46 protein-coding genes are annotated in these 47,600 nt (G+C 44.3%); 40 read left to right on the plus strand and 6 right to left on the minus strand.

Translation table 11 applies throughout. The features are described 5' to 3' along the window. Positions 1 to 470: 470 nt before the first annotated feature. On the minus strand, positions 471 to 1,106 hold the full coding sequence (gene nth, locus Q0394_RS10995) for an endonuclease III (protein WP_298947645.1): 636 nt from the start codon (positions 1,104 to 1,106) through the stop codon (positions 471 to 473). 109 nt (positions 1,107 to 1,215) lie between these two features. On the opposite strand from nth, the gene Q0394_RS11000 reads away from it, so the two are divergent. The 7 genes from Q0394_RS11000 to Q0394_RS11030 all read left to right on the plus strand — a co-directional run bounded on the left by Q0394_RS11000 (position 1,216) and on the right by Q0394_RS11030 (position 8,706). Next, entirely contained in the window at positions 1,216 to 2,028 is an 813-nt protein-coding gene (locus Q0394_RS11000; RefSeq protein WP_002946770.1) for a peptidyl-prolyl cis-trans isomerase, read from the plus strand. Positions 2,029 to 2,038: 10 nt separating this feature from the next. Further along, on the plus strand, positions 2,039 to 3,103 hold the full coding sequence (fbaA, locus tag Q0394_RS11005; RefSeq protein WP_298055678.1) for a class II fructose-bisphosphate aldolase: 1,065 nt from the start codon (positions 2,039 to 2,041) through the stop codon (positions 3,101 to 3,103). 8 nt (positions 3,104 to 3,111) lie between these two features. After that, a complete protein-coding gene (locus tag Q0394_RS11010) occupies positions 3,112 to 4,449 on the plus strand; it encodes a MotA/TolQ/ExbB proton channel family protein (protein WP_002946772.1) in 1,338 nt (445 codons plus the stop codon). After that, the gene (locus Q0394_RS11015; RefSeq protein ID WP_002946774.1) at positions 4,436 to 5,503 is read left to right on the plus strand and encodes an OmpA family protein; all 1,068 of its coding nucleotides are present in this window, start codon (positions 4,436 to 4,438) and stop codon (positions 5,501 to 5,503) included. Before Q0394_RS11010 ends, Q0394_RS11015 begins: the two co-directional genes overlap by 14 nt. Positions 5,504 to 5,543: 40 nt before the next feature. After that, positions 5,544 to 6,713: a 1-aminocyclopropane-1-carboxylate deaminase gene (locus Q0394_RS11020; protein WP_298947648.1), complete on the plus strand. Its 1,170-nt coding sequence runs from the start codon at positions 5,544 to 5,546 to the stop codon at positions 6,711 to 6,713. Then, a complete protein-coding gene (hisD, locus tag Q0394_RS11025; RefSeq protein ID WP_298947650.1) occupies positions 6,710 to 8,005 on the plus strand; it encodes a histidinol dehydrogenase in 1,296 nt (431 codons plus the stop codon). Before Q0394_RS11020 ends, hisD begins: the two co-directional genes overlap by 4 nt. A gap of 260 nt (positions 8,006 to 8,265) precedes the next feature. Next, entirely contained in the window at positions 8,266 to 8,706 is a 441-nt protein-coding gene (locus Q0394_RS11030) for a hypothetical protein (protein ID WP_298947652.1), read from the plus strand. Positions 8,707 to 8,891: 185 nt separating this feature from the next. Here Q0394_RS11030 and Q0394_RS11035 read toward each other — a convergent pair whose 3' ends face one another. Further along, on the minus strand, positions 8,892 to 9,380 hold the full coding sequence (locus tag Q0394_RS11035; protein WP_298947654.1) for an ankyrin repeat domain-containing protein: 489 nt from the start codon (positions 9,378 to 9,380) through the stop codon (positions 8,892 to 8,894). Next, positions 9,377 to 10,813 carry a catalase gene (locus Q0394_RS11040; RefSeq protein ID WP_298947656.1) on the minus strand — a complete coding sequence of 479 codons (1,437 nt, stop codon included), beginning with the start codon at positions 10,811 to 10,813 and terminating at the stop codon, positions 9,377 to 9,379. The genes Q0394_RS11035 and Q0394_RS11040 overlap by 4 nt, the downstream gene beginning before the upstream one ends. A 756-nt stretch (positions 10,814 to 11,569) precedes the next feature. On the opposite strand from Q0394_RS11040, the gene Q0394_RS11045 reads away from it, so the two are divergent. The 13 genes from Q0394_RS11045 to Q0394_RS11105 all read left to right on the plus strand — a co-directional run bounded on the left by Q0394_RS11045 (position 11,570) and on the right by Q0394_RS11105 (position 27,472). Next, the gene (locus Q0394_RS11045; RefSeq protein ID WP_298947658.1) at positions 11,570 to 13,084 is read left to right on the plus strand and encodes a DKNYY domain-containing protein; all 1,515 of its coding nucleotides are present in this window, start codon (positions 11,570 to 11,572) and stop codon (positions 13,082 to 13,084) included. Further along, positions 13,081 to 14,538, plus strand: coding sequence for a DKNYY domain-containing protein (locus Q0394_RS11050; protein WP_298947660.1), 1,458 nt, complete (start codon positions 13,081 to 13,083; stop codon positions 14,536 to 14,538). Before Q0394_RS11045 ends, Q0394_RS11050 begins: the two co-directional genes overlap by 4 nt. 141 nt (positions 14,539 to 14,679) lie before the next feature. Continuing rightward, positions 14,680 to 16,617, plus strand: coding sequence for a BCCT family transporter (locus tag Q0394_RS11055; protein ID WP_298947662.1), 1,938 nt, complete (start codon positions 14,680 to 14,682; stop codon positions 16,615 to 16,617). A gap of 249 nt (positions 16,618 to 16,866) precedes the next feature. Next, on the plus strand, positions 16,867 to 18,228 hold the full coding sequence (locus tag Q0394_RS11060) for a sodium-dependent transporter (protein WP_298947664.1): 1,362 nt from the start codon (positions 16,867 to 16,869) through the stop codon (positions 18,226 to 18,228). A 5-nt stretch (positions 18,229 to 18,233) separates the two neighbouring features. Next, positions 18,234 to 19,379: a hypothetical protein gene (locus Q0394_RS11065; RefSeq protein ID WP_298947666.1), complete on the plus strand. Its 1,146-nt coding sequence runs from the start codon at positions 18,234 to 18,236 to the stop codon at positions 19,377 to 19,379. 9 nt (positions 19,380 to 19,388) lie between these two features. After that, complete coding sequence (locus Q0394_RS11070) at positions 19,389 to 20,594, plus strand: M48 family metallopeptidase (RefSeq protein WP_298947668.1); 1,206 nt, start codon at positions 19,389 to 19,391, stop codon at positions 20,592 to 20,594. Next, complete coding sequence (prmC, locus tag Q0394_RS11075; RefSeq protein ID WP_298947670.1) at positions 20,581 to 21,429, plus strand: peptide chain release factor N(5)-glutamine methyltransferase; 849 nt, start codon at positions 20,581 to 20,583, stop codon at positions 21,427 to 21,429. The genes Q0394_RS11070 and prmC overlap by 14 nt, the downstream gene beginning before the upstream one ends. 155 nt (positions 21,430 to 21,584) lie before the next feature. Beyond that, a complete protein-coding gene (locus Q0394_RS11080) occupies positions 21,585 to 22,052 on the plus strand; it encodes a DUF4149 domain-containing protein (RefSeq protein ID WP_298947672.1) in 468 nt (155 codons plus the stop codon). Further along, positions 22,049 to 22,831, plus strand: coding sequence for a threonine/serine exporter family protein (locus tag Q0394_RS11085; RefSeq protein WP_298947674.1), 783 nt, complete (start codon positions 22,049 to 22,051; stop codon positions 22,829 to 22,831). The genes Q0394_RS11080 and Q0394_RS11085 overlap by 4 nt, the downstream gene beginning before the upstream one ends. Further along, positions 22,824 to 23,348: a threonine/serine exporter family protein gene (locus Q0394_RS11090; RefSeq protein WP_298947677.1), complete on the plus strand. Its 525-nt coding sequence runs from the start codon at positions 22,824 to 22,826 to the stop codon at positions 23,346 to 23,348. Before Q0394_RS11085 ends, Q0394_RS11090 begins: the two co-directional genes overlap by 8 nt. Before the next feature lie 197 nt (positions 23,349 to 23,545). Continuing rightward, positions 23,546 to 24,787, plus strand: coding sequence for an SIR2 family protein (locus tag Q0394_RS11095; RefSeq protein WP_298947680.1), 1,242 nt, complete (start codon positions 23,546 to 23,548; stop codon positions 24,785 to 24,787). Next, positions 24,787 to 26,724, plus strand: coding sequence for a DUF87 domain-containing protein (locus Q0394_RS11100; RefSeq protein ID WP_298947682.1), 1,938 nt, complete (start codon positions 24,787 to 24,789; stop codon positions 26,722 to 26,724). The genes Q0394_RS11095 and Q0394_RS11100 overlap by 1 nt, the downstream gene beginning before the upstream one ends. A gap of 349 nt (positions 26,725 to 27,073) precedes the next feature. After that, on the plus strand, positions 27,074 to 27,472 hold the full coding sequence (locus Q0394_RS11105) for a YbgC/FadM family acyl-CoA thioesterase (RefSeq protein WP_002950478.1): 399 nt from the start codon (positions 27,074 to 27,076) through the stop codon (positions 27,470 to 27,472). Here the strand turns inward: Q0394_RS11105 and Q0394_RS11110 are convergent. The 3 genes from Q0394_RS11110 to Q0394_RS11120 are packed head-to-tail and all read right to left on the minus strand — an operon-like array spanning position 27,460 to position 29,801. After that, complete coding sequence (locus tag Q0394_RS11110) at positions 27,460 to 28,659, minus strand: hypothetical protein (protein WP_298947684.1); 1,200 nt, start codon at positions 28,657 to 28,659, stop codon at positions 27,460 to 27,462. The two genes, Q0394_RS11105 and Q0394_RS11110, sit on opposite strands and share 13 nt — an antisense overlap. Continuing rightward, positions 28,656 to 29,285: a uracil-DNA glycosylase gene (locus tag Q0394_RS11115; RefSeq protein ID WP_298947686.1), complete on the minus strand. Its 630-nt coding sequence runs from the start codon at positions 29,283 to 29,285 to the stop codon at positions 28,656 to 28,658. Before Q0394_RS11115 ends, Q0394_RS11110 begins: the two co-directional genes overlap by 4 nt. Positions 29,286 to 29,324: 39 nt before the next feature. Next, positions 29,325 to 29,801 (minus strand): GNAT family N-acetyltransferase, encoded by a 477-nt coding sequence (locus Q0394_RS11120; protein WP_298789816.1) that lies wholly within the window; start codon positions 29,799 to 29,801, stop codon positions 29,325 to 29,327. Positions 29,802 to 29,937: 136 nt separating this feature from the next. On the opposite strand from Q0394_RS11120, the gene rpmH reads away from it, so the two are divergent. From rpmH to Q0394_RS11220, 20 genes are all read left to right on the plus strand, one after another. Further along, a complete protein-coding gene (gene rpmH, locus Q0394_RS11125) occupies positions 29,938 to 30,072 on the plus strand; it encodes a 50S ribosomal protein L34 (RefSeq protein WP_002946826.1) in 135 nt (44 codons plus the stop codon). After that, a complete protein-coding gene (rnpA, locus tag Q0394_RS11130) occupies positions 30,060 to 30,404 on the plus strand; it encodes a ribonuclease P protein component (RefSeq protein ID WP_298789827.1) in 345 nt (114 codons plus the stop codon). Before rpmH ends, rnpA begins: the two co-directional genes overlap by 13 nt. A gap of 2 nt (positions 30,405 to 30,406) precedes the next feature. Continuing rightward, positions 30,407 to 30,748, plus strand: a complete 342-nt coding sequence (gene yidD / locus Q0394_RS11135; RefSeq protein ID WP_298789814.1) for a membrane protein insertion efficiency factor YidD — start codon at positions 30,407 to 30,409, stop codon at positions 30,746 to 30,748. 11 nt (positions 30,749 to 30,759) lie between these two features. Next, positions 30,760 to 32,310 (plus strand): membrane protein insertase YidC, encoded by a 1,551-nt coding sequence (yidC, locus tag Q0394_RS11140; protein ID WP_298947715.1) that lies wholly within the window; start codon positions 30,760 to 30,762, stop codon positions 32,308 to 32,310. Then, positions 32,310 to 33,452 carry a Jag N-terminal domain-containing protein gene (locus Q0394_RS11145; RefSeq protein ID WP_298947689.1) on the plus strand — a complete coding sequence of 381 codons (1,143 nt, stop codon included), beginning with the start codon at positions 32,310 to 32,312 and terminating at the stop codon, positions 33,450 to 33,452. The genes yidC and Q0394_RS11145 overlap by 1 nt, the downstream gene beginning before the upstream one ends. Next, the gene (mnmE, locus tag Q0394_RS11150) at positions 33,449 to 34,768 is read left to right on the plus strand and encodes a tRNA uridine-5-carboxymethylaminomethyl(34) synthesis GTPase MnmE (protein WP_298947691.1); all 1,320 of its coding nucleotides are present in this window, start codon (positions 33,449 to 33,451) and stop codon (positions 34,766 to 34,768) included. Before Q0394_RS11145 ends, mnmE begins: the two co-directional genes overlap by 4 nt. Before the next feature lie 30 nt (positions 34,769 to 34,798). Next, positions 34,799 to 35,536 carry a hypothetical protein gene (locus tag Q0394_RS11155; protein ID WP_002952255.1) on the plus strand — a complete coding sequence of 246 codons (738 nt, stop codon included), beginning with the start codon at positions 34,799 to 34,801 and terminating at the stop codon, positions 35,534 to 35,536. 32 nt (positions 35,537 to 35,568) lie between these two features. After that, the gene (locus Q0394_RS11160; protein ID WP_298947693.1) at positions 35,569 to 36,339 is read left to right on the plus strand and encodes a hypothetical protein; all 771 of its coding nucleotides are present in this window, start codon (positions 35,569 to 35,571) and stop codon (positions 36,337 to 36,339) included. Then, positions 36,317 to 37,069, plus strand: a complete 753-nt coding sequence (locus tag Q0394_RS11165; protein WP_298947699.1) for a hypothetical protein — start codon at positions 36,317 to 36,319, stop codon at positions 37,067 to 37,069. The genes Q0394_RS11160 and Q0394_RS11165 overlap by 23 nt, the downstream gene beginning before the upstream one ends. 82 nt (positions 37,070 to 37,151) lie before the next feature. After that, positions 37,152 to 37,718 (plus strand): hypothetical protein, encoded by a 567-nt coding sequence (locus Q0394_RS11170; protein ID WP_298947701.1) that lies wholly within the window; start codon positions 37,152 to 37,154, stop codon positions 37,716 to 37,718. 520 nt (positions 37,719 to 38,238) lie between these two features. Then, the gene (locus Q0394_RS11175; protein ID WP_298947703.1) at positions 38,239 to 38,883 is read left to right on the plus strand and encodes a hypothetical protein; all 645 of its coding nucleotides are present in this window, start codon (positions 38,239 to 38,241) and stop codon (positions 38,881 to 38,883) included. A gap of 111 nt (positions 38,884 to 38,994) precedes the next feature. Then, positions 38,995 to 41,184 (plus strand): phosphoribosylformylglycinamidine synthase subunit PurL, encoded by a 2,190-nt coding sequence (purL, locus tag Q0394_RS11180; protein ID WP_298947704.1) that lies wholly within the window; start codon positions 38,995 to 38,997, stop codon positions 41,182 to 41,184. A 3-nt stretch (positions 41,185 to 41,187) separates the two neighbouring features. Then, positions 41,188 to 41,322: a hypothetical protein gene (locus Q0394_RS11185; protein WP_298789437.1), complete on the plus strand. Its 135-nt coding sequence runs from the start codon at positions 41,188 to 41,190 to the stop codon at positions 41,320 to 41,322. Between the two features lie 41 nt (positions 41,323 to 41,363). Then, complete coding sequence (locus tag Q0394_RS11190) at positions 41,364 to 42,422, plus strand: hypothetical protein (RefSeq protein ID WP_009496422.1); 1,059 nt, start codon at positions 41,364 to 41,366, stop codon at positions 42,420 to 42,422. A 4-nt stretch (positions 42,423 to 42,426) separates the two neighbouring features. Next, entirely contained in the window at positions 42,427 to 43,170 is a 744-nt protein-coding gene (locus Q0394_RS11195) for a TerB family tellurite resistance protein (protein WP_298947707.1), read from the plus strand. A 343-nt stretch (positions 43,171 to 43,513) separates the two neighbouring features. Beyond that, positions 43,514 to 45,052, plus strand: a complete 1,539-nt coding sequence (purH, locus tag Q0394_RS11200) for a bifunctional phosphoribosylaminoimidazolecarboxamide formyltransferase/IMP cyclohydrolase (RefSeq protein ID WP_298947708.1) — start codon at positions 43,514 to 43,516, stop codon at positions 45,050 to 45,052. A 174-nt stretch (positions 45,053 to 45,226) separates the two neighbouring features. Then, complete coding sequence (locus tag Q0394_RS11205) at positions 45,227 to 45,412, plus strand: hypothetical protein (protein WP_002946870.1); 186 nt, start codon at positions 45,227 to 45,229, stop codon at positions 45,410 to 45,412. Between the two features lie 205 nt (positions 45,413 to 45,617). Further along, on the plus strand, positions 45,618 to 45,956 hold the full coding sequence (locus tag Q0394_RS11210; RefSeq protein ID WP_298947710.1) for a hypothetical protein: 339 nt from the start codon (positions 45,618 to 45,620) through the stop codon (positions 45,954 to 45,956). A gap of 8 nt (positions 45,957 to 45,964) precedes the next feature. Further along, positions 45,965 to 47,167, plus strand: coding sequence for a peptidase M50 (locus tag Q0394_RS11215; RefSeq protein WP_298947712.1), 1,203 nt, complete (start codon positions 45,965 to 45,967; stop codon positions 47,165 to 47,167). After that, on the plus strand, positions 47,164 to 47,457 hold the full coding sequence (locus Q0394_RS11220; protein WP_298947714.1) for a metal-sulfur cluster assembly factor: 294 nt from the start codon (positions 47,164 to 47,166) through the stop codon (positions 47,455 to 47,457). The genes Q0394_RS11215 and Q0394_RS11220 overlap by 4 nt, the downstream gene beginning before the upstream one ends. The last annotated feature ends 143 nt before the right edge of the window (positions 47,458 to 47,600 follow it).

Genomic DNA, 47,600 nt, shown 5'->3' on the forward strand with positions numbered 1-47,600 from the left:
AGCTCCCGTCGTAAAATTTAAATCCGCCTCGTCTAGAACAAAAATACTTCGCCTTTAAATTTTGCGGTGGTTTGTCTTTTTCCTTTATACGTCGTTGGAAACTCGGTCGGCTTCGGTCACGTATTACATATACGCTCCCTCGCTTCCGTCGTTTCCGCCTAGTCTAAAGAAAAAATACTTCGCCTTTAAAATTTAACGGCGGCTTGGCTCACGAGCGCTTTTTAAAGAGATTAGAAAATTTTAATCTACGACAGGCTACATGCCCAGTCTTGATTAAAATTTTCTGCACAACTTTCAAAATAATCTCGCGATGCTTAGCCCTGGCTTCTTGCATTCAAATTTGATTTTAAAATTTGTAGTGATTTTTATAAAATACATCTCATAATAAACGTAGTTGTCAAAAATCAAAATTTTAAAATTCCGTCAAATTTAAGTGCGTAAATTTAAGCCCACATTTGTAGGCTAAAATTTTAAGGAAAATTCTTATCTTTACTGCTACACAGCTCGTTTAAAAAGCACTCCTTGCAGTTTGGCTTTATCGCTTTACAGGTGTAGCGGCCAAAAAGCACCATCGCTTGATGAAGCGTATTTAGCTCGGTTTTAAAGGCTTTAGTTAGATCAAGTTCGACGGCTTCGGGCGTCTTGCCCTTACTAAGACCAAGCCTGTGAGCCACGCGAAAGACGTGCGTATCCACTGCCATCAAATTTGATCCGAAATGCTCGATCAGCACGACGTGAGCGGTCTTTTGGCCTACACCGGCTAGACTCATCAGCTCTTTTTCGGTCGTAGGTATTTCGCCGTCAAATTCGCTCATCACGCTCTTTGCCATTTTGATCAAATTTTCTGCTTTGTTATTAAAAAAGCTACAGGAATTTATGAGCGTTTTGACGCTTCCGAGATTTGCCTGTGCTAGGCTCGCGACGTCCGGGTAAGCCTCAAAAAGCGATGGCGTGATCAAATTTACGCGCTTATCGGTACACTGAGCGCTTAGCATCACGCACACGAGCAGCTCGTAGAGGCTGCGAAATTTAAGCTCGCTGCCCGCGTCTTTGAAATTTTCCAAAAATAAATTTTTGATAGCGTTTATATCTTTTTTCGTTCTCATAGCGCCGATTTTAGCCGTTTTTATTTAAATTTTCGATGAATTATAACTTATATTTAATGACTTTCCTGCTATAATCACCCTCGCAAAAATCTAAATTTAAGGAACAAAGATGAATAAAATTTTATTCGCATCTCTTAGTTTGGCTGCGGCTCTAAGCCTAAACGCGGCGGAGTACGCCACTGTAAACGGAACTGCTATAACCGATAAGGACGTAGCTTTCACGCTTGCTGCTATGCCTGGCGTAACACTAGAGCAACTACCTAAAGACACTCAAAAAAAGGTGATCGACGAAACTATCAACAGAAAACTACTTCTAGACGAGGCTAAAAAGAGCGGACTAGATAAGAGCGACGAATACAAAGCTGCGCTTGAAGAGCTAAAAAACAACCTCGCGCTTGATCTTTGGATGAAGAGAATTTTCGATAATATCAAAGTTAGCGAAGGCGAAATCAGCGACTTTTATAACAAAAATAAAGCCGAATTTGCCGTGCCTGCACAAGTAAGAGCCAAACATATCCTAGTGGCTACTGAAAAAGACGCAAACGACATAATAGCCGCGCTAAAAGGTCTGAAAGGAGACGAGTTGGTTAAAAAATTCGAAGAGCTAGCAAAATCTAAATCTACCGATCAAGGCTCTGCGGCTAACGGCGGCGAACTAGGATGGTTTGGTCAATCTCAAATGGTAAAACCTTTCGCGGACGCTGCATTCGCGCTTAAAAAAGGCGAAGTAACTCAAAAACCCGTTAAATCAAATTTCGGCTACCACGTAATCCTAAAAGAGGATAGCAAGGCTGCCGGCACCGTAGGTCTAAACGAGGTTAAACCTCAAATCGAGGGCAACATAAAGATGGAGAAATTTAGAAACGATATCAGAAAAAGAGGCGACGAGCTTCGCTCAAAAGCTAAAGTAGAATATAAATAAGGTCGATAAAATGGGTGTTTTAGACGTAGTAAAAGCCGGCGTTTTAAGCGGCGATGACGTAACTAGGCTGTATAAATACGCAAAGGAGCAGGGCTTTGCCATACCTGCGGTAAACGTGGTCGGAAGCGACTCGGTAAATGCCGTTTTAGAGGCGGCGAAGACGGCTAACTCACCCGTTATCATCCAGTTTAGTAACGGCGGAGCCGGCTTTTATGCCGGCAAAGCTTGCGGGAATGCCGATGTGCTAGGCGCAGTAGCAGGCGCGCAGCACGTTCATCTGCTGGCCAAAGCTTACGGCGTACCGGTGATCCTACACACCGATCATGCGGCTAGAAAGCTACTGCCGTGGATCGACGAGCTGGTTAAATTTAGCCGCGAATACAAAAAGGCTCACGGAGTGCCGCTTTTTAGCTCGCATATGCTTGATCTTAGCGAAGAGAGCTTGGAGGAAAATTTAAGCACTTGCGAGAAGTATCTAAAAGAGCTTAGCGAGCTTGGCATCAGCCTAGAAATCGAGCTTGGCGTAACCGGCGGCGAAGAGGACGGCGTGGATAACACGGGTGTTGATAATGCGCTTCTTTATACGCAGCCTGAAGACGTCGCGCGGGCATATGAGCGACTAAGTAAAATCAGCGATAGATTTAGCATAGCGGCCAGCTTTGGTAACGTTCACGGCGTGTATAAGCCTGGCAACGTCGTGCTTCGACCGGAAATTTTGAAAAACTCGCAAGCATACGTTGCGGATAAATTTCAAACCCTAACCGATAAACCCGTAAATTTCGTCTTTCACGGCGGTAGCGGTAGCGAGCTAAAGGATATCAAAGATGCCGTCAGCTACGGCGTAGTAAAGATGAACATCGACACCGATACGCAGTGGGCGTTTTGGGACGGCGTGAGAGCGTACGAGCTAAAAAACAGAGCCTACTTGCAAGGTCAAATCGGCAACCCTGAAGGCGACGACAAACCGAACAAAAAGTACTACGATCCGCGCAAATGGCTACGAAGCGGCGAGGAGTCGATGGTAAAACGCCTGCTAACTGCATTTGAAGATTTAAACTGCTTAAATAGAAATTAAGGCTTACAATGGAACCCAAAAAAGAAGCGAGAAACGATAATTTCACCGATTTGGCGTTGCCTGAGGTAAAAGGCAGGCAATCTTTTTTCGTATATACGAAAATTATATTTTTGCCGACGGCGATATATCTCGTCGCGCTTCTTGGGTTTTTTGGGTATATAGATTTTCAAATCGGCCTACACACGGTTATTATGATGGGTATTATTTGGGTGATTTCGCTAATCTTTGCTAAAAATAGCGCCGAACTTGCTTGCTGCTATTTTGAGCAAAGCGGGGCTGATTTTAAGCGAAATCTAAAAGAATACATCATCAAACATCTTTTAGTTATAGGCAAAGATACGAAGTCAAACGCAGGATTTGACGAATTTGTCGCCTATTACACCAGGAATTTACGTAACGAAAATTTTGCTTCCGTGGGTGCTGGCATCTTTCCAATGCTGGGTATCTTGGGAACGTTTATCAGTATCGCGGTTTCTATGCCGGAGTTTAACTCATCAAATACTACCGAACTTGAAACCGAAATTTCAACCCTTCTTAGCGGTGTAGCGACTGCGTTTTACGTCTCTATTTATGGTATTTTTCTAGCGCTTTGGTGGATATTTTTTGAAAAATACGGAACGAGTAAATTTGAAACGCTGGTGCGAAGACAAAAAAATGCTACTAGCGGCTTTTTCTGGACGAAAGAGGAGCTTGATAGAAGGTATTTGCAAGAGAATTTAAGGCACTTTGAGAAGATCGGAGTGATATTTGAGCACGTTAGTAACGCCGAGTTCTTTGAGGAGCTGGATAAGACTATCGAGGCTAAATTTAAAACTTTTACAAATATCTTGAAAAACGAAGAAGAGGCCGTCAAACTAAGCGGCGAGCACATCAAACAAACGATGAATACGCTGCTAAAATCCTCAAAAGATCAAAAAGATCTAATCAAAGTTCACGCTGAAATCTTAAACGTTATCAATAAATTTAACGGCAACATCAAAGATATGCAACTAAAATTTGCCGAGCAGTACAACCGTCTCTATGATGTGGGCGGCGAGCGTATCTCAAGGCTCGAAAAGAGCGTGGGCGAGCTAGAGTATAATGTTAAAAATTTCAGTGAGTCTCTTTCTAAATTTAGTAGTGAAATCTTAGAAAAACAAAAACTTGCAATGGATGGCTTTAAAGAGAGCTTGATTGACGGCGTACAGGCATTTAAAAAGGCTTTTGACGACGAAGCAATCGAGGCTTATGATGATAATAGCGCGCTCATTGAAGGGCTAAAGCAAGACATCGACGAGCTTGATAAAGAGGCGAATGAGATCTTGCAAACCATCGAAAAGGCGAGTATGCTAGATGAAAACGCGTAACGAGAACAAAAGCGGAGACCAGACCTTTTGGATATCGTATGCGGACCTGATGGCCGGGCTGATGTTTGTTTTTATGCTCATCATCGGTGCCGTCGTCGTAAAATACGTCCTTAGCCAAAGCGATCTGGCAAAACTACAAAAAGACTTAAGCGAGCGTGAAAAGCAAATCGCCTCATCACAAAGCGAGCTCGTTCGTAAAGAAAATGTCATAAAAGAAATTTTTTCAAATTTGGACCGCGCAAAGAGCGAAAATAAAGAGCTTGCTGACATAAACAGGCTTGTAAACGAGATGCTTGAAGGCGTCAAAAAAGAGAAAAACGAACTCACGAATCTAACCCAAACCTACGAGATAAATCTAAACGATGCGAATAAAACTATCGCGGATTTGCAGGATAGAGTGCTACAGCTGGGGCAAATTTTAGCGCAAAAAGACGAGGCGCTAAATGAACTAAGCGCAAAATACGGCGATGAAGTCTCAAGATATGCCGCGCTGGAAGAGGATTTTAACAAAACAAAAGACAAGATCAAAGACATCAGCTCGCTTCGCTCAAATGTCATATCAAATTTACGCGCCAAGCTCGGAAACAAGGTCAGTATAGACCCAAGCTCGGGCGTCGTGTCGCTACCCGAGTCTATACTTTTTGACACGGGTTCATACGAGCTAAGAGACGAGGCGAAGGCGCGTCTAAAGGAAATTTTGCAGACTTATTTCGAGGCGATTTTAAATAACGAAGAGATCGCAAAACACATCGATAGGATCGTGATCGAGGGGCATACGAACTCTATTGGTAGCTACATGTACAACCTTGATCTGTCGCAAAAGCGCGCGTATTCGGTGCTAGACTTTATCTACTCGTGGAACAAAGACAAGCGCCTAGAGCACTATCTCATCGCTAGCGGGCGCAGTTTTAGCGATCTGGTGATGAAAAACGGCAAAGAAGACCCCGACGCCTCCAAGCGTATTGAGATCAAATTTTCGATCTCAGACAAAGAGTCGATGAAAGAGATGCAAGATCTCTTGGAGCGGCAAAATCAAAAGTATTCAAAAGACTAAATTTAACAGACTCGAGTTTTACGTACTTCGCGACGACCTGATGGATGGCGAATTTAACGGCAACAAGGCTAGAAAGCTGGAGTATTTCCTGCATGCTGGTCTTGGCGGTATAAAGCGCGTCGTTAGCTACGGCTCAAGCCAGTCAAACGCGATGTATAGCTTAAGCGTTTTTGCGAATATGAGGGGGCTCGAGTTTCACTATGTCGTTTCAAATTTAAACTCAAATTTAGCGGCAAATCCAATCGGAAATTTTAAATTTGCCCTTGAAAACGGTATGAAAATCTATGTAGATAAAGATAGGCGGGCGCGGGCTAGGGCTTTAGCTTGTGAGCTGGCGGGATTAAAAGAGGGCGAGATTTACGGCGATGAGGCTGTAAATTTGACGGATGCTTCTGATAGAAACGGGTTAAATTTAAAGGATACGGGCGGGTCAAATTTGAGCAACTTTGACGAACGGCTCGGTTTTACGGATATAAATTTAAATGCAAAAAATATGTCAAATTTGCAAGCCCAAGTCGAGCCGAATTCGCAAATAGAAAAATCAAATTTACAAGATTTAAACAGGCAAATTTTGAGTAAATTTGACGAACAAGCAGAGCTAGCAGATGTAAATTCCACTGAATGCATAAGCTATAAAAACTCAAATTTTGAAAAATTCGCAGATCAAACAAGCTCAAATTTACCCGCCGCGCAGGATTGCTTCATCGGCGATTCGCTTTTTATAAACGAGGGAGTTTGGCAGCCGCAGGCGGAGGCGGGCTTTATCTCGCAGGCTAGACAGATAGAGCGCTGGGCGGATGCGGAGGGTAAAACCGTGGATATATTTTTGCCTTCAGGCACGGGCACGTCGGCGGCATTTTTGGCCAAGCATGTCAAATTTGACGTTTTTACCTGTCCTTGCGTGGGCGACGCGGACTATCTAAAAAGCGAGATCGAGGCGCTGACGCCAAACTCAAAGGTTCGCATTTTGCCGCCGCCTAAGAAATATCATTTCGGCGATCTAAAGCTCGAGCTTTATCAAATTTGGTGCGAAGTATGCGAGCAAACGGGGATAGAGTTTGAGCTCATTTACGATCCCGTGGGCTTTTTAACGATGATGGCAAACATGGGCGCGTTTAAAAACGAGATTTTATACATCCACCAAGGCGGCGCGCTCGGAAATATCAGTCAAAAACTAAGATACGAAAGAAAATTTAAGGAGACGAGATGAAGTTTTTACTCACTAGCAACGAAAATTTTAAGGACTATTTTGCGGCTTTGGTAAACCGCTCAAACGGCGATATGAGCGCGGTTATGCCAGCCGTTTCGCAGATACTGGACGACGTGCGCGCTAGAGGCGACGAGGCGCTCTTTGAGCAGATAGAGAAATTTGACCGCTGGAAACCCGACGCAAATAGCCTAAAAATCGGCACCGATGAGATGCAAAAGGCCTATGACGGCATAGATAGCTGCCTGCGAAACGCTCTAAATTTAGCCTTTGAGCGCATCAAAAGCTACCACGAAAAAAGCCTGCCAAAAACCTGGATGGAGCACGACGAACACGGCGTTTTGCTAGGTGCCAAGTACACTCCGCTAGACCGCGCCGGACTATACATCCCCGGAGGCAAGGCTGTCTATCCTAGCTCACTTCTCATGAACGCCGTCCCGGCCTTGGTCGCGGGAGTTGGAGAGATCGCGGTCTGCACGCCTGCCGTCGGAGGCAAGGTAAATACGCTGCTTCTAGCAGCCATGCATATCTGCGGCATCAAGGAGGCCTATAAAGTTGGCGGTGCGTCGGCGGTAGCGGCGATGGCCTACGGCACGCAAATGATCAAAAAAACCGACGTCATCACGGGCCCCGGCAACATATACGTCGCGACGGCTAAAAAGCTCGTCTACGGCGAGGTAAATATCGATATGATCGCGGGTCCTAGCGAGATCTGCGTTATCGCCGACGAGAGCACCGACCCTCGCCACATCGCCGTGGATCTGCTCTCGCAGGCCGAGCACGATGAGATGGCTAGCGCCGTGCTCATCACGCCAAATCAAGCCTTCGGCGCGGCGGTGCAAAGGCATATCAACGAGGAGATCAAGACTCTAGCTAGGCAGCCGATCGCGCAGGTTAGTATCGATAAAAAGGGCGCTATCATCGTAGCTAGCGACCTTGATGAGTGCGTGAGGCTGGCTAACGAGCTAGCGCCCGAGCACCTAGAGATCGCGACAAACGACGCGATGGAGCTGGCTAGACAGATCAGGCACGCCGGCGCGATATTTATCGGGCACTTTACGCCTGAAGCTATGGGCGACTATCTAGCAGGACCAAACCATACGTTGCCAACTGGCGGTAGCGCGAGGTTTTATTCGCCTTTAGGGGTCGAAAATTTTATGAAGCGCACTTCGCTCATCTCGCTAAATGCAAAAGGCATAAGTGAGCTAGGAAATGCGTGCATGAAGCTAGCCGAGGCCGAGGGACTCGGAGCACATAAGCGTTCGGTCGCGGTTAGACTCGAGGCCCTTAAGTGATTTTAGGGCATTATCTCTTGGACGCTTTTTGAAGGGCTAGTAAAAATAAATACTCACGGACGACCGGTCCGCTCCGTTTTATTTTTACGTCGCAACTTCAAAAATCATCTCAAGATATAACGCCTTTTTGTTTAAATTTACGGTTTTTGCGAATTCTTTGCCGCAAGCTTTGCACTTGAAATTTACAAAATAAACATACGAGCGGCTTGCTAAAATTTACGTTTTTATAAAATTTACGGCAATCTCGCAAAAGGAGACAAATGAGTCCGAAAAATCCCGTTTCAAATTTTATTTCAGCGGGTGATGAGATGCTCGCTTTTTTATCAAATTTGGGCCAAAAGTGGCGTATTAGCGACGACGGAGCGGAGTTTATAGAGCGAAATTTTACTTTTGTCGGCTCAAAACCGGTTTTGCAAAATTTAAAAGATTATAAAACGGCTGATTATAAAAATTTTACCGATATTAAAAACTTTCTAAACTCAAATCCAAATATCCAAAGTAAAATTTTAAGCGGCGAGATAAGTTACGTCGGAGACAATCTAAGCGGCACAGGGGTCAAATTTGCCCCCGAGTATTTTTACGATTTTTTAAAATTTACGGTTGAAAACATCCCAGAGCATCGCTATTTTTGCGCTTCCGAGGCGGGCTGGATTTTACTCGTTGCGATGGAGGGATACGTAGAATTTGGCGTTTTGGACTAACGGAGCCTCTAAATTTAACCCTTTACAAGCTTGCTTGATCGACATAAGCCAGCCTTGCTTGGGGTGCTTAAATTGTGCAAATTTGCAAAATACGTTATCGCCGTCTATCTTGAGCTACCCGCACTAAAGTTTCTAAATCCCGCCTTAAATCAGACGGAGTTTAGAAGGTTGTAAATGAGTCAAATTTAGGCGGTTTTTGCGCTCTTGTTGCTAAAAATTTCTAAAAACTTAACCGCTAGTTTTTGAAATAGATTTTCTTTTTTACGTTTGCTAAGTAAAAATTTTGCCGTCTCGCTTCTACCAAACATTACCGCAAAAGCCCAAGGCGTCATGCCTAGCCCATTATTTGCTTCGATATCGGCCCCGGCACCAACTAGCGCTTTTACTACATCTAAGTGCCCCTTAAACGCAGCACCCGCAAGCGGAGTTTGCCCGCGATCGTTGCGTTCATCTACTCTAGCGTCGTTTGAGAGCAGCATATTTACGGTATTTAGAGCATTGTTATAACTAGCCAGCATCAAAAGCGTATCGCCTTTGGCTGATTTTAAATTTACGCTAAGCCCCGCCTTTATCATTTTTTCTAGCTCGTCTGCTTCGTCTTGTCTGGCAAAATCAAGCGCCATGGCGCAAAGTTCGCTATATCTTTGCTCTTCAGCCTGCGTTAAATTTATCAAATTTTAGCCTTTAGCGCTGCTTTGACGCCGTTTGCGTACTCTGGAGAGATTTGCTCAAAATGCCCTATCGCGCGCTCTTTTATCGCTTCGCTCACACCAGCCATACTCTCTGCGATATTGTTAAAAAGCTGTGATTTTTGGCTATCGTTCATTAGTGCAAAAAGCGCTCTAGGTTGCGAGTAATAATCCTGATCCTCGGCTCTATGGTCGTATCTTTGCATTGCGCCTTCTAAATTTATATCAGGCTCTAGCAGGCTTCTATCTTCTTTGCCGCCGCCAAAGCTGTTTGGCTCATAGTAGGCCTTGTCGTCGAGTTCATACATTCCGTTATTCATCGCACCGCCCACGACGTAGGTGTTTATTTCGCTTATCGGACGATTTACGCTTAGCTGCGCGTAGTGCGTGCCTATGCGGTATCTTTGAGCGTCCGGATAGCTAAAGATTCTGGCTTGAAGCATTTTATCGGGGCTAAAGCTGATACCAGGGACTATATTTGACGGACTAAATGCGGCTTGCTCTACTTCGTTGAAGTAATTTTTAGGGTTTTCATTTAGCGTCATGACGCCAACGTCGATAAGCGGAAATTCCTTATGCGACCATGTTTTGGTTAGATCAAACGGGTTAAATTTGACGCTTTTTGCTTGATCTTGGGTCATTATTTGGATTTTAAAATCCCAACTTGGAAAATCTCCTTTTTCTATGCTTTCAAAGAGGTCTCTTTGGTTGCTCTCCCTGTCTTTTGCGATTATTTGCGCGGCTTCATCGTTGGTTAAATTTTTAATGCCTTGACGAGTTTTAAAGTGAAATTTGACCCAAAATCTCTCATTTTTGTCATTTATAAAGCTATAGGTGTGGCTGCCAAATCCATGCATATGGCGGTAGCTAGCAGGTATGCCGCGGTCGCTCATTAAAATCGTAACTTGGTGCATAGTTTCAGGGCTCAAGCTCCAAAAATCCCAAGCGGCTTCGTTTGAGCGTAGATGCGTGCGCGGGTCGCGTTTTTGAGTATGGATGAAATCCGGGAATTTATACGGGTCTTTGATGAAAAAAATCGGAGTGTTGTTTCCGACTAAGTCCCAGTTGCCCTCTTTTGTGTAAAATTTAATCGCAAAGCCCCTTACATCGCGCTCGGCATCAGCCGCTCCGGCCTCTCCGGCTACGGTAGAAAATCTCAGGAACAGTCTCGTTTTCTCGCCTTTTTGCAAGACATTTGCTTTCGTATAGCGCGAGATATCGTGCGTGATCTCTAGCGTACCGTACGCAGCGCTACCTTTTGCATGGACGGCTCTTTCAGGGATGCGTTCTCTGTTTTGGTGAGCTAGTTTTTCAAGTAGTTGATAATCTTGCAGCATTATGCCGCCGCGGCTGCCCGCAGTGAGCGAGTTTTGATTGTCGGCTATCGGATTGCCTGAAGTGGTAGTTAGTTTTTTCATATTTTTTCCTTTTTAATAAAAATTGTTATTTCGGAATTATACTTATTTAGAATAAAATTTTTCTTAAATAATAAAAATTATTAGTAGAAAAATTTTTAAAATTATGGATATTGGAAAATTAACTGCATTTTGGCGATAAATTTGCGATTCAATATTTTAAAATTTGACTTATTTTCTTTTTGGATAGGTTGAGAGAGGTTTATGGATATCGGCGAAAAAGAAATATGATAAAATCACAAAAGTCTAAATTTAATCCTAGTGATTTTAAAAGTATACATAGTAGAGCATTTTGCTTCATTGATGACGTAAAAGTCTATGCTGTTGTATCAAGCGGCGCTATGGTGTGGGTTAATGGCTAGCTTGTGGTGGAGACGGTTATTTGTTTTGGTTGGTTTTATTAGCTACCGGAGTTGCCGAGCTAAACGAGGGGCTTAGTGATCCTATATTCTCATCGCAAAAAACAGCGAAGAGTCAGGGCTTTCTGCAAGGCTTAAAAATTTATTTTATTTGCTTGTTGCCTTGTATCTTTGTTTTCTTGCTTTGGGAGTTATCTATTATGGGTTCACGTTGGAATTTAGCATTTATAGGCTTTTTGTTATGTTAGCAGCCACTTGTTTTCTATTTTGGATGGGCAAATCTGCATATATTAGGTTTTTGATATTTAGATATTTTATATTTGGATAGAACTTTGAAATTTAAATGTATGAGGTTTTGCGGCTTGATGAGGTCGCTAAATTTGTTTGAAATGGGGCTAAAATGCTAAAAAAACATCCGCTAATCTCTGTAGTGATCGCTATTGTTGTGATATTTTTTGCTACCTACTTTTTTATCTTTGGGTTAGTTTCTATTTTAGATGACGACATTGGCGATAGTAAAGAGCTAAATAATAGCTTTTTTTACGTCAAAGATGGCAAGGTCTATGCCTTGGTGCCAAGCGGCGGTAAATTTGAGCTAATAGGCGTGAGGGCCAGTAAATTTAGATACATCGACACTGGCAAATACGACAACAGAAACGTTGGCGCAAGCGATGAAGCTGTATATTGCGGTAATCTCGTGATGAGTGGGCTTAGCCCTAAGAGCGTTAGAGCGCTTGGCAATGGCTACTTTGGCGATGGCAAGATAACATATTTTTGCGATAGCGAAAGCGAGACAAACCTCGAAATATCCGCATTTAAAGAGTTTTGGGACATCGTCTCACACAAAATGTTTAACACCCCAAAAGCGCAAACTCATATCTATAAATTTAGGCAGGTTGATAACGCAAATTTAGCAGCGATCTTGGGCTTTGGCTACGCAAGCGACGGAGTAAAAGTCTATCATGAGGGCAAAGAGCTAGAGGGCGCAAATGCCAGCAAAATGCGTTATATCGAGCAGATATCTGGCAGAAAGAGCGTGCATTTTACGACTGACGGAGAAAATGTCTATTATGACAGCTCAAAGCTAGGGATCAAATTTAGCCCACAAATGCGTGATATTGGCGAGATATGGCGCATTCACTATCTTTATGAGCCAAATTCTGGCATGGTCTATGCAAATGATCATGAATTTGACCCAAAATTTGCCCCATACGAGCCACTTTTTAACCTAAAAGATGAGCACTCCTATCATGCGCTTTTTCGTGGTAAAGGCGGTATATATCACTGGGAGCGAAAGTGGCAGTGGTATAACAGCATAGATGAGGGCGAGTTTGTAAGAGACGGAGATGATCCATTTAAAGGCGAGATAACGCCGCTATATGGTGACGTGGTGATAAGTGATGGCAAGACATATTTTCTAAAAACCTATGAAATTTGGCACAACACGAAAAATGATCACAGCCTAAGCTCACGCCACACGTGTATAGTTAAGCTTGATACAAAAGAGCAGTGGCGAAAGATAGGTCTTGTAAGAAACGATAGCTACGGAGCGGTCTATGCAAACGGCGATAAGACATATTATCTCGATAACGTCGGCTACGGTTGGCGTTTTAACAGCAGTGTTTATGATATAAACGACCTTGGCGTGGTTGAAATTCTCACTCGTCCTTATGGCCCAAATGTTAAGAATTTAAAACTTGAAGAGATAGTAAAAATGGTAGATCAAGGCGCTATGACGCCAGCTGAGGGTGAGGTGGTGATCGATGCGATAAGCGACTTTGATGATTACTCGCAAAAATATGCCTACTGGATATTTTTTGCCATTGCATTTGTAGCCTCGGTAGTTGGCGCCATTTTTAAAAATAAAAAACAAGCAAAAAAGCTTAAAAAAAGGGTAGATGATTATAGATTATGAGAAAAATTGCTATTAGATTTATTTATTTTTTAGTCATTTTGACGCTACTTTTTGTTTTGGCGATGCTTTATCTTTGGCATGAGGGAGAGTATCAAAGAGGCTTTGCAAACATAGATAGTAGCGAGTTTTACCGCTCACCTGAGGGTAAAATTTACATTCAAATTTCAGGCAGCGGCAAGTATGAGCTAAAAGGCATTGATGAGGCTAGTTTTAGGGTCTTAAAGCTAGAACACGCATATGACTACTCAAACGTGGCGGCTGATAAAAACAGTGTCTATTGCGCTAGAGAAATTTTGCCTGGCCTTGATCCAAAGAGCGCCAAAGTGCTTGGCAATGGCTATATAAGTGACGGCAAGATAAGCTATTATTGCAGCTCTAGAAGCGAGAAAAAGGCGGGATTTAATGAATTTATCGCCGTTATGAAAAGCGTCGCTCACGTCTTTATAAAAAGCTACGATGATAGCTCATATTTTTATAGGACAAAGCTAGTTGAAAGTGCAAATTTAGAGCCTATATTTGACGCTGGCTTTGCAAGAGATGGTGGCACGCTTTACTACAAGGGCGAAAAGCTTGACGCACAACCTAGCGAGCTAAGATATATCACGGCAGAAAACGGCGCTGCTAGCGGATACTACACAGATGGCAAAAGCTTATTTTTAGGCTTTTATAAGCTTGATACGAGCTACACAGATGAGGTGCGCCAGATATGCTACGACTCAAAGCACTATATAGAATATCTTTTTGAGCCAAAAAGTGGGGCGGCGTTTGCAAATGAGCGTAAATTTAGCGCTCAAAATATGCCTTATAGCGCCATTTACAGCGTGGATAACGTGCACTCGTTTTGGCCTCTTTTTGCCAGCAAAGATGGAATTTACTTTTGGGATAGCACGAAAAACAAACAAGCTAAAATTTCAGACTACCAGCTAAAAGGCGAGCTAAAAAGGCTCTATGCTGACGTTTTTGTAGATGAAAATTCAGCGTATTTTTTGCAGCAAGGCGAAGAGTGGCAGCGCTCAAAGCACGGCAGGCACTTAGTGGCGCAAACAGTCTCTTTATATAAATTTGCCCCAAATAGCTCTTGGCGTGAGATAGGGCTGGTAAAAGATGGCGAGTATGGCGCTGTATATGCAAACGGCGATAAGCTCTATTTTTTTAGCAAGATAAAGCCATTTTATGGCATAAAACATAGTGTTTATGAGGTGGTTGATCTTGGAGCGGTTGAAATTTTAACCAGACCGCCGCACTTTCAGGGCAAAAAGCTAGAGGCAAAAGATATTTACGAGTTTATAAAAAGCGGCGCGCTAGTACCTGCTAGCGGCGAGGAGGTGGCGATATCTCGCATCGAGGTAGAAAAGCCGACCATTATCCTTTACGTCACGTTTGGTATCGTTTTTATTCTCGCGATCATCTTTGGAGTCACAAAAGCTAAAAGCGCGAAAATAGACTACAGATAAATTTAGTGTAAATTTTTTCAAAACGCCTTTTTGCAGTGGTTTACTCCTTAAATTTAGCCAAAAACTTAAGGAGTAAATTTGACCTATTTACTCTTTTTTGTTATTTTAAAAGGAAGATGAAATTTACAAAAAAGGAGAAAAATGATCAAATTTCAAAAGTCGAAATTTAACAATTCGGTATTTATCCCATCGCTTGTTGTCATATTTTTAATAACGGCATTTGCAGCAATATTTCCAAATTTCTCAAATGAGTTTTTTAAAGGTATGCAAAACTACATCGCGGCCAAATTTGGCTGGTTTTACATCCTGACCGTCGCCGTCATACTTCTAAGCATCATTATCCTTGGCTTTAGCAAGCTTGGCGAGATCAAGCTCGGAGCCGATCACGTAAAGCCGGAGCACAAAAATATCTCGTGGTTTTCTATGCTTTTTGCCGCCGGCATGGGCATTGGACTTGTGTTTTTTGGCGTGGCCGAGCCGCTCATGCACTATCTAAATCCGCCGCTCGGCGACGCGCAAACTATCGCAGCGCAAAAGCTTGCGATGAATATCACCTTCTTTCACTGGGGTATGGGCGCATGGTCAGTCTATGCTATCGTGGCGTTAATTCTCGCCTTTTTCTCGTATAGACACGGCTTGCCGCTCACGCTTAGATCGGCGTTTTATCCGATAATCGGAGATAAAATTTACGGCAAGATCGGCAACGCTATCGACACATTTGCCGTCGTAGCGACGCTTTTTGGCGTAGCGACCTCGCTAGGATACGGCGTACTTCAGGTAAATGCCGGCCTTACGCACGTTTTTGGCCTGCCGACCATGCATATTACGCTTCTAATAGTGCTTTGTTTTGCAGCGACCATCTCGGCGGCTAGCGGCGTTGATAAGGGGATTAAAATTTTATCAAACGCAAACATTGCGCTAGCTATATGTTTTATGTTTTTGATACTATTTTTGGGCGATACGACGCAGCTTTTAAAGTCGTTTGTGCAAAACAGCGGCGACTACGTATCGACGCTTATTTCAAACACCTTTAACCTCTACGCCTACGAGAGGCAAAACGAGAGCTGGCTTGGCGGTTGGACGCTGCTATACTGGGCTTGGTGGCTATCTTGGTCGCCGTTTGTGGGGCTGTTTATTGCCAAAATTTCAAAGGGCAGGACGATAAGAGAATTTGTGATCGGCGTGCTTTTCGTGCCAACCGGCTTTACATTTGCCTGGATGAGCTTTTTTGGCAACTCGGCGATTGCGCTTGTGCAAAGTGGATTTAGCGAGCTTGCGACGACCGTAAATTCCGACTCGGCTTCGGCGCTTTTTATGTTTTTAGAAAAATTTAGCTTTTCAGGCGTGCTAAGCACGATCGCGGTCTTTATGATCGTCATATTTTTCGTCACTTCGGCCGATTCAGCGGCGATAGTTATGAACATGCTTTGCTCAAACGGCAAGGATGATACGCCGGTTTGGCAAAAGGTCTTTTGGGGCGTTACAGTGGGCGTCGTGGCGGCATTTTTGATGCTAGCTGGCGGTCTTGGCTCGCTTCAAGCACTTACGATAACTACGGCGTTGCCATTTGCCATAGTGCTACTTGGCGCCATTTACGGGCTATTTAAGGCGCTTCGCGTGGATATAACCAAAAAAGAGACAAATAACTTTAATAATATGCCTCTTAGCGATCTTTCAAAGCCTTGGCAAGAGCGACTAAGCGCGATCATCACGCTACCTAGCAAAAAAGACGGCAGTAAATTTCTAAACGAAGTCGTGCTAAAAGCCTTTAACGAGTTAAAAGATGAATTTGCCAAAAACGGCCTTGAGGCAAATGTAACAAAAGCTGAAAATTTCGTAAATTTAAACGTCGGGCTTGGCGATGAGATGGACTTTAGATATGGCGTATATCTCACCAAAAGCCAGAGCCCGGACTACACGAGGGAGCTTGAGGGCGACGATCTTTACTACAGAGCCGAGGTCTATCTAAAAGAGGGCGGCCAGGACTACGATGTGCTTGGTTGGAGCGAGGCCACGCTGATAAACGACGTCATCGAGCAATACCGTAAACATATGCAGTTTTTGCATATAGTTAGGTAAATTTGCTCTAAAATTTGCAAATTTGGACGCGTTTGTGCGGACGGCTTTTTTGCGGCTATTTATTGCAAATTTGAGCTTGAGGCGCTGCCGGTTTAAGTTAAAATCGGCAGACGCAGATTAAATTTACCCGTGCATTTGGGTTTAGATACTTCACATCGGTCGTAAAAGTTACGCGCCCAAATCGCCCGCCGCTAGCAAATTTTAATCAATTTTTTTATATAATTTCCCGTTTTATTAAAAGGGTTTATGATGGATAGAAAAACTTGGAGTTCGAAGGTAACGTATATTTTGGCGGTTGCGGGTGCTACCGTGGGCTTTGGCGCGACGTGGCGCTTCCCGTATCTAGTCGGGCAAAACGGCGGCGGCGCCTACGTGCTCGTGTTTTGTATCGCGATGATCGTGATCGGCATACCGATGATTTTGGCTGAAAACGCGATCGGCAGACGCCTAAAATGCAACGCCGTAGACGCATTCGGCGGTAAAAATATAAATCCCGCGTGGAAAATCGTGGGCTGGATGGGCTTGCTTGGCGCATTTGGCATCATGGCCTACTACATGGTCATCGGCGGCTGGGTGCTAAACTATATCGCGCAGATCGCATTTGGCATGCTTGATCTCTCGCAGGTGCTTAGTTTTGAGGTTACGAGCGCGTTTTATGAGCAAAATATCGTGAGCGATCCGCTGGCTATCAGCTTTGCGACGCTCGTGTTCGTACTCGTAAACTACGCGATCTTGGTGCAGGGCGCGGTCGGCGGTATCGAGCGCTCGGCGAAGTATCTCATGCCGCTACTTTTCGTGCTGATGATCGTTATGATCGTAAAAAACTTGACCTTAGATGGCGTGGCGCAGGGGGTTAAATTTTATCTCACGCCCGATTTTTCAAAGATAAACATCAAGCTTTTCGTCGAGGTTTTGGGACAGGTATTTTTCGCGCTTTCGCTTGGTTTTGGCGTGATGATCACGCTTTCAAGCTTTGTTAAAAAGGACGAGGGGCTGGTTAAAATCTCTATTATCACGGGCATCCTAAATACTGTCATCGCCGTGCTTGCGGGCTTTATGATATTTCCGTCGCTCTTTAGCTACGGCGTATCGCCAGATAGCGGCCCGAGTCTCGTGTTTAAGAGCTTGCCGATCGTTTTTTCGCATATGCCTTTTGGCGGATTTTTTGCGGTGGCGTTTTTTACGCTTCTGATGATCGCCGCGCTCACGACCTCGCTGCCGATCTACGAGGTTATCATCACGACGCTTCAGGAGAAATTTAAAATTAGACGCAAAAGCGCGATCTTGCTGGTGCTAGGCACGATATTTATCTTTGGAAATTTACCGTCCTTGATGGCTACGAACCTGCTTGCGGACGTTAAAATTTTCGGTAAAAATATCTTTGACGCATACGACGCCATCAGCGCTACGATATTTTTCGTGCTGACCTCGCTAGGATGCGCGATATTTGTCGGCTGGGTGCTAAAAGACGAAGCCAAACGCGAGATAATGCAAGGCAGCGAAAAATACGCAAAACTCGTAAATATCTGGTTTTGGTATATCAAATTCGTCGTACCGTTTATCATTTTGGTGCTTTTTATCAGCTCGTTTTACGATAATTTTTTAAAGTAAATTTGATGAAAAATCTCGTAAATTTAGCTAACGGCGACCGCCTAAATTTGCGCGTAGAGGGTCAAATTTTACTCAGCGAGAGCATCAAAAACGGCAAAACGAGGCAGACGCAAAAGGAGTTTGAAAGCGCTGGCGAGGCGCAAAAAGCCTGCATAAAAAAGGAGTGGGAGAGTCTAAAAAAAGGCTACGTCCTGCAAAATGCGGGCGCAAAAGCGGGCGAGGCGAGTTTGCACGTCTATATCGGCGGCGGATACACGGGCGCGCTAGCATTTACGGGTGCGGAGGGCGAGCTTTTCGTCTATAAATGCGGCGGCTACAAAGAGGGCGGCGCGCTGGATGATTTTCTAATCAGACTGGACGCAAGCGGCGCCGTAAAGCAGCAGATCGTCCTGCCAAAGCCGCTTGCGTGGCAGGCGGAGCGCGTGGGCGAAATTTTGCTTTTGAATCTGGATCATTTTATCTTTAAATTTGATCCTTCGAGCGGCGAATTTAACGATCTTTCTAAAGATATGAGCTTTAAAAATAGCAAAGAATTTACGAGTTTTGTTTGTGCTGTGAAAGATACGGCAGCGTTTGCTATGTTCGGTCAAATTTTTACTTTGCGCGGCGGCGAGATTTCGCCTCTGGCCGAATACAAATCCGAAATGAAAAACTACACGCCGATCTTGTGTGCCGCGATCAGCGATGAGGGAATGCGGCTGGCGCTTCATTGTAAGCAAAACGAGATCAAAATTTTAAACACAACCACTTCAAACGCTTTTTGCGGCGAAATTTTAAACGAGATCAGAGGCGACTTTGACATTTTTGATAAAATTTGCTTTTTAGCGGACGGCTCGGTGCTGGGCAAGGAGCGCTACACAGGCAAGCTAGTTTGCCTAGACGCCGCAAGCGGCGAACGACGAAAGCCTGTATGGCTACAGGGCGAATGCACCGAGGTGGACGAGCTTTGCGTTAGCGCAGACGGTTTGAGGCTTGCGTTAATTAGCTACGACAAGGCTCGCATCATCGATCTAAAAAGCGGAAATTTGCAGCTTGGCTTTGAGCTCTCGCACGTCGTGAAGCGCTGCGAGGCGAAATTTGAGCGCATAAACGGCGAGGATTTTTTGGCCGTGCGCACCGACTACGGCTGCTTTAGCCTTTATAAAATTTAAGGAAAAAATATGTTTTATTTTTTGCTCGGTATTTACTTTTTTTACGTTGCCGCAAAGGCGATTTTGGCGATATTGCAGATAAACTTTATCTGCTCGGAGGCTAAAAAGCCCGCCGTCGTGCTAGAGCAGGGCGAGTACGAAACCGCCGCCGCCGCAGCGATAACGAATCAAAAATTTGAGATAGCGAGCCTATTTTATCACGTCGCGATATTTATGATGTGGGCATGCTGGGGACTTGGCGCGATATCGGGGCATGCTTATAAAACGGGAGATATAGGCGATAACGTCTTTATGGTTATGGCATTTTTGCTCGTTTCGTCGCTACTAGAACTACCGCTAAATATCTACGAAACCTTCGTCAAAGATAAAAAGCTCGGCTTTTCAAACGTAACGCCTAAAATTTTCGTACTCGATCTAGCTAAAACGCTCGCGCTAACGCTGGTGTTTGGCACGCTGTTTGTATGGCTGGTGCTGCTTTGCATTGGATTTTTGGGCGATTTTTGGTGGTTTTGGGCGTTTTTGCTGAGCTTCTCGGTCGCACTCGTGATAAATCTCATCTACCCGACGCTAATCGCGCCTATCTTTAATAAAATGCAACCGCTAGAGGAGGGTGAGCTAAAAAGCCGTATAGAAGGGCTTTTGACGCAGTGCGGCTTTAAAAGTAGCGGCGTTTTTACGATAGACGCCAGCAAGCGCGATAATCGCTTAAACGCCTATTTTGGCGGCCTTGGCGCGACTAAGCGCGTCGTGCTTTTTGATACGCTCGTTAAAAAACTAAGTCTTGCCGAGATAATCGCCGTTTTGGGGCATGAGCTCGGGCATTTTAAGCACAAAGATATCCTAAAAATGATCGCCCTAAGCGCGGTTATGCTTTTTGCGATGTTTTTTATATTCGGCAACATCCCCGACGCGGCGTATCAGGCGCTGGGACTCAGCCCGGCAGGCGGCGGAGTGATCATGTTTTTGCTACTTTTCTCGCCGATTTTCGGGTTTTTATTTTCGCCTATTAGCTCGTATTTTAGTCGCGCGAACGAATTTGGCGCCGATAAATTCTCAGGCGAGGTTTCAAACAAAGCCGACATGATAAGCGCGCTAAAAAAGCTAGGCTCCGAAAACAAGGCCTTCCCGAAGGCTCATCCGCTCTACGCCTTTTTCTATCACTCGCACCCAAGCCTTTTTGAGCGTATAAACGAGCTCGAAAATGACGGTAAATGACGCGCTAAAAGCCGCTGTCTCGCAGATAGCTCCAGCATGCGAGATAAACGGCGCAAATCCGGTGCGCATAGCCAAGGCTCTTTTGATACAACACCTCGGCGTAAAAATCGAGTGGGTTTTTTTAAATTTAAATCGCGAATTAGAGAATACGGAGGGTTATTTTGCGCTGGCAAGCCGTTTCGCAAATCACGAGCCGCTTGAATATATCACGGGCGAAGCGGGCTTTTACGGGCTTACTTTTAACGTAAAAAAGGGCGTCTTGATCCCGCGCCCCGAGACTGAAATTTTAGTCGAAAAATCGCTTGAAATTTTGTCAAATTTACCCACGCGAAAGAGGCCGCCGCTAGTTGCCGAGATAGGCGCGGGAAGCGGGATAATCAGCATCTGTCTCGCGCTAAACTCAAACGCTAAAATCATAGCCTCCGATATCAGCGACGATGCGTTAAATTTAGCTCGCGAGAACGCGGCGAAATTTGGCGTAGAGGATAGGATAGAGTTCGTAAAATGTGCGTATCTGGATCAAATTTACGGGCGATTTGATCTGCTCGTTTCAAATCCGCCCTACATCGCGCGGGACTACGAGCTTGATAAATTCGTACTAAACGAGCCACACGAGGCGCTCTTTGGCGGCGAGGCGGGCGATGAGATCTTAAAAAACATTATCCTCGTCGCTAAAAATCGCGGCGTAAAATACCTAGCCTGCGAGATGGGCTACGATCAGCGAGAAAGCATGCAAAGCGCGCTTAAATTTAACGGGTTCGAGGCGGAGTTTTACAAGGATTTAGCTGGATTTGACCGCGGATTCGTCGCGCGAAATATATTTGCAAATTTCTAAATTTGCGCGCGGTTTTGGCTTTTGCTGGTAAACTAAATTTGCCCCAGCTTGCGTCAAATTTAGCACTCGCAAATTTCCGCCCTTTTTGCTTAAATTTAGCGGATTTTAAATGCTATAACCCTAAAATGCGTGCGATAAATCAAAAAAGGAAAATTATGAAAAGCGTTTATTTTTTACTTTTGGGTGCGCTCATCGGCACGGAGCTGGCTCTTGGGGCTCTGGTTGCGCCGACGATTTTTTATCCGCAGAGCATACTTGGCGAGGGCGTACTTACGCAGTTTCAAAGCGGCAAACTGATGGCTACGATATTTGTTAAATTTAACTACGCTTTGCTAGCAGTTAGCGTCCTGATCGCGCTTTGCGAGCTTGCCTCGTTTAGATCCAGCGTCAAATTCGCTGCTAAATTTAGCATGGGTATTCTTTGCGCGATAAATTTAGCCCTCGCGCTTTCGTTTGTTTTTTACTTCACGCCCTACATCATGGACGCGCAGACGGCTGGCGAGGCGGCGACGCAGACGGCCGAGTTTGCGCAGATGCACGCGGCTAGCGAGTGGACGATGAAGCTGATGTTGTTTGCACAGCTTGCTTTGTTTTTTATCAAATTTAAAACCGCAGAAAAATGAGCGCGAAGCCCGACATCCAAATTTTAACCGATTTTCTCTCCGACTACACGGCGGCGATGGTGAGCGCAGGCACCTACACCGCGCGCGTCGAAAAGTGCGTGGACCGCGTGGCTAGGCGCTACGGCTACGACGTTAGCGTGACGATTTTCGTAAAATATTTTACCATTAGCGTCATGGACTCGGCCGATAACTCCCTGCGCCGAACCTACGTGAAAAAGATCCCGCTAGGGCAGGTGAGCTTTAACCGCATTTCCGAGCTTTCGTCGCTTAGCTGGCGGATCTTGGATGAAAATTTGAGCCTTGATGAAGCCAAAGAGCAGTTTGAGGGCGTCATGCGTATAGGTGCGAACAAATTTGCTAGCTCGCTTATTTTAATAAGCCTTGCAAATGCGGCGTTTTGCAGGCTTTTTGGCGGCGATATGGGCTCGGTGGCTTGCGTATTTTTTGCGACTCTGGTCGGCTATAGCCTCAAATTTGCGCTTGCTAAAATGGGCGTAAATTTAAAAATCCAGTACGTTTTGACCTCGTTTGTCGTATCTTTTATCGCCTATCTTGGCGTATTTTACGGCTTTACGCACACTAGCGACGTGGCGATCGGCTCGTCGATACTCTTTTTGATGCCGGGTGTTTTTCTCATAAACTCGGTCTTTGATATCATAAACGACAACACGCTTGTGGGTATCAGCAGGGCGGTGAGTACGGGCATCTTGATACTTTGCATCGCGGTTGGCGTTTATATCACACTCTCGCTTAGCAGCGCGGAGATTTTACATGTTTGAGCTTTTGACCGATACGCTCATAGACGGCGCTTTTGCGGCAGTGGCGGGGCTTGGCTTTGCCTACGCTAGCTCTCCGCCTAAAAGGACTCTCACATTTTGCGCGCTGCTTGCGGCGTTTGCGCACGCTAGTCGTTTTTGGGTCATGCAGATGGGATTTTTTAACATCAGTGTAGCCACCCTTATCGTCTCATTTTTAAGCGGGATTTTAGGTATGCTCTTTGCCAAACGGCTCAAAGTGCCCGCCGAGATCATCGCGTTTCCGGCGCTTTTGCCTATGGTGCCCGGAGTCTATGCGTATAAAGGCATTTTAGCGTTGTTTTCGTTTCTAAACGAGCCTGATATCGCTAAGAAAAACGAATACCTAATCATATTTTTCGATAACGCGATCACGACCACGACGGTCTCGTTAGCGCTTGGCGTGGGCGTTTCGGTGGTGCTTATTTTATTTTACGATCAGTCCTTGATGATTACTCGCGGCGCTAGGTGCGATCTGGCGACGAAAAAGACGCACGAGTAATTTTAACTTTCGGCATAGAAATTTTATATGGCTTTTTGATGGTTTGTATTGTCTCTGATTGATCTTTTGTTAGATTTTGTCAAGAATAGATAAGTTAGGCAAAATGAGATAAAATAAAAGATAAAATAAAAGTATCTAAAAAATTTGAGATATGTACTCTTGCTAAAAAAATTAAAAGTGAAAGTGAGGATATAAATATGCGTAAAGACAATATGGTTAAAGAGGCAAAAAATATTTTTTTTTACCAAGGTACGGAAGAACTATTTTTAAAAAATAAACTAGAAAATGATAATGAAAAAAAATTATTTTTTTTAAAACAAAAAATTACAGATTTGTTAAATATAAAGAATATACATTTTTTATTTGGTTCAGGTGTAAGCTCTGGTTCGATTCCTACAATGGCGGGGTTTATAAAAAAGGTTGAAAACAAATTAAAGCAAAAAGATAAAAAAACAATTAAAGATATTTTTAATAAATTAAAGAATAATGACGCAAACTTAGAAAGTATTCTTGGTGTTTTATATTCAAAAAGGGCATATCAAGAAGGAGTAGGAGAAGAGGATGAAGACACAAAGAGGCTTATAGATTTAATTGAAAATACAATGTATGAAGGTATAAATATAAATATTTTTGGGGACAAGCATAAAAAAACAATAGATTTATATGAAACCTTTTATCAAAAAATAACATATAGAAACAAAGACCTTAGCAGGGTAAATATTTTTACTACCAACAATGATCTTTTCAATGAGAGAGTATTAGACAAATTAAACATTAATTATAACAATGGTTTCGGTGGCGGACTAGATAAGTATTTTAATCCGGCTAGATTTGGCTATACCTTTTCCAAAAGAATTGAGGCAAGTGTAGAAAAATATGAGCCGTTAGATAATATGATATATTTATATAAATTGCATGGTTCTATAAATTGGATTGAGGAAGAGGGTAATGCTCTGTTTAATATCAAGGAAGTTAAAATTGATGAAGGCTGCAAGCCAAATGATAAAAATGTTTTAATATATCCAAATCCTTTAAAGCAAGGTAAAAGTTTAACTGCTCCATATTCTGATATTATTAGAGAGTTTCAAAGGAAACTATTGCTACAAAATAGTGTGTTATTTGTTGTTGGGTATAGTTTCAGTGATGAGCATATAAATAATATTATATATCAAGCATTATCAACAAATTCATCTCTATCAATAGTGATATTTGGAGATTATTCAGAAAAATCTATTTTTAAAGTTAATGATAAACGAATTTATAAGGTTCACGGAAAAGTTAATGATAAAATAATTCATTATTTTGAATATATTGTTAATGAGCTAATTCCAAATCTTAATGAAGATAAAGGTGAAAATATTCTGAAAAATTTTGTTGATGCTTTAAATAGGGAGAAGGAAAAGCTGAAGACAGAAAAGAGTCAAAAGGAAGTAAAATAATGAGCATAGGAAAAGTAGTCTCCATAAATTTTAATCAGTTTAAAGTAAAAATTTTTTCAGAAATCACCGGTGGATCTGTAAACATTAATGGTGATACATATTATTTTGGAAACATAGGTAGTTATTTGAAGACTGTTAATGCCATAGGGGAATCGATAGTTTGTGAGGTTGTTTCTATTTTTGATTCTGATTTATATAATGAAGCAAAAGCCTTTAATGTTGATGGGTATAGGGAGCTTATGCTTAAGCCAATAGGAACTATAAATAAAGAGAATAAATTTTCCTTAGGGGTCGGAATTTATCCGAGCTTATATACCAATGTGGATATTATAACCAATGAGGATATGCATATTATATTATCTAACGAATATGATGTGAACGAACCAGAAATACATAAAAGTTTTAATTTGGGTATTAGTAAAAATCTAATAAATTATCCAATTAGTATTTCAATAGATGATTTTTTTAATATACATTCTGCTGTGCTAGGAAACTCTGGAAGCGGTAAATCAAATACGATTGCGCACATTATTCAGTCGATTTACAGAAAAAAAGAAAACTCCGCAAGAGGATCAAAACTTATAATATTTGACGTAAACGGTGAATACAGACAAGCTTTTAAAAAAGATTTAAATAAAGAAATAACAATAAAATATTTTAGGCCAAATTTAAAAAAAGAAATTGCGGATGAAAATATAGAAGCGTTTTATATGCCGCATTTTTTAATGACATTAGATGAATGGAGTTCTTTTTTGTTAGCAACAGATGCGACGCAAAGACCTTTTTGGGATAAAGTTCTTCAAGAATCTTACAAATTTTATAAAATATCAACCTCTGAAGATAAAGATAGCAAGAGATTTATAAACTACCTTAGGTATAAACTTTGCATGTTGCTTGGTAGTGTTTTAAGCCAAGCTGATACTGACACATCAAGAATAACAACTGCTGGTGCACTAATATTAAAAATACAAGATATTATTAACAGAGATGTATCGTTAAAAACAAAGTGCGAGGCAGAAGGGCTTTATGCTGATATAAATAAACTTCATTCTAATTGCACAATAGTATACGGACAAAATAAAAACAAATTAGATCAAGCAGTAAAGGATATTAATGAAAAAATAGACTATGAAGAAATAGAAAAAATATTTGATGAGAAGCTAGATGATGGAGAATTTTATGATTATAAATTTTTAAAAATATCTGCTGAAATGATTTTGTTAGAAGAAGACGCTAAAGGAAATAGATTAATGAGAGGCTATACCTCTACGATGCTAAATAGGCTTGATTATTTTATCTATAATAACGACTGTAAATTTATGAGAGAAACACCGGATAATCTTGGGATTAAAAATGTAGACTCATACTTTGAGTATCTTTGGGGTAAGGATACTCAAACAAAAACACAACTAATAATCATAGATACTAGCGAATTGAGTATTGACGTTTTAGAAACTTTAACAAGTGTCCTTTCTAGATTAATTTTTTCACAAAGAAAAGAATTGCATAATGATGAAAGGCGCAAAAAACCCGTACATCTTATACTTGATGAAGCTCATAGATATATTAAAAAAGACTATAAATACCTACTAAGAGAAAATATTTTTGAAAAAATAGCAAGGGAAGGAAGGAAATACTCATTATATCTGTTGATATCATCTCAAAGGCCATCGGAACTATCAGAAACGGTTTTGTCTCAATGTGGAAATTTTATTATCCATAGAATACAAAATGAAGTAGATATGAGATATATAAATGCTATATTGCCTTATTTTTCAGATGACTTTGTAAATAAAATAAAGCAATCAGTTCCTGGGGAGGCACTAATATTTGGCCATTGTGTTTCGATGCCGCTACATGTAGCCATTAACAAATCTAATCCTGAGCCAAATAGTAAAAATTGCGAAATTACAAAAGAGTGGTTTGGCAGAGATTAATTTTGAGAGAAAAGTTGTTGGCAATAAAAGATTTAATAGTGCCGATAGTGAAACTAGTATAGAAGCGAAAGTTTTTTGTTTATTTGGATTATAATTACCGAGCTTTTGATATTACAAAAGCAAAAATAAAAATATCTTTAAAAGTAGTAAGTTGGCTATTGTATCAATCTGATCAAGGCTAGCAACGACAAGAAAAAGTGCGAGAACTAATCCAAAAAATAGCAGTAAAAGTGTGTTGAGGTGCTTTGGTTGCCTTTCTTTATATTGCAACTCTTGCAGTCAAATAGTGCTTGCATTAGCTAAACCAATAACAAATAAGATTGTCGGATTTTAAATTTAAAGGAAAAACATGAAAATACGAATCTACTATGAAGATACCGATGCTGGCGGCATAGTCTATCACGCAAACTATATAAAATACTGCGAAAGGGCGCGCAGCGAGATGTTTTTTGATTCGGAGGTTAAGCCTTTTAGCAAGGATGGGCATTTCGTCGTGAGTGAGATTCGGGCAAAATTTAAAAAACCTGCCGTCCTTGGCGATCTGCTCGAGGTAAAAACGAGCGTGGCAAGCCTAAAAAAAGCCTCCGCGCTCATAAATCAGAAAATTTATAAAATCGCAAATTTAAGCGGCGGATGCGAGCCAGAGCTCGTCTTTGAAGCGGACGTCGAGGTTGCGTTTGTCAGTAACCTAAGGCCTGCTAAGATGAGCGAGGAGATAGTGGATTTTCTCTCCTCTTATTGCTCGTAAAAGCCGTATTCGCCGGCTTTTAAAACCTTTGTATCATAGACGATCTGCGAGTCTTCGACGCTCTGGCTAAAAAGCCTCTGCGCGCCGCGGTTTAGGTAGGTCGCGTAGATGTAGTCAAGCCCGGCGCTAGCAGAGTAGCCCACCCAGTTGAAGTTCAAATTTTGCCCCAAAATTTCGTTGTTTGAGTCCAGCGCCCCGTCGGTTTTAGAAATCGAGTTTGCTATGTAGAGCTTTTCTCTATCTTGCGGTTGCATGAGCTTAAAGATGCTTGGCGCATAGTTGATCTGCGTGCTTAAAAGGGCGTTAAATTTGATGTCGTAAAGGCGCATCTGAGAGCTCACCATTGAGGCTTTTACGAGCGGAACATTTAGAAAAACGGTCGCGCCGCTTAGTCTCGAGTTGCCAGAGAGCATTGACTTTAGGTCGGTGACGCCGTTTGCGATCTCGTTTTCGTAGGCTAGCCCGCCGCTAAACTCGTCCGCGTAGCGATTTAGCGCCGCTCCTAGCGCGCTACCGTCAGAAAATGCTGCGACTTGGCTGTTTGAGAAATTTAGTAGCTTTTCAACTTGCCCTTTGTAGTCTATACCGCCAAATATCAAATTATCCTGTGGCGAATCGACGCTAGAGATGTGCAGAGTCGGCACGAAAGCCGTCATGGCGGGGTCTAAAACCTCGTTTAGATATTTTGCGCCTACAGGCGTAAACGGCGCGATGATATAGGAAATGTTTTCACTTTTAGCGCGAGCTAGGGCGCCGTCGATAGCGCTCGGGGCTTCGTTGCCGGTGTTGTAAAATTTAACGTCGATAGGGGCGTTTTGCCTGACGATGTAGGCGATAACCGCGTTTGAGACGACGCCGGCGTAGCTTTTTATGCTATCTTGCGGGATGATGACGGCGATTTTAAATTCGGCGTTTGAGTTTGGCGTCAGGCTTTCGCTGCCTGCGTTTGCGTAAGGGCCGTTTAGGGCGTTAATGGCTTGCAAAATTTCTTGATTCGAGCTGTTTTCGTAGCGAGCCAACAAGCTGTGCAAAAGACCTTCTTTAACGAGATCAAGCAAGCAAGCGTCGTCGCATTTTGCCGGTTCTAAATTTATATAAATTTCGCTGGCGGGCGGTATATCGGAGGCCTTTTCGCTCCTAGCAAACAGCGCCGAACAGATCAGTAAAGCGGTTAAAATTTTTCTCATAGGTACTCTTTTATTTTTCTTAAATCGCTGAAAAACAGCTCTTTTTTGCTTGGATTTTTCGCTACGACGCTCGGCGAGTAGGTCGCCAGCAGGGCCGAGTGCTTAAATTTCATTATGTTTCCCCTTATTGTCTCAAAGCTTTGCGCGCTTTGTTTTATCATTTTGTAAAAAACCTCTTCGCCAAGCGCCACGATGAGCTTTGGCGCGACTAGACGGGCTTCCGCGCTAAAATACGGCTCGCAAAGCTCGTAAGCGTTTGTCGGAGCTTTGGCTGCGGGCTTGCATTTTAGCAGGCTCGTGACGTAAATTTCGTCCTTTTTAAGTCCTGCTAGCTCGTTTAAATTTTGCAAAAACTTATCGTCGCCCGCCAAAAATTCTCCGCTCGCATCCTCGGCGGCGTTTGGCGCGTCAAATACGAAAACTACTTTAGCGCTTTTATCTCCAAGGCCCGTTAGTGCGTGGTTTGCGCTCTTGCAAAGCTCGCATAGATTGCACTCTTTGATGCTTGCGTTTAGTTCGGCAAGGCTACTCGGTAAGGCCGCGGACGAAGGCGAAAAATCGGCAAATTTATACCCGAACGCCCTAAGATAGTAAAGTTCTCTTAAAATTTCGTTTGCGTAACTCATCGCGCGATGATATCCAAAAGGGCGTTAAAAACAGATAAATCAAAGCGCGAGTTTGTTTAAATTTTCGCCGTCCAAGCGGTAGTTTCGCCACTGTTCTGACTGGTTTTTCGCGCCCATTTTTTCGTAAAATTTTATGCCCGGCTCGTTCCAGTGCAGGCACGCCCACTCGAGGCGTTGCAGATTTTCGTTCTTGCAAATTTCGGCTAAAAATTTAAAAAACTCTTTTCCTATGCCTTTGTTGCGATGCTCTTTTTGGACGTATAGATCCTCCAGATATATCCCGCCAAGTCCCAAAAACGTGGAAAACGTGTAAAAATATATGGCGTAAGCTATGATTTTGCCCTCTGTTTCGCAGACTAAAATCCTGGCATAGTTTTTCTCAAAAATAGACTCGGCAAAAATTTCGGGCGTAAATTTGACATCATCGCTCATTTTTTCGTACGCGGCCAGCTCTTTAACCAGCTCGCAAACGGCCGAGACGTCGGCTCTAGAGGCTTTTCTAATAACGTAAGGCAAATTTTTCTCCTAAATTTTAATAAGCTATTATATTTTTATTATTTTAAAACGAAGTTTAAAAATTTATTAAAAGGATTTTAAGCGATTTGTTGATAAAATCACCGACTTATATCAAAATCACCATAAGGAAAAATTTATGAAAAGAACATACCAACCTCATAAAACCCCTAGAAAACGCACTCACGGGTTTCGCGTCCGCATGAAAACTAAAAACGGCCGCAAAGTGCTAAACGCAAGACGCGCAAAAGGCAGAGCAAGATTGGCCGTTTAAGCAAATTTAGCTCTATAAGCAGCCAAAAGGAGTTTTCAAGCGTCTACAAAGAGGCCATTAAATGGCACTGCGAGGAGGCGATAGTCTTTTTTAAGCCTTGCAATGAAAATAAACTAGCCGTCGTAGCCAGCAAAAAGGTGGGCAAAGCCGTCGTTCGCAACCGATGTAAAAGACTTTTGCGAGCGGTCGTCGTCGAGATTTCAAATGAGCTTGCGGACGGCATTTACGTGATAGTTGTTAAAAACGGGCTAGATAAAAGCTCGTTTTTAAAGCTCAAAAAAAATATCTCTTGGGCTATGAAAAAACTCGGATGTATAAAATCAGGCATATGAAAATGATAAAACAAGCTATTTTATTTTTGATAAAAGCGTATCAAGATTATATCTCTAAATTTACTCCAAAGTCTTGCAGATACTATCCCTCGTGTTCGGAATTTGCCGTTTGGCAGTTCAAATTTAACGGCTTTTTCTCGGCACTCTTCGCGGTTATTTTTAGAATTTTACGCTGTAATCAACTCTTTAAGGGCGGCATCGACTACCCCATCATTAGTAAAAATTTCGACTCTTTTTTTATATCCAATCAAAATTTAAAATCACACATCGCATTTTGGTTCGTCCCGTATAAAAAAAATAAATTCTACGTTATTAAAAATTTAGACTTTCAAAAGGAAAAATAGTGTTAGACAATATGTCAGTTCAAAAACGCGTGTTATTAGCGACCGTTTTATCTTTTATCTTTTTTATCGCTTACGATTATTTTTTTATTCCTAAAAATTTGCCGTTAGATCAAAATCAAACAGTAGCTGCGCAGCAGGTAGGGCAAGCAAACGCCGCTCCAAGCGCAAATACCGCATCAGGCGCTAGCTCTCCGCAGGCCGCATCGACTCAAAGCCGCGAGATCGCTGTGATAAAGGGCGAACACTTTGAGGCGCGCATAGACGAGCTGGGCAGGATTTCGAAATTTTATTTAAATGACGAAAAATACAAAAACGCCGAAGGCAATCGCATCGAACTAGCAGGCGCTCAGCCGTTACCGCTTGAAGTACGCTTTAGCGACAAAGCTTTAAATGAGCAAGCTTTTAAAGTGGCTTACACGAGCGACGTTAGCGAGATAAATTTAGCCAGCGAGCCAAAAAGCATAGTTTTAACGCAAAATTTGGAAGGCTCTAGCGTAACCAAAAAAATCACATTTTATCCAAACGGAAGCTACGACCTAGATCTTAGCGTGAGCGCTGGCGAATACTACGTGACTCCGGGATTTCATCCAAACGTCGCTATCGACAGCTACACCGTCCACGGCGCGCTGCTTAAGCATAACGACGGTAAGCTAACTATCATCGAGGATGGCGACGTAGACGCGACCGAGAGCTTTAATAACGTAAACATAGCCGCAGCTAGCGACAGATACTACACGGCTTTGTTTTTTAAATTTGACGGACTTTTAAATCCCGTAGTTTCAAAAGATGGCGCCGGAAATGCGGTGATATTTGTAAAAGGCGAGCAAAATTTTAAAGCCAAAGGCTACATCGGAGCTAAAGACCACGCGACTCTAAACCAGATAAACGAGGAGCTCGTAGACGTCATCGAGTACGGCTGGTTTACCTTTATAGCAAAGCCGATGTTTGCGTTTTTAAATTGGCTTTACGGTTACATCGGTAACTGGGGCTGGGCGATCGTCGTTCTGACGCTAGTTATCAGGATCGTGCTTTTCCCGCTAACCTACAAAGGCATGCTATCGATGAACAAGCTAAAAGATCTAGCGCCGAAGGTAAAAGAGCTGCAAGCCAAATACAAAGGCGATCCGCAAAAGCTAAATATGCACATGATGGAGCTATATAAGAAAAACGGCGCCAACCCGATGGGCGGCTGCTTGCCGATACTTATGCAGATTCCGATTTTCTTTGCGATTTACCGCGTACTACTAAACGCGATAGAGCTAAAAGCCGCGCCGTGGATACTTTGGATACACGACCTTTCGGTGATGGATCCGTATTTTGTACTGCCTATATTGATGGGTGCGACTATGTTCCTTCAGCAAAAGCTCACGCCGACCACGTTTAGCGACCCGATGCAAGAAAAGATAATGAAATTTTTACCGCTTATCTTTACGTTTTTCTTCGTGACCTTCCCTGCGGGACTTACGCTTTACTGGTTTGTAAACAACGTCTGCTCGGTCATCCAGCAAGTTTTTGTAAACAAGCTCTTTGAAAAGCATAAAAAAGCGGAGGTAAAGGCCTGATGCGAATAGAAGCCGAAAATCTACAAGAGGCCTTTCAAAAGGCCGCGCAGGAGTTAAACTGCTCCGTTACCGAGCTTGATATCAAAATTTTGCAAAATCCAAGCGCCGGTTTTTTGGGATTTTTCAAAAAAACGGCGATCATCGAGGCAGTAAAAGAGGGTGCGCATAAGGAAGCAAAAAAAGCTCCTCAAGCCGCTAGCGAAAACGGTCATAAAGAAAACGGCGGCGAAAAAAAGAAGGAATTTAAGAAAAAAGAGAACTCCGGCGAAGAGCAAAATCACCGAAGCGAAAAGAAAAAAAATCATAAAAATCGCCACGATCATCACAAAAATCATGCGGCAAAACAAAGCGAAAGTAGCGCGGTAAACGAGTCTAAAGTCGAAGAAGCGCAGCCGCAAAAAGAGCCTCAGGTAAAAGAAAAAGAGTCGCATAAAAAGGAACAACCGAAAAAAGAGAGCGGCAAAAGTATCCTTGATCACTCTATCATCGATACCTTTAATAAAAACGACTTTTACGAAGGCGATGAAAAAACCACAGCTGGCGAAAATTTAGGCTTGCAGGCATCTGTCGGCGATGCAAATTTGACGCAAGCCGTGCCAAATTTAGCTAAAAAAGAAAAACAAGACTCCCGAGCCGATCGGGCGCAGGCTCAAAAACAAAAAGATCAAAAACCAAAAGCCGACATTGACAAAGCCCTGCCTGAGATAAAGCAGGGCGTAGAGAAGCTTTTTGGCGGAAATTTCTTTACTATAAACAAGATAGACGTGCGCAAATTTGACGACGAGACCGTGATAGTCGAGCTTGACGGCGAGGATGCGGCGCTGCTCATCGGCAAGGAGGGCTACCGCTACAAGGCGATTTCGTATTTGCTTTATAATTGGATCAGTTCGAAATATGGCCTTGCGGTGCGCCTTGAGATCGCTCAGTTTTTGCAAAATCAAGAAGCCGCGATCGATCAGTATCTAAAAGGTATAATCGAGCGAGTGGAGGAGACGGGCAAGGCTAAAACCAAGTCTTTAGACGGCGTTTTGGTCAAGATCGCCCTTGAAAAACTGCGCGAAAAATTCCCCGACAAATACGTAAGCGTAAAGTCAAATAGCGACGGGCAGTTCGTAGTCGTGAACGACTTTATCAAAAAATGAACGAGACCATAGCCGCCGTCGCCACCGCGCACGGCGTAGGCTCGATCTCCATCATCAGGCTAAGCGGCGCAGACGCCCTTGGCCTAGCTCTAAAACTCACCAAAATCACCTCTCTTGTCCCGCGTTACGCAACTCTAACTAAAATTTACGCCGATGGCGAGCTCATCGACGAAGCCTTGCTTATTTATTTTAAGGCCCCGCATAGTTTCACGGGCGAGGATGTGGTGGAGTTTCAGCTCCACGGCGGACTAGTGGTGGCAAATTTGATCCTAGGCGAGCTCATCAAAAACGGCGCCAGACTCGCGCGTGCAGGAGAGTTTAGTAAGCGTGCTCTCATAAACGGCAAGATGGATTTTAGCAAGATCGAGGCGATAAACTCGCTAATCAACGCAAAAAGCGAGGATAGCGTCAAAATCATCGCCCGCACGATGAGAGGCGATCTAGCTAAATTTGTGGATGAAATCCGCTCCGAACTCGTAAAAACTCTGGCATTCGTGGAGACTAGCATAGACTACGCCGACGATGATCTGCCTGCCGATCTGCTAGAAAGTATCAATCAAATGCTAAAACAAAACAGCGCTAAACTAGATAAAATCGTAGCCATAAGTCAGAGTAGAAAAGGGTTGCTTGAGGGCTTTAAAATCGCGATAGTCGGCAAGCCAAACGTCGGCAAAAGCTCAATCCTAAACTCGCTTTTGTCCTACGAGCGCGCGATTATCAGCGACGAGGCGGGCACGACTAGGGACAGCATCGAAGAGGCACTAAAAATCGGCACTCACCTCGTGCGCATCATCGATACGGCAGGCATCCGCAAAAATGCGGGCAAGATCGAGCAGATCGGCATTTCGTATTCGCTGCGGGCTATCGAGGAGGCCGATGTCATCCTGGCCGTTTTTGACGCGTCGCAGGAGGCTGACGAGCAGGATAACGAGATCCTGGAGCTTTTAAAAAACTTGCAAAAAAAGATTTTTTACGTTTTAAATAAATGCGACCTCGGCGTTAAATTTAGCGCTCCAGTGGGCGCGATACAAATTTGCGCCAAGCAAGGAACGGGCGAGATAGTAAATAGTCTAAAAACCTATCTCGACGCCCAGGAGACGAGCGAGATACTACTAAACTCCACTCGTCAAATTTTATGCTGCGAAGCGGCGAGCGAGGCGATAAAAAGGGCGTTAAATTTACTTGCCCAGTCCGAGCTCGAGCTCTTTGCCTACGAGCTAAATACAGCAATAGAGCAAATCTCGTCAATCACGAAACCGTTTGAGCGAAGCGAAATTTTAGACGAAATGTTTAGCAATTTTTGCCTCGGAAAATAACGAAATTTACTTTATAAAAAAGAAAAAATAATGAAAAAAATCTTATCTATAGCCGCTCTAGCTGCGTTGCTGGGCGGTTGCATGCCTTCACACGATCATCTAGCAAGTAGCGTAGTATCGCCTGAACCGGACTGGATCAAATATCTAGAAAACGACGGCACCGTCGGCGATGTCGCATTTTTCTCAGAAAATTTGAGCGCAACTCACGCGCAAAAAAACGGCGATATCATCGGTATGGCGCTCATAAAAAGAGACGGTCAAAATTTGAAGCTTGGCGATATGTACGCGCAAAACGGTATTTCGTTTATAGTTTTGGAGCTTAACGATAAGGAAAAATTTGGCTATCAATACATAAATATGCGCGATAAAAACGAGCTTGCGACTCTAAGAGGGGCCAAAAAGGTCAAATTTTATCAGTTTGGCGGCGGCATATTAGAGAGCGTAGTTTTTAGCTCGGACTCGGGCGCCGTGTGCGAGAGTTTTGCGGTGGGTAAGACGGTAAAAGCTCATGCCGTGACTAATTATTACGATAAAGAAAGTCCCGACAATAGCGAGTTTTTCGCGACTTTGATGGATATCGGAGTGAAAAAGGGCAAAAGCGCCGAGATCAAAAATCTAGACTTTAAATTTTTCGTTAGCGACGGCAAGCTAGCTAGCACGCAGACGCGGGCTCGATCGGCGGAATTTAGGAACAAAGTCATAGACGCCGACGCTAAAAAACAGGAGCAAATCCTATCAAATATCGTTTGCGCCGCGCCTAAAAACTGATCGCTTTTATCAAATTTAAACACGAACGCGAGATGAAAAACTTATTTCTAGCGGCTATTGCGGCCCTGGCTTTTTACGGTTGCGCCGGCATCACTAGCAGCGCAAATATAGCCGAGCACGACGTCTCAAATATCGATGTTCCCGAGGATGGCTGGACGAGATATCTGGGTACTGACGGCGCCGTTAGAGAGGTTGCCTTTTTGACGGCATTTTTCTCGCGTGATTTTCGCGCTCAGCCTGAGGACGGCGAAGCTACGGGCTTTGCTCTTACTAAAAAAGAGGGCAGCAGACTACCTTTTAGGCTCGGCGCCGTCTATAAAAGCGGCGGTAGTGCGTTTATACTAAAAGACGCCGATACCGAGGCGGAGTTTGATCTAAAAGACGAAGCGAGTGCGACCCAGCTTCGTGGCGCTCGGCGGATCAAATTTTACGAATTTAGCTCAAATTTGACGACGGTAGCAGTTTTTGAGGCGCCGATTTCGGTTTGCGAGGCGTTTCAAAAAGGCGGCAGTGTGAGCGTGAAATCAGCATCTAGCTACTATGATACGCAAAATTTAGAAAAACGGTATTTTACCGCCGTTATAACGCAGGCAAAAATTTCATCCAAAAGCGGCGCGCTACTTTTAAAATCTCAGATAAAAAATTTTACAAATTCCGACGGCTTGCAAGAAGTAGCCGAAAAAACGCCTAAATTTGAGGAAAAAATCCAAAACGAGTTGCGCGGGTATGAGCTGAGGCTTAATCAAATTTGCGCTTTTGGCACGAAAAAAGAGAGCAAAAATGAAAAACAGGATGATTTTTAAGACTGCGGCAGCGGCCGCTATGGCATTAGCGTTTAGCGGTTGCGCGGGCATCACAGGCGAGATGGGCGGCGAGAGAGCGTGGCGTACGTATATGGAAAACGACACTAGCATACAGCAGATCGGGTTTATAACCGAGACTACGGTCTACGAGATGAGCGGCGGCAAAAAAGAGGAAAAATTCGGCGACTATATGGGTAGGGCCGAGGTGAAATCGCCGGGCGAGAGCGACTTGGCGAGCCAAAATCTAGGCTGGGTTTACTCAAGCGGCGACGGCGTAAAAACTCTGATAGTGATTGATCTAGATAGCGGTAAAAATGTAGATTTGAGCGATAAAGACGAGATAAAAAAGCTGCAAAACTCAAAGAAATTTAAGTTTTACGAATTTGGCGGCGGGATCCTTGAGAGCGTGGTTTATAGTGCGCAAAAATCTCCCGTTTGTAAGGCGTTTTTTAGCGGCGAACCTATAAACGCTAGAAGCGTGACGAACTACTACGTGGGCGCGTCTGATGAGTTTTTCGCTACCGTGATAGACGCGAAGATAGTCGGAAACAAAGGCTTTGAGATAAAAAATCTGGACTTTAAATTTAACCTACCGAGTAGCAAACTAGCCGAAGCTAAAGAGCAGGCGACCTCTGCGAAATTTAGACAAGACGTCGTCGAGCAAGACCTCAAAAAGCAAGGACGCATCCTGCTAAACATACTTTGCTACTATAGCATGCCGAGCAAATAGTCGTTTAGGACGGGTAATCGCCCGCCGAATTTGCATAGTATAGGACGCTCTTGCGTAGAACTGACGATATAAAAAGAAAAACATGAATCCGTTTAAAATTTTGATTTTTGCGGTTGTCGTAAATTCTGTTTTTGCCGACGACGCGTCAAAGGATGTAAATTTGATCGCAAATGCCGCTCGCAACCAAAAAGAAGTAAAAATGCTAGAGGCGTTTTGCGGATCGATTTTGCTGTTTAGTATGGCTTCATGCATGCAGCTAGCGGACAAGCGTTTGGACGAAAACAGCGCATTTTACGACAGACAAAAGGGGCTAGCGGCGTTGCAAAAAGTCTGCGACTCGAAGGACGAGCGCGACTCAAAACTTGCCTGCACGAAGCTAGCGTGTGAGTCCGGCAAGAGCCGCGAATGTCTAAACGCCGCTAAATACTATCAGGTCTTGCTTGTCGGCGGCGAGGTTGTGTCGGCGCTTTTTCAAAAAGGCTGCGACGAGCGCGGCGGGATGGATTGTTTGTATGCTAAATTTTTTGATAAGGCTCGAGACGGGATGACGGACGAGTATGTGCGAAAGATGAAAAAGTATCTCAAAAAGGCGTGCGATGCGGGCGAAAAAGAGGGCTGCAAGGAGTTTGAAAAACTACGCGAGCTTTGAGTTGCGAGATAAAATTTAATGCAAAAAGCGACTTTTATCTAAAATTTGAGCCACCCTCCGAGACCCACACCCCAAAAATGCAAAAATCTTGCGACGCTTTATTTCGTCGCTTTAAAGGCGCCATAGTGGACGGAGGGACGAAAAGACGATGCGGAAGCAATTTTGCGTCTGCTTTTAGTTATGAACCATGGGCGGCTTTTTAAAACCGCAGGCAACAACGGCGACCGTAAGGTAGGCCAAATAAAACTCTTTGCCACCTAAAAAATGATAATCGGACTTGCTTTTGATGATTATGAGATAAGATTGAAGCAAATTTGAGTTTATTTTTAAGTGAGAATTTAAAATTTTTATCCAAATTTGACTAAAATTGGATTTGACGTTTTTAAAACGCAGGCCTGGAGGATAAAATTTAAATACAGCAGACAAACAAACCTCAAATTTAAGCAGCGACTTTTACAACTCAAATTCAGCAAATTTTAGCGAGAGAAAATTTGCAAGAGACTACAACAAAGATCCGCTCGTGATCACCGATTATAGTAACTTTATCGATTTTACGCTTTGTGGAGCGTCGTTTTTTTGCGCTATGTCGCTTTTTTTATTTGCGATAAACTATTTTGACGATAGGAGCAATAGCTTTTTTACTTGTTTTTCTCCTGTTTTGATAGCGCTGACTTTTACGCTTTTGACGTATGTATTTTCTATGGTTGTATATAGGCGCGAGATTAAATTTACGAACAGATATATAGAATTTATTCGAAAAGGTAAAGTCGAAAGACGCTACTACGTAACTAAAGACCATAATATGATCAGGCCGTTTTTCGTAGGAGATAACAAGGGATCGGATTTGGGCGACAAGGCGTTTATTTTTGTTTGTTTAGCGGGCATGACGTTTATTTCTAACGGCTCGATTCTACTGCTTGGGCTTGCTTATTATTTATCGAATTTGGCGATCAAATTTTTACTTTATTTGATTTTAAACGGGAGTTTTTGGGGATTTACGGCGTTTCCTTCCATTAAGCTTGGAACGAAATATCTAGGTTTTAGAGCTAGAAGGCATTTTTTGATATATTTTTACTGTGAGAAAATTTACGACGAGGTTGGCGAATATTTTTTACAAAAAGATATAGATATCGACGAAATCGAGAAAAGTTATAGTTTTGAGTGATGGGTAAGTTTGACTACTAAGTCAAATTTCTCGTTTTTTGATTGCTTTTTGGTTTATCAAGTTTTTATGCGAATTTAAGTAAAATCAACCAAAATTTTTTAAAGGCTAAAAATGGACAAAGCTACCGTAAAAGCGCACAAAATCAGCGACCAAGAGTACGAAGAGATCCTAAAGATCCTAGGTAGAGAGCCAAATTTGCTCGAGCTTGGGATATTTTCCGCAATGTGGAGCGAGCACTGCAGCTACAAGTCGAGTAAAAAGTACCTAAACGGCTTCCCGACCAAAGCCCCGTGGGTGATCCAGGGTCCAGGCGAGAACGCGGGCGTCATCGACGTCGGAGGCGGCGTCGCGGCGGTGTTTAAGATGGAGAGCCACAACCACCCAAGCTTCATCGAGCCTTTTCAGGGCGCGGCGACGGGCGTTGGCGGGATACTGCGCGACGTATTTACGATGGGCGCGCGGGTCGTGGCAAATATGAACTCGCTGCGATTCGGCGAGGTGAGGGGCGAGAGCGAAAATGCGAGAAAACAGCGCTATCTGCTAAAAGGCGCGGTCGCGGGCATCGCTCACTACGGCAACTGCATGGGCATCCCTACTATCGGCGGCGAGACGACGTTTGATCCTAGTTTTAACGGCAACATCCTAGTAAACGCATTTGCGCTGGGGCTTTGTAAGAGCGACGAGATATTTTACGGCAGAGCCGAAGGTATCGGCAACCCCGTGATCTACGTGGGCTCAAAGACCGGTCGCGACGGGCTTGGGGGAGCCGTGATGGCTAGCGATAGCTTTAACGACGCGAACAAATCCCTGCGCCCGACCGTGCAGGTGGGCGATCCGTTTGCCGAAAAGCTGCTGATGGAGGCGTGCTTGGAGCTGTTTAAAACCGACTATGTCGTGGGTATCCAGGATATGGGCGCGGCGGGGCTAACCTCTAGCAGCTTTGAGATGGCCGGACGCAGCGGCAGCGGTATGAAGATGTATCTAGATCGCGTGCCTATGCGCGAGACGGGCATGACGCCGTACGAACTCATGCTAAGTGAATCTCAGGAGCGTATGCTCATCTGTGCCAAAAAAGGCTGCGAGCAAAAGATACTCGAGATATTTAAAAAATGGGACCTAGACGCCGAGATCATCGGCGAGGTGACAAGTAGCGGCGTGATGGAGCTTTATTGGCACGGCGAGCTAGCGGGCGAGATACCGATAGCGCCGCTTAGCGAAGCCTCTCCGGTGCTTGACCGACCGACTGCGCGTCCGAAATACCTAGACGAAATTAAAAATTTGCAAATACCTGAAAACGTCGATGGCAAAACCGCGTTTTGGAAGTTGCTTGGCGAGCCAGAGGTGCTAAACAAGTCGCTAATCTACGATCAATACGACGCCAATATCCAAACAAATACGATCAAGCAGCCGGGGCTCCTTGGAGCCGCGGTTATCCGCGTGAAAGAAACGGGTAGGGCGATCGCGATGGCGGCGCAGTGCGACCCGCGGGCAAATTTCGTCGATCCCAAAATCGGCGCGGCTAGAGCGGTCGCGGCGGCCGGACGAAAGGTCGCGATGAGCGGAGCGACGCCTCTAGCTATCACCGACTGCCTAAACTACGGAAATCCGCAAAATCCGGAGGTCATGTGGCAGTTCGCGCAGGGCTGCGAGGGTATCAAAGAGGCTTGCCGCGAGCTAAATACGCCAGTTGTGAGCGGCAACGTGAGCCTATATAACGACACCGAGGGCGTGAGCGTCTATCCGACGCCCGCGATCGTGACTGTGGGCGTGAACGATGATGCAAACGCGAGTTTGTCCAGCGTCTTTGCGCGCGTGGGCACGGCGATATACGTGCTTGGCGAGACGAAGGGCGAATTTGCCGCGTCGCTTTACGCTAAGGCGCTATTTGACGCGGTGGGTGGCGAGCTGTGCGCGGTGGACTACAAAAAAGAGCGCGCGCTGTGGGACTTGGTCATCGAGGCAAATAAATCGGACGCGCTAGAGTTTGCAAACAGCGTAGGCGTGGGCGGCGTAGCGATAACGTTAGCTAAGATGGCATGCCTAAGCGGGCTTGGTGCGGAGTGTAAATTTGATGTTAAAAAGTCAAATTTCATCTTTGACGAGAGCTTTTCGCGCGCGATCGTCGGCGTAAAAGACGAGGCTAAATTTGAAGCTCTAGCCACAAAATACGGCGTCAAATTTGAAAAAATCGGCAGCGTGGGCGGAGATAAATTTAAACTAAACGATATCGATGAAAAGCTAAGCGACGTGAGCGAGGTTTATTTTAATAAATTTGCCGCAATCATCCGCCAAGAGGACTAAAATTTGACGCCCAATTTTGGCGAGGCGGGTTTGAGCTGGCTAAATTTGAGCGGCGTAAATTTGATGCTTGCTAAATTTGGCTCGTCTCGGCGGCGTTTGGTCAAGCATTTTAGCGCCAAATTTTGCAAGCGATATTAAAAGATCGTAAAAATTTGAATCAAAATTTGAAAGGAAAGTAGATGTCTTGGAAAGACTTTTTAAACAACAAAGAAGAAGAACAGCCGCAAAAGGAGGGCAGAGGAATGGATCAAAAAAGCGTAGCTAAACCGCCGGTGTTATTTAGCGAGACTCAGCAGGTACTAAAGGCGGTCGAGGCCAAACTGGGCGGCACGCTCATCACATACTACAACTCAAACGCGGGCAGCGTCTGCGGCAACGACGCGAGCGCGATGTATGAAATTTTAAAGGGCAAAAAGATAGAAAACGCGTTTTTGTTCATCAAAAGTGACGGCGGCAGCGGTATCGCAGCGCTTCGTATCATCAGCACTCTGCGAAACTACTGCAAAAACATCACCGCTCTCATTCCTGCTAACTGCGCGTCGGCTGCGACGATGATGGCGCTTGGCGCAAACGAGATTGTGATGGGTCCGCTAGCGTATCTGACCGCCGTCGATACCTCGCTAAAGCACGCGATGAGCCCGATAGATAACGGCAACGAGCGCGTTAGCGTATCGATGGACGAGCTAAACCGCGTGATAAAACTATGGAAAATGCACGAAAAAGATAATGACGAAAACCCGTATAAATCGCTATACAACTATATCCATCCGCTGGTTTTTGGCGCCGTAGACCGCGCTAGCTCGCTCTCGCTAAAGATTTGCTGCGAGCTTTTGCGCTACCATATGACCGACGAATCAAAGATCCAAAACATCTCCGAGCGCCTAAACAGCGACTATCCGGCACATGACTATCCGATACTTTTCCGCGAGGCAGAGGAGATCGGACTGCACGTGCAAAAGATGGACAACGAGCTAAACGAGATGCTCCAAGAGCTCACGCTTCTTTACTCCGAGATGGGACAGCGCGCGTTTACCGACTACGACGAGAACAGCTACCACGACAACAACATCGCCAACATAATCGAGGCAAACGGCAAGCAGATTTATTATCAGATCGACAAAGATTGGTTCTACCGCCCCGACGAGCGCCGCTGGAACGTGATGAACGACGAGAGCTCGTGGCGTAAAAACGAGCTAGTGGGCGGCAAGCTCAAAAATACGATTTATCATTTATGGTGATATTTTGAATTTTATTTTTTGGTTTTTGATATTTTACGGGATTTATTATCTGGTCTCAAATTTCAGTCAAAATCCCGCAAATTTAGGCGGCTCACAAAAACGGGCGATGTTTGAAGAGGCGAAATTTTTAGTTAGCTTGCTTGCCAAAGTCGCCAAAAGCGACGGCAGGGTAAATGAGCTAGAAGCTCGCCTTATCAGCGAGACGCTAGACGATATCACGCTAAGGCTCGGTAACGACGCAGCTATGAGAGCGGAGCTAAAGCAGATATATAACCGCGAAAAAGAGACAGTGCATAATGCCTATTTTATCGCGCGGCAATATAAAGATCGCTTTCGTCTTAGCCAAGACGCCGCGGCTGCGAAGATATCGTTTTTGTTAAATTTAGCCTACATAGACGGCGAATTTAGCAAAAGCGAGCGCAATATCATAGAGCAGATCGCCTCCGGATTTGGGCTTGATGAGGGCATCTTTGAAGCGATACTGGCGAGGTTTGAGGCATTTTACGATCAAAGGCAGACGCGGCGAAATCCGTATGAAATGCGTACGAAAAGCCCGTATGCAGTGCTTAGTCTAAAAGAGGATGCGCCATTTGACGAGGTAAAAAAGCGCTACCGCGAACTCGTGAAAAAATATCATCCCGATATCCTTATGGGGCGCGGCGAGAGTGAGGAGATGATAGAAAAGAGTACCCGAAAACTGCAAGAGATAAATGAGGCGTATGAAACCATAAAACAACGTGCGGCTTAGCGGCTTGTCTTTTTGATTTATACTTTGTTGGTTTTAAATTTTACTCGGTCATTACCCACTCGGTAACTCCCGTCGTAAAATTGAAAACCGCCGCGTCTAAATCAAAAATACTTCGCCTTTAGGTTTTTAAAATTTAGTCAAATTTCTGTAAAATTAAGCCAAGTTTCGGCGCGGTATCTTGCGATGAATTTAAATGCTTTACTTCGCCTGCGGCTCGTAACTGCAAGCAGAAGCGACAAAATTCCAGACCGAAGATAGAACATGTAGTTCATCGAGCTTAAAATTTAAAAGCTAACGAAGCATAAGTAGAAAAAGAAAAGCCCAAAAAAAGAAAGGAATATAAATGAGAGCATTAATCAGCGTCAGCGACAAAGAAGGCATCGTAGAGTTTGCCAAAGGACTCGAGCGACTCGGTTTTGAGATATTAAGCACGGGCGGTACGCACAAATTGCTAAAAGAACAGGGCGTAAAGGCGGTTGAAGTGAGCGAATACACGGGCTCGCCCGAGATGTTTGAGGGACGCGTGAAAACCCTGCACCCAAAGATTCACGGAGGGATATTGCACAAGCGAAACGACGCAAGCCACGTGAGCCAAGCCGCGCAGCACGGCATCGGCGGCATCGATCTGGTCTGCGTAAATTTATATCCGTTTAAGCAAACCACCATCCGCACCGATGATTTTGATGAGATCATCGAAAATATCGACATCGGCGGCCCTGCGATGGTGCGATCGGCGGCTAAAAATTTTGCCAGCGTTTATATCATCACGAGCCCGCTTGATTATGACGAGGTTTTACGGGTCATAGGGGGCGCGGACGAGAGCGAGAAGGCTACTTTTAGGCGAAATTTGATGATAAAAGCCTACGAGCACACCGCGGCGTACGACTCTATGATCGCAAACTATATGAACGAGCGCTTTAACGACGGTTTTGGCGAGATAAAATTTATCGCCGGTAGCAAGGTTTTTGACGCGCGCTATGGCGAAAACCCGCACCAAAAAGGCGCGCTATACGAGTTTGATTACTTTTTTAGCAACAACTTCACCGCGCTAAAAGGCGAAGCGAGCTTCAATAACATTACCGACATCAATGCCGCTTTAGCGTTAGCAAGCAGCTTTGACTCCGCGCCTGCGGTCGCCATCGTCAAGCACGCTAACGCTTGCGGCTTTGCCGTAAAATCAAATCTACTCGAGAGCTACGTCGAAGCGCTAAAATGCGATCCAGTCTCGGCATACGGCGGCGTCGTCGCGATAAACGGCACGCTAGACCGCGCTTTGGCCGAGAAAATCAACGAAATCTACGTTGAGGTCATCATCGCCGCAAACGTTGACGAGGACGCGCTCGCGGTATTTGAAGCCAAAAAGCGCATCAAAATTTTCACTCAGGGCAATAAATTTTTACAGCGTGCAAACGACAAATACGATTTCAAGCACGTTGACGGCGGCTTTGTCTATCAGCAAAGCGACGAGGTGAAAGCTAGCGAGCTACAAAATATGAAACTACAAACCGCGCGCGCAGCTAGCGAGGCTGAGTTAAAAGACCTTGAGATCGCGTGGAAAGTCGCGGCGCTCACGAAAAGCAACTGCGTCGTTTACGTGAAAAACAGCGCCGTAGTCGCCATCGGTATGGGTATGACTAGCCGCGTGGACGCCGCGCGTGCGGCCGTGGCTAAGGCGCGCGATATGGGGCTTGATTTACGCGGTTGCGCGCTTGCTAGCGAGGCGTTTTTCCCGTTCCGAGATAGTATTGATATCGCAAGCGAGGCGGGCGTAAAGGCTGTGATACAGCCTGGCGGTAGTATCCGCGACGACGAGGTCGTGCAGGCGGCAAACGAGCACGGCATGGCGATGTATTTTACGGGTGTGCGCCACTTTTTACACTAAAATTTGATTGTTTGATGGCAAGGCGGCGTAAATTTGACTGCGTCGTTTTGCCGTTCTAAGCTTATTGATTAGCGGCGCGCTTGCTCCGCTTTGCTTAAATTTGACGTGCCTGCTTTTAAATTTGGACTGCGATTTGCTTGCGCTTTGGAGATTAAATTTAATTGAAAGCAGTCTATGAAGCAAATTTTGATTTTCTTGGTATTTTTGGCGGGGCTTTATGCGGCTAATATCTACGTAAACGGCGAAAAGGTCGGCGGCAGCGATCAAAACGCTACCTATAACGGCGAGAGCAAAAACGAAATCCTAAAACAAGAGGGCAAAAAACAGCTCTGTAAAAAAGGCTACAAGCAGTACTGCTAGGCGGTGCTTTATGTTTTAATTGGTGGTCAAATTTACGCCACCAAATTTTATCTCATCTCAAATTTCACATCATCAACGCTCGGGTTTTGCCACTCAAATTTGACTCCGCGGTCGTCAAATTTAAAATTTAACCCCTTAAGCAAGGTCAAGACGCCCGCGCGCAAAATAAGAGTATAATTATCCAAATTTAAAACAAGGATAAAAAATGAGCGATTTTTTCAAAGGCGCCGAGCAGTTTAACGCCGAGGGCGCGACGGTGCCGTTTTATAGATATAGCGAAGGCGGAGTGGATTTCGTCGGATTTGACAGCCGTCCGTGTGTACCGCCTGAGCCTATGGTAAATGCGCTAGTAGCGATCAAATTTGCAAACCAAAACACCAAAATCGTGATGGTAAATCATAAATTTCCAGCCGGACTGATCCCTAAAATAGAGGAGCAGTTTGACATCGAGCGCGAGGATTTAGAGGGTGGGGCGGTCAAGATGACCTTTAGCCTAAAGCAGGGCGCGGACGTCAAAAACGTAGATACAAGCCTTTGCCACTGAGATAGGCTATGCTTTTAAACACCTTTGCGCCGCCTTTTAAGCTAGTGGGCGGTTATTTTATCGCAGGTATTTTCTTTTTGATAGCGAGTATCCCAGCTTTTTTTGCGGCTGATTTTGAAACGATCGCGGGGCTTGAGACGGCGGGATTTTTGCACGTTTTTTTCGTCGGATTTGTGATGAGCATCATCATCGGCGCGTTGTATCAGCTCACTTCGGTGATTTTAGAAAAGCCGTTTTCGACGATCAAGGGCGCGATGCTAAATTTAGCCGTCTACTGCGTAGGGATCGCTGCGATGGGCTACGGGATGATCAGCGGCAAAACGGGCTTCATGCACGGCGGCGGCATGGCGCTTTTTCTGGCGCTGCTGTTTTTTGGCACGACCTATATCGTTAGCTTTATGGATAATGAAAAAAAGAGCTTCGCGGCCTTTATGCTTTTTGTTTCGGCGATATTTTTACTCGCGGGCATCTCGCTTGGATTTTGCCTTTTGATGATACTTTCTGGCACTTTGCCGATGGATTTTATGTTCGCGCTTAAATTTCACGTCTATTTCGTACTCGGCTTTGTTTTTTTCATCATCGTAGGCGTGGCGACCGTGCTGCTACCGATGTTTGCTCTTGCGCACGATCTAAAATTTACGCTTAGCAAATTTGCCTTCGGGTTTTATATTTTGGCTGGTGTTTTGCTCTTTTTTAGCGAAATTTACGCGTACTTTGCCTTTGGGGCGGCGATTATTTGCTTTGTCGCCGAGGCGCTACATATCCTAAAAAAGCGCGTCCGCAAAGCATATGACTACTGGAACGTCAATATCGCTCTTTCGCTCGCGGCCTTCGTGCTTTTTTGCGTATTGATTGCGGCGGATAGATACGATATGGCGGTGTTTATGCTGATTTACGGCTTTTTGTTCGCCTTCATCGCGGCTCATCTTTACAAGATTGCGCCGTTTCTCATCTGGTACCACTACGTAGCGCCCTTTGTGGGTAAGATAAAGGTGCCGCTGCTAGATCAGATGATACTTAAAAAGCCTGCATATATCGGTATCGGCTTTAATGCTCTTGGACTCGCGCTCTACGAACTTGGCGTCTGGCTGGAGATAAAATCGCTCGCACACTGCGGCGTGGCTTGCCTACTCGTTAGTATCGTTTTGGTCGCGATAAATATGATAAATGTTTTTAAATTTACGAAATTTGGAATAAAGGAAGAAAAATGAAAGAAAAAATCTATGCCGCTCTCTCAAACATCGTCGATCCCGAGGTGGGCTTTGATATCGTGTCTTTGGGGCTGATTTACGACGCGGTTTGCGACGAGAACGGCAAAGCAAAGGTCACGATGACGCTATCTACACGCTCATGCCCGCTGCATGAGATGATACTGGGCTGGGTGGAGACGGCGGTGCTAAACGTCGACGGCGTAAAAGAGTGCGAGATAGACCTCGTGTGGGAGCCTGCGTGGAGTATCGAGATGGCGAGCGACGAGGTGAGGACGGCGTTAGGAGCGTGAATTTGGTGTTAGCTGCGAGCGAGTTTTGCCGAGCTGCCGACTAAATTTGATCGCGATTTGATCTGTTTATAAGCTTGTATGGGGCGCGTATCATTTTATCCCAACCAATTCTCCTCTGCGCCTTAATACCGATACGAAACTAG

The sequence above is a fragment of the uncultured Campylobacter sp. genome (genome assembly GCF_938039205.1).
Taxonomy (GTDB): domain Bacteria; phylum Campylobacterota; class Campylobacteria; order Campylobacterales; family Campylobacteraceae; genus Campylobacter_A.

Bases quoted from the DNA above. Each gene is read 5' to 3' on its own strand.
- yidD (WP_298789814.1), top strand. From the start codon at position 30,407: ATGATAAAACAAGCTATTTTATTTTTGATAAAAGCGTATCAAGATTAT.
- Q0394_RS11145 (WP_298947689.1), top strand. From the start codon at position 32,310: ATGCGAATAGAAGCCGAAAATCTACAAGAGGCCTTTCAAAAGGCCGCG.
- prmC (WP_298947670.1), top strand. From the start codon at position 20,581: ATGACGGTAAATGACGCGCTAAAAGCCGCTGTCTCGCAGATAGCTCCA.
- Q0394_RS11190 (WP_009496422.1), top strand. From the start codon at position 41,364: ATGTCTTGGAAAGACTTTTTAAACAACAAAGAAGAAGAACAGCCGCAA.
- nth (WP_298947645.1), bottom strand. From the start codon at position 1,106: ATGAGAACGAAAAAAGATATAAACGCTATCAAAAATTTATTTTTGGAA.
- hisD (WP_298947650.1), top strand. From the start codon at position 6,710: ATGAAGTTTTTACTCACTAGCAACGAAAATTTTAAGGACTATTTTGCG.
- Q0394_RS11010 (WP_002946772.1), top strand. From the start codon at position 3,112: ATGGAACCCAAAAAAGAAGCGAGAAACGATAATTTCACCGATTTGGCG.
- Q0394_RS11170 (WP_298947701.1), top strand. From the start codon at position 37,152: ATGAATCCGTTTAAAATTTTGATTTTTGCGGTTGTCGTAAATTCTGTT.
- Q0394_RS11070 (WP_298947668.1), top strand. From the start codon at position 19,389: ATGTTTTATTTTTTGCTCGGTATTTACTTTTTTTACGTTGCCGCAAAG.
- rpmH (WP_002946826.1), top strand. From the start codon at position 29,938: ATGAAAAGAACATACCAACCTCATAAAACCCCTAGAAAACGCACTCAC.
- Q0394_RS11105 (WP_002950478.1), top strand. From the start codon at position 27,074: ATGAAAATACGAATCTACTATGAAGATACCGATGCTGGCGGCATAGTC.
- Q0394_RS11065 (WP_298947666.1), top strand. From the start codon at position 18,234: ATGAAAAATCTCGTAAATTTAGCTAACGGCGACCGCCTAAATTTGCGC.
- Q0394_RS11210 (WP_298947710.1), top strand. From the start codon at position 45,618: ATGAGCGATTTTTTCAAAGGCGCCGAGCAGTTTAACGCCGAGGGCGCG.
- mnmE (WP_298947691.1), top strand. From the start codon at position 33,449: ATGAACGAGACCATAGCCGCCGTCGCCACCGCGCACGGCGTAGGCTCG.
- Q0394_RS11095 (WP_298947680.1), top strand. From the start codon at position 23,546: ATGCGTAAAGACAATATGGTTAAAGAGGCAAAAAATATTTTTTTTTAC.
- Q0394_RS11090 (WP_298947677.1), top strand. From the start codon at position 22,824: ATGTTTGAGCTTTTGACCGATACGCTCATAGACGGCGCTTTTGCGGCA.
- purL (WP_298947704.1), top strand. From the start codon at position 38,995: ATGGACAAAGCTACCGTAAAAGCGCACAAAATCAGCGACCAAGAGTAC.
- Q0394_RS11060 (WP_298947664.1), top strand. From the start codon at position 16,867: ATGGATAGAAAAACTTGGAGTTCGAAGGTAACGTATATTTTGGCGGTT.
- Q0394_RS11215 (WP_298947712.1), top strand. From the start codon at position 45,965: ATGCTTTTAAACACCTTTGCGCCGCCTTTTAAGCTAGTGGGCGGTTAT.
- Q0394_RS11045 (WP_298947658.1), top strand. From the start codon at position 11,570: ATGCTAAAAAAACATCCGCTAATCTCTGTAGTGATCGCTATTGTTGTG.
- Q0394_RS11100 (WP_298947682.1), top strand. From the start codon at position 24,787: ATGAGCATAGGAAAAGTAGTCTCCATAAATTTTAATCAGTTTAAAGTA.
- yidC (WP_298947715.1), top strand. From the start codon at position 30,760: ATGTCAGTTCAAAAACGCGTGTTATTAGCGACCGTTTTATCTTTTATC.
- Q0394_RS11080 (WP_298947672.1), top strand. From the start codon at position 21,585: ATGAAAAGCGTTTATTTTTTACTTTTGGGTGCGCTCATCGGCACGGAG.
- Q0394_RS11220 (WP_298947714.1), top strand. From the start codon at position 47,164: ATGAAAGAAAAAATCTATGCCGCTCTCTCAAACATCGTCGATCCCGAG.
- Q0394_RS11055 (WP_298947662.1), top strand. From the start codon at position 14,680: ATGATCAAATTTCAAAAGTCGAAATTTAACAATTCGGTATTTATCCCA.
- Q0394_RS11040 (WP_298947656.1), bottom strand. From the start codon at position 10,813: ATGAAAAAACTAACTACCACTTCAGGCAATCCGATAGCCGACAATCAA.
- Q0394_RS11015 (WP_002946774.1), top strand. From the start codon at position 4,436: ATGAAAACGCGTAACGAGAACAAAAGCGGAGACCAGACCTTTTGGATA.
- Q0394_RS11165 (WP_298947699.1), top strand. From the start codon at position 36,317: ATGAAAAACAGGATGATTTTTAAGACTGCGGCAGCGGCCGCTATGGCA.
- Q0394_RS11115 (WP_298947686.1), bottom strand. From the start codon at position 29,285: ATGAGTTACGCAAACGAAATTTTAAGAGAACTTTACTATCTTAGGGCG.
- Q0394_RS11020 (WP_298947648.1), top strand. From the start codon at position 5,544: ATGGATGGCGAATTTAACGGCAACAAGGCTAGAAAGCTGGAGTATTTC.
- Q0394_RS11155 (WP_002952255.1), top strand. From the start codon at position 34,799: ATGAAAAAAATCTTATCTATAGCCGCTCTAGCTGCGTTGCTGGGCGGT.
- purH (WP_298947708.1), top strand. From the start codon at position 43,514: ATGAGAGCATTAATCAGCGTCAGCGACAAAGAAGGCATCGTAGAGTTT.
- Q0394_RS11110 (WP_298947684.1), bottom strand. From the start codon at position 28,659: ATGAGAAAAATTTTAACCGCTTTACTGATCTGTTCGGCGCTGTTTGCT.
- Q0394_RS11000 (WP_002946770.1), top strand. From the start codon at position 1,216: ATGAATAAAATTTTATTCGCATCTCTTAGTTTGGCTGCGGCTCTAAGC.
- Q0394_RS11205 (WP_002946870.1), top strand. From the start codon at position 45,227: ATGAAGCAAATTTTGATTTTCTTGGTATTTTTGGCGGGGCTTTATGCG.
- Q0394_RS11030 (WP_298947652.1), top strand. From the start codon at position 8,266: ATGAGTCCGAAAAATCCCGTTTCAAATTTTATTTCAGCGGGTGATGAG.
- Q0394_RS11085 (WP_298947674.1), top strand. From the start codon at position 22,049: ATGAGCGCGAAGCCCGACATCCAAATTTTAACCGATTTTCTCTCCGAC.
- Q0394_RS11160 (WP_298947693.1), top strand. From the start codon at position 35,569: ATGAAAAACTTATTTCTAGCGGCTATTGCGGCCCTGGCTTTTTACGGT.
- fbaA (WP_298055678.1), top strand. From the start codon at position 2,039: ATGGGTGTTTTAGACGTAGTAAAAGCCGGCGTTTTAAGCGGCGATGAC.
- Q0394_RS11050 (WP_298947660.1), top strand. From the start codon at position 13,081: ATGAGAAAAATTGCTATTAGATTTATTTATTTTTTAGTCATTTTGACG.